The following is a 56,072-nucleotide window of genomic DNA, read 5'->3' on the forward strand; positions in this document are numbered from 1 at the left end:
AGCGTCGCGGTCGGTGATCGCCTGATGGTCCGCGCCGGCGAAATCATCCCGGTCGATGGCATGGTCGAAGCGACCATCGCCGTCGTCGACGAGTCGGCGCTCACGGGTGAGCCGATCCCGGTGACGAAGACGCGCGGGATGGCGATCCTTTCGGGATCGGTGAACGCCGGCGACACGTTCGAAATGGTGGTCACCGCCACCGCGGGCGAAAGCACCTATGCCGGCATCGTCAAGCTGGTGACGACGGCCCAGACCGCGAAGGCGCCGTTCGTGCGGCTTGCCGACCGCTATGCCCTGATCTTTCTGCCCGTCAGCCTCGCCATTGCGGCGGCCGCCTGGTTCGCCTCGGGCGATCTGATCCGGAGCCTCGCGGTGCTGGTCGCCGCGACGCCCTGCCCGTTGATCCTCGCCGCACCCGTGGCCTTCATCGCGGGGGTCGCGCAGGCCGCGCGCAGCGGCATCCTGGTCAAGGGCGGCGGCAAGCTGGAGGCGCTCGCGCGTGCCCATACCGTGCTGTTCGACAAGACGGGCACGCTGACCGTCGGCGGCGCGCGGCTGCTCTCGGTCGACGCGGCACCGGGCGAGGACGCCGATGCGGTACTGTTGCTCTGCGCATCGCTCGAGCAGGCCTCGCACCACGTGGTGGCGCACGCGATCGTTCAGGCCGGCCAGGCCCGCGGGCTGAAGCTGAAGGTGCCCGAACAGGTCAGGGAGACCATGGGCTCAGGCCTCGAAGGGCTGATCGATGGCCGCCCTGTGATGGCCGGCTCGCGCGACCTCGTGCTCGGCAGCCGCACGCCGCCGGCTTGGGCGGCGCGCGCGATCCGCCGGGCGTCGTGGCGTTCGGCCCTGATCGTCTTCGTCGCCGTCGAGGGGCGCCCGATCGGGGCGCTGCTGCTGGCCGACGAGCTGCGTGCGGATACGCCGCGGGCGATCCGCTGGCTGCGCGAGGCCGGCATCGCGCGCATGGTCATGGTGACCGGGGACCGCGCCGCGGCCGCGCAGGCGATCGGCGCGGCGCTCGACCTCGACGCCGTGCTGGCGGACCGTGTCCCCTCCGACAAGGTGGAGGCGGTCAAGACCGAGCAGCGGCTGCATCCCACGATCATGGTCGGCGACGGCATCAACGATGCCCCTGCGCTGGCCTCCGCCGATGTCGGCATCGCGCTCGGCGCCCGCGGCGCCAGCGCCTCGTCGGAAGCCGCCGACGTGGTCATTCTCGCCGATCGGCTCGATCGGGTGGGCGAGGCGATCGTGATCGCGCAGCGCGCCCGGCGCATCGCCCTGGAGAGCATCTTCGTCGGCATGGGCCTGTCGTTTGTCGCGATGGGGGCCGCCGCCTTCGGCCTGCTGCAGCCGGTGCCTGCCGCCCTGGCCCAGGAGGCCATCGACGTCGCCGTCATCCTGAACGCGCTCCGCGCTTTGTTCCCGGCTGGCCGCAGCAAGGCCGGCCGGATCACGGCCGAAGACGGCCGCGGGCTCAGGCATGATCACCAGGCGTTGCTGCGCGGCCTCGACCGCCTGCGCTCGATCGTCGATGCGCTCGACGAGGCCTCGCCCGACAGCGCCGTGGCGCTGATCATGGAGGCGAACGGCCTGGTGCAGGACAAGGTCGTGGCGCATGAGCGCGACGACGAAGGCTCGGTCTATCCGAAGCTCGCGCGGCTCCTGCAGGAGAGCCATGGCCTGTCGGCGATGAGCCGGGCGCATCGCGAGATCCTGCATCTGGCGCGGCTGCTCGGCCGGCTGGTCGAGGATCTGCCGTCCGAGCATGTGGACCGCTATCTGATCCGCGATGCGCAACGGGTGATCGAGGCGATCGAGACGCTGGTGCGCATGCACACGGCGCAGGAGGACGACATCTACGAGGCCGTGGTGGCGCGCTCGGCCGCCTGAGCCGTTCGCGTCAGCCCGGATGCCGCGGCAGGTCGATCCGCTCGTTGGCAAATTCCGCAGGACCTTCGATCAGGCGGCGAATCCGCCGCTGGCGCTCGTCGGCCGCCAGGTTCGGGTCGAGCATCCGATCGATCAGCCGGATCGCATTCTGCTCGATGGCGACGGGATCCCGCGACGTGAGCTGCCCTGTTGCTGCCGGCCGCGATGCATGCAGGCCGATCGTGAGCAATTGGCCGATGGCGTCGGAGCGTGTCATCTGGTGGGCCTCCGCCCAGGCGTCGATCTCGGCGGTGAGCTCCTGGGACAGCTTCACCGCACTCACCGCATCATGCCCCAGCCGGACGGCCGGGCTGTGATCCCTGCGGACGTCGGAGAATGGCGTCATGTGTTTGCCGGACGTCATCTGCCTGTTGATCATATTAGCCTAAAATATGCGGGATGGACTGGGATTTGATTTCGATCAAGGACGTCCTAAGAAAGCGGCTTCTCGCGGCGGTTCCGCCGCCGGATGCCACGCGTGTCGCTGCCGCCAGGCGGGCCACGGAGCACAATACCGCAGACAGTCGGCAAGCCCATGCGATTCCTCCACACCTTCCAGGTCTATGATTTCCTCGACACGCTCGTCAGCCTGTTCACGGCTTTCGTGCTGGGGACGCTGATCGGCGCCGAGCGGCAATACCGGCAGCGCAGCGCCGGCCTGCGCACCAACGTGCTGGTGGCCGTCGGCGCGGCCGCCTTCGTCGACCTCGGCAACCGCCTCACCGGCGCCGACGGCGCGGTGCGGATCATCGCCTATGTGGTGTCGGGGATCGGCTTCCTCGGCGCCGGCACGATCATGAAGGAGGGCATGAACGTCCGCGGGCTCAACACCGCCGCGACGCTGTGGGCGTCCGCCGCGGTCGGCGCCTGCGCCGGCGCCGACCTGATCGCGCAATCGGTGGCGCTGACCGTGTTCGTGCTGGCCGGCAACACGCTGTTGCGGCCGCTGGTCAACGCGATCGATCGCATCCCGCTCAATGCGCAGACGTCGGAGGCGCACTACGAGATCGTCCTGACCACCGACGGGCTGCGCGCCGCCGAGCTGCGCGAGGCGCTCGACGAGCGGCTGGAGGCGGCCAAATACCCGGTGCGGGAGACCGAGGTCGTCTATCGGTCGGAGGACATCGTCGAGATCGTCGCGACGCTGGTGCCGCTCGCGGTCGATACGGTCGATCTCGACCGCGTCGTGTCCGAGCTGGCGAAGCTCGCCGGGGTCCGTCATGCGACCTGGAACGTCAGAGCGCTGGTGTGACGGCATTGGCGGACCAGCATCGCCGCACCGGCGGCGGGACGCTCGCCACACCTCGTGGCTGCCGGCCGCCGGCGGTCGTCGCAAGCTCCCCACCCACGTCATGGCTCGACATCCCCCGCATCGCTCATCGCGCCCAGGCGAAAGTTCCATGTCGCGCCTGAACCATCGCTGAATGCAACGCCCTCGGTCGCCCGGCGTGCGGCAGCTCCATCGTCAGTGCCCGCCGCGGGCGAAGATCTCGTAGAAGCCGAGCACGATCTCGCTGGCAATCAGGATGACGACGATCACCTCGAGCCGCAGCGAGCGCTTGGTGTCGATGATGTCGGCGAGCGTGGTCGCCGTCTCGGCGATCACCGCGAGCTTGCGGTTGAGGGTTTCCTCCCGTTCCTTCAGCTCATACTCGTCCTCGAGCCGCGCATAGAGCCGCTCCAGATCGGGCCGGTCCCACAACACGTCCGGCTTCTCGCCGACGGCCACGCGGCCGGAGACCCGGTGCTGCACCAGCAGCGCCTCGCCGAGCAGCTTGAGCATCGCCACCCGGCTCTTCGAGGTTCGCCCCAGCATCGCCAGCTCGCGCGCGAACGGCTCGATGGTGTCGAACACGTTGGCGATCTCGCGCTCGCTGCGGCCGAGCACGACGCTTTTCGCCAGCGCATCGGCGACGATGAGCAGTCGCTCCAGCGACAATTCCTTGACCAGGACCGGGCCGCCGACCGGGATCGGCTCGTCGGATTCGCGCGCGACCTGGACCTTGGCCGTCTCTTCCTCGTGCGGCGCGATCGGGCCGAACAGCCGCGCGCTCAGCCGGTCGAGGAAGTTGATCTCCTCGGCCACCGACAGGCCGATGAAGACGACGACGCCGTAGCGGAAGACCACGGCGACTCCCGTCTCGCCGATGCGGACCGCCAGCGGTGTCGCCGACAGCACCTGGCCTTCGAAGCCGGCGGTATTGATGCGGTCCGCGATCTGGAGCGCGCGGGCGGCGAGTTGTGGAACGGGTGAGGTGTCGGCCATGATGGCGAAAGGCTAGCACGTCATTGCCGATGGAACGATAACGCGGCGCAATCCGTCTGGCGACACGTCCGCTACCGAATATCGTTGCGTGAACCCGCTTGACAGGAATGAACGTAGCTCCTCATTGGACGCGCACCCCGGACGGATGCCTCTCGATGTCGAAGACCAGCGCTGCGGACTACTATGCCTCGATTCCGGTGTTTCGCGGCTTTGCGCGCCTGATGGAGCCGCAGCTCTACCAGCCGGTGCCGGATGATTGGCTGATCGGCACGGCCGACATCGTCGAGTCGACCAAGGCGATCGCCGACAAGCGCTACAAGGCGGTCAACATGGCCGGGGCGGCGGTCATCGCCGCGGTCACCAATGCCTTGGAGGGGCGCGAATTCCCGTTCGTGTTCGGGGGCGATGGCGCCAGCTTCGCCGTCAGCCCGGATGACGAAGCGGCCGCGCGCGAAGCCCTTGCCGCCACCGCGACCTGGGTCAGGGAGGATCTCGCTCTCGCGATGCGCGTCGCGCTGGTGCCCGTGACGGCCATCCGCGCGCAGGGGCTCGACGTCCGCGTGGCGCGCTACGGTCCATCGGCCAATCTGTCCTATGCGATGTTCGCGGGCGGCGGATTGGGCTGGGCCGAGGCTGCGATGAAGCGGGGCGAGTTCGCGATTCCGCCGGCGCCGTCCGGTGCGCAGCCCGATCTGTCCGGACTCTCGTGCCGCTTCGAGGAGATTCCGGCGGCGCGTGGGGTTATTCTGTCGGTGCTGGTGCTGCCGGCCCTGGGCGCGGATGCGCAGGCCTATCGCAAGGTGATCGAGGAGATCATCACGCTCACCGAGCGCAGCCCCGATGCCGGGCGGCCGGTGCCGGCCGGAGCGCCGGCGTTGCGATGGCCGCCGCAGGGATTTGGCTACGAGGTCCGCGCCGCGCGCGGACCGCTGTTTTCGCGCTGGGCCCGCGTGCTCGGACGTACGCTGTTCGTCTATGCCGTGATGCGGTTCAACATCAGCATCGGCGGCTTCGTGCCGGATCTCTACAAGCAGCAGGTGGTCGAGAATTCCGACTTCCGCAAATATGACGATGCGCTGCGCATGATCCTCGACTGCACCGACGAGCTCGCGCAGGAGCTGGAGCGCCGGCTCGGCGCGGCGGCCTCGCGCGGCATCGTCCGCTACGGGCTGCATCGGCAGGATGCCGCGATGATGACCTGCTTCACGCCGTCCGCGATCCGGCCCGATCACGTCCACTTCATCGACGGCGCACGAGGCGGCTACGCGTCGGCTGCGACCGCGTTGAAAGCCGCGGTCGCCTGAGCGCGGATCAGCGGGAACGGGTCCAGGTCTCGCCGCCGCAAAGCGATCCGACGCAGCCTTCCACCTTCAGCGTATCCGGGCCGGAAACGGAGATGTGGCTGGTGTAGCTCTGGCCGTCATCGGCGTTGTAGATCTTGCCGGACCATTTGTTCGGCCCCTCCGGGTGAACGCCTTCGAACAGTTGCAGCCCGATGATCGGGCGGTTGGCCAGCGAGCGATTCGGATTCTTGTTGTCGACGGCCGGCTTGCCGGTGTCGGTGTCCATCGGCTCCTTCAGCCACACGACGGTGCCGCAAAGATTGGCGCCGCATTTGGCGACCTTGATCCTGGCGTCGCCCGCTTGGGTCAGCCAGGTGCCGGTCGGATCATCGGCGGCCAAGGCGGGCTGCGCCATCACGACGGTCGCCAGCGCAAGACCAGCCAAACGCAATTTCCAAATCATCTTACCCCCCGTTGAAGCCGCGTTTCCATAACAGCAAACGGCGCAGTTGCAATCGTCGAGGTGCGGTTGTCCAAGGCATGATCATCACGATCAGGTGCATTGCCGACGGGCCGTCTCAATCCGTTGTTCGATTGTCTCATGGCATGTGCCGGGAAATGGTTTTGACTGCCGCAACAAACTCCGCTGTCGTCCCGGCCCTTGAGCCGGGACCCATACCCCCAGGGAGCGGTTTGAGGCACGCCGGCCATTGGCTTTTCGCATCTCACGTCCGCCGCGGCGTATGGGTCCCGGATCGGCGCCATGCTGCGCTGGCGCGCGTCACGGCTTGTCCGGGACGACGACGGCGGGTGAGGCGGTTTCACGGTTCAAACAGCGATGGACATAGCTTTGCAGTCTCGCGGCCCTTCACGCCCGAGGTCTGCGATCATCGTGGCCCTTGCAAAAATGCAGAGGGCGCAGGGAATGCCGGGTGAAGGCCTCACCCATGGCCCGCCTGCTGAAAAAATGCAGGCGGCAGGTACCACAGGCAAAGCCGAACACTCCGGCATTCCCTGCGCGACGGTCTTCACGCTTATACGCAGTCTCCCTGGTGCGCCGGGCTTGTGGCCACCATCCCCAGCGCAATGCGTTCGCATTGCGCCAGGTTGATACCAGCATCGGGGTATCAGGACGCTGCGACTTCACGTCCGCAAGCTGCCGTTCGTCCGCACGCCGATAAGCATGCTGCGGCAGCAACGCGGCCATCGCATCCCCACCTCGCGTGTCGTGACGATCGCGCGCAACGCCCCTCTGCTGTGAGGCGGGGTGCCGGGATACAATCATGATTTCTTAAAAAACGCAAGAGAATTATTTTTTTCGGAAGACTGCCATGTGCTCCGCTGTCGTCCCGGCCTTGAGCCGGGACCCATACTCCGCAGCGGACATCATGGGCAAAGCGCCAATGACCCGCGTGCCTCAAACATCTCCCTGCGGGTATGGTCCCGGATCTGCGCGCGCGTGCCGCGCGCTTGTCCGGGACGACAGGGAAGAGCGGCCTCACCACGGCAGGCCGCAGAGGTCGATGGTGCCGCGCGTCGGCGCGGTGCGCTTGACGTCGTGCACGAGCGCAGACAGCGTGTCGAAGCGGATGCGGCCCTGCTCGGGCTGCTCGGCGTAGACGTCGCCGTCGAACGGAATGAAGCCGCGTGCCGTATAGAAGGGGATGCGATCCGCCGCGCAGAACAGGACGGCGTAGTTGATCGAGTCCTCGTGCCGCAGGGTCTGGATCGCCGCGTTCAGTCCCACCGTGGCGAGACCGCGGTTGCGCATGTCGGCGCGCGTCAAAACGCCGCCGATGCCGCCGACATTGACGTTCTGACCGTTCCATTTCACGAGTCGGCGATAGATGCCGACATGGCAGAGCACCTCGCCGCTCTCGTCCTGTACCAGCACCCGCAGGTCGGCATGCGCAAATGTGATACCTGCCCACGGTAATCCGGCGACCACCTCCGGCGGCCAAACCGCGTCGTAAAGCGGCTTGACCAGCGGCCAGGCGGCGTCACCATTCAATATGTCGATCTCGATGCTCATCAAAGCGGCTCGCTTTTTCCAAATTCACGGTGTTTTACGGTGTCGGAACCTTCTATAAGAAGGTCCCGTTAAATCCCGTCTTCCACAAGTTGCGGAACCGCCCCCATGACCTTTACGCTTCCCCCCCTGCCTTACGCCTATGAAGCCCTCGGACCCTACATGTCCAAGGAGACGCTCGAGTACCATCACGACAAGCATCATCAGGCCTATGTGACCAACGGCAACAATGCGATCAAGGGGACCGAATTCGAAGGCAAGTCCCTCGAGGAGATCGTCAAGGGCTCGTTCGGCAAGAACCCCGCGGTGTTCAACAATGCCGGCCAGCACTTCAACCACATCCATTTCTGGTCGTGGATGAAGCCGAACGGCGGCGGCTCCAAGCTGCCTGGCCGGCTCGAGAAGAAGATCGACGAGGATCTCGGCGGCTTCGAGAAATTCAAGGCCGACTTCGCGGCCGCCGGCGTCGGCCAGTTCGGCTCGGGCTGGTGCTGGCTCTCGGTCAAGAACGGCAAGCTCGAAATCTCCAAGACGCCGAACGGCGAGAACCCGCTGGTGCACGGCGCGACCCCGATCCTCGGCTGCGACGTCTGGGAACACTCCTACTACATCGACTATCGCAACCGTCGTCCCGACTATCTGAAGGCGTTCGTCGACAGCCTGATCAACTGGGATTACGTCGACGAACTCTACGGCAAGGCGATCTGATTCCTCGCATGCGAGGTGTGGGCGGCGGCTTCGGCTCGCCGCCCTTTTTCATGCCCGACGCGGTTTGATGCGGGCGATCCTTGCAAGGCGGAAGCCTCTGCGGCAAAAGTTTTGCATCTTTTGTGGCAAGGGCAGGGCATCCATTGTCGCGATGTGGTCTGCAGGTGAGGTCCCGTGAATCAGCTGGTCGGATATTTTCTCGTTTTCTTTGGCGGCGGCTGCGGCGCATCGCTGCGGCACGCGATCAACATGGCGAGCGCCAGGGCGCTCGGCACCGACTTCCCCTACGGCACCTTCATCATCAATATCACTGGCTCCACCGTGATGGGCCTGATCGCCGGCTACCTCGCCTTCAAGGGCGAAGCGACCCAGCATTGGCGGCTGTTCCTGATGACCGGCATCCTCGGCGGCTACACCACGTTCTCGGCGTTCTCGCTCGACACCGCGCTACTCTATGAGCGCGGCGCGCTTGGGCTGGCCGCACTGTATGTGCTCGGCTCGGTCGGCATCTCCATCGCCGGCCTGTTCGGCGGCCTCGCTCTGATGCGGTATCTGAGCTGACGGATCGGCGGGCAGAGCGAGACACGATCTCTCATCCGTCATTGCGAGCGCAGCGCGCCGCGCTCGCAATGACGGATGAGGCGATGACCTTCGGCCTCAGAAACACCGCCCAGCCGGCCGGTGGACAGGGGTGATGTTATAATGTAACATCATGACGAAATGACGCAGCCTGCCCTCCATAGCCACGGCCATTCCCATGCCCACAGCCATGGCCATAGCCACGGTCCCGCGGCGCCGCATCCGGCGCAGCCGGCGCCGTGGTCGATCCTGCGCATGCCGGTGACCACCCGGCTCGGCGCGGCGCTGGCGGCGAGCGCGGTGCTCTGGCTGATCGTCTGGCTGGCGATGCGGTGATGATGGCCATGGTCCAGCTGCAATTCCGCGACGTGACTCTGGGCTACGACCGCCACCCCGCCGTGCATCACCTCACCGGTGAGGTCGCGACGGGCGCGCTGCTCGCCGTGGTCGGCCCCAACGGCGCCGGCAAGTCGACCCTGTTCCGCGGCATCGTCGGCCTGTTGAAGCCGCTCGCCGGCACCATCGCCGCGGCCGGCCTGAAGCCGCGCGAAATCGCTTATCTGCCGCAGATTGCCGATATCGACCGCTCCTTCCCGATCTCGGTGTTCGATTTCGTCAGCACCGGACTGTGGCGCAGCACCGGCATGTTCGGCGGCATCGGCGCGGTCGCGCGCGAGAAGATCGCGCATGCGATCGCGGCCGTCGGCCTCACCGGATTCGAAGGCCGCGGCATCGGCACGCTGTCGGGCGGCCAGATGCAGCGCATGCTGTTCGCGCGCGTGCTGCTGCAGGATGCCCGGGTGATCGTGCTCGACGAGCCGTTCAATGCGATGGATACGAAGACCTCGGCCGACCTGTTGCAACTGATCGAGCACTGGCATGGCGAGCGGCGCACCGTGCTGGCGGCGCTGCACGACATGGACATGGTGCGCGCGCATTTCCCGCAGACCCTGCTGCTGGCGCGCGAGGCCGTGGCCTGGGGACCGACGGCGGAGGTGCTGACCGCCGACAATCTGTCGCAGGCGCGTCGGATGTGCGAGGCGTTCGACGATGCCGCCGCGCCCTGCGTGCCCGCGCAAGCCTCCAAGGCGGCATGATGCTGCGCGAGGTGCTGTTCGCTCCGTTCTCGGATTTCGAGTTCATGCGCCGCGCGCTCGCCGCGGTCATCGCGCTGTCGCTCGGCTCCGGACCGATCGGCGTCTTCCTGATGCTCAGGCGCATGAGCCTGGTCGGCGACGCCATGGCACATGCGATTCTTCCCGGCGCGGCGATCGGTTTCCTGCTGTCGGGGCTCAATTTGTTCGCGATGACGACCGGCGGCCTGATCGCCGGCTTCGCCGTGGCGCTGCTATCGGGCCTCGTGTCGCGCTCGACCGGGCTGAAGGAGGACGCGTCGCTCGCGACCTTCTATCTGGCGTCACTCGCGATCGGCGTCACCATCGTCTCGGTCAAGGGCACCAACGTCGATCTCTTGCACGTGCTGTTCGGCAACATCCTGGCGATGGACGATCCGACTTTGCTGATGGTCGCGACCAACGCCACCATCACGCTCGTGGTGCTCGCCGTGATCTACCGCCCGCTGGTGGTGGAGAGCGTCGATCCCTTGTTCCTGCGCACCGTGAGCCGGGCCGGTGCGCCGGCGCATCTGATCTTCCTCGCCCTGATCGTCGTCAACCTCGTCAATGGATTCCAGGCCCTCGGCACCTTGCTTGCGGTCGGCCTGATGATCCTGCCGGCGGGGATCGCCCGGTTCTGGTCGCGCGACGTCACGCCGATGATCTGCATCGCGGTCGCCTCGGCGATCGTCTCCGGTTATGTCGGTCTGGTGCTGTCGTTCCAGACCCGCATTCCCTCGGGGCCTGCGATCATCCTGGTCGCGTCCTTGCTCTATCTCGGCTCGGTACTGTTCGGACGCGTGGGCGGCGTGCTTCCGCAACTGTTTCCGGGACGCCATCTCGAAGCTTGAAGTCGATGCCCATGAAACGCCTGCTGTCCGCGCTGAGCCTGCTCTTCGGCCTTGTTCTGATTGTCCCCGCATCGGCCGAGACCCGGCTGAACGTCGTCACCAGCTTCTCGATTCTCGCTGATTTCGTCCGCCAGGTCGGCGGTGACAAGGTCAATGTCGCCTCGCTGGTCGGGCCGGACAGCGACGTGCACGTCTACACGCCGACGCCGCATGATGCGAAGGATGTCGGCGCCGCGCAGCTCCTGATCGTCAACGGCCTCGGGCTGGAGGGCTGGCTGCCGCGGCTGCAGCAGGCCTCCGGCAGCAAGGCGCCGATCGTCGTCGCCACCCAGGGCATCACCCCGCGCAAGCGCGGCTCGGATGCTGATCCGCACGCTTGGCAGTCGGTCGGCAACGCCAAGGCCTATGTGAAGAACATCCGCGATGCGCTGGTCGCGGCCGACCCCGCAGACGCGGAAGTCTTCAAGGCCAATGCGGAGCGCTATCTCGGCGAGCTCGATGCACTCGACCGCGAGGTCCGCGCCGAGATCGACAAGATCCCGGCCGAGCGGCGCAAGGTGATCTCGACCCATGACGCCTTCGGTTATTTCGCCGATGCCTATGGCGTCGCCTTCATCGCCCCGCTCGGCGTCTCCACCGAGACCGAGCCGTCGGCCCGCGACGTCGCCGAGATCATCCGCCAAGTGAAAAAAGCGGGGATTCCGGCCGTCTTCCTGGAGAATTTCAACGACGACCGGCTGGTCGGCCGGATCGCCGCTGAGACCGGGGCGAAGATCGGCGGCACGCTGTATTCCGACGCCCTGAGCGATGAAAAGGGCCCCGTTCCCACTTACATTGCCATGGTCAGGCACAATATAAGGGCCCTGACGAGCGCGCTGGTCCGTTAGGGTTTTCGAGCCCTCGCGGCGGCGCGCTTTTTGAGCCATTTTCGACGCGATCTGAGGTTTTCGGAGTGAGCATGTCCGACGCGAGCAAGACACCAGTGACGGTCCTGACCGGCTATCTCGGGGCCGGCAAGACCACGCTTCTGAACCGCATCCTCTCGGAAGACCACGGCAAGAAATACGCCGTCATCGTCAACGAATTCGGCGAGATCGGCATCGACAACGACCTCATCGTCGGCGCCGACGAGGAAGTGTTCGAGATGAACAACGGCTGCATCTGCTGCACCGTGCGCGGCGATCTCGTGCGCATCATCTCCGGCCTGATGCGGCGCAAGGGCAAGTTCGACGCCATCATCGTCGAGACCACCGGGCTGGCCGATCCGGCGCCGGTGGCGCAGACCTTCTTCGTCGACGAGGACGTGCAGAAGAACGCGCGGCTCGACGCGGTCGTGACGGTGGCCGACGCGAAGTGGCTGTCGGACCGGCTCAAGGATGCGCCGGAGGCGAAGAACCAGATCGCGTTTGCCGACGTGATCGTGCTCAACAAGACCGATCTCGTCACCAAGCCGGAGCTCGCCGAGGTCGAGGCGCGCATCCGCGCCATCAACCCCTACGCAAAGCTGCATCGCACCGAGCGCTGCCAGATCGCGATCTCGGACGTGCTGGAGCGCGGCGCGTTCGATCTCGACCGCATTCTGGAGATCGAGCCGCAATTCCTCGAAGCCGGCGACGATCACGATCATCACCACCATGATCACGACCACGGCCATGATCACCATCATCATCACGATCACGGCCTGAAGCACTATCACGACGAGGAGATGCAGTCGCTGTCGCTGCGCTCCGACAAGCCGCTCGATCCGTCGAAATTCATGCCGTGGCTGCAGAACCTGGTGCAGACCGAGGGCGGCAAGATCCTGCGCTCCAAGGGCATCCTGTCGTTTCAGGACGATGACGACCGCTACGTCTTCCAGGGCGTGCACATGATGCTCGAAGGCGATCATCAGCGGAAATGGAAGCCGGATGAGGCGCGCGAGAGCCGCGTCGTCTTCATCGGCCGCGAGCTGCCGGAAGACGCCATCCGCGAAGGCTTCGAACGCTGCATCGTGACCTGATGACGTCGTTCGACCAGGGCGGCGAGGCCGCATCGATCGTGTCCGTCACCGACAAGGTGAAGCCGGTCTCGCTCGGCATGGCCGTCACGGCCGTGCACTATCTCGGCGATCGTGCCGCCTTCGTCGGCACCGAGGAGAGCGTCGCTGTCGTCGACGGCGACGGCGAGATCAGCAAGGTGGATGTCACCGGCGGCGGCATCCTGTCGGCGGTGTCGGACGGATCGCGGATCGTGATCGGCGGCGATGACGGCAAGGTTTCCTCGCTCGACAAGGCGGGCAGCGTCAGTGTGCTCGTGACCGATCCGAAGCGGCGCTGGATCGACAACGTCGCGCTTCATCCGGACGGTGCGATCGCCTGGTCGGTCGGCAAGACCGCGTTCGTGCGTCAGCCCAAGGGCGAGGAGAAGTCGCTCGAGGTGCCGTCGACCGCGGGCGGACTTGCGTTTGCGCCGAAGGGCCTGCGGCTCGCGATCGCGCATTACAACGGCGCGACCTTGTGGTTTCCCAACATGGCGGGCGAGCCGGAATTTTTAGGATGGGCCGGCTCGCATCACGCCGTCACTTTCAGCCCGGACAACAAGTTCCTGGTCACCGCGATGCATGAGCCGGCGCTGCATGGCTGGCGCTTGGCCGACAGCCGCCACATGCGCATGACCGGCTATCCGTCGCGGGTGAAGTCGATGTCCTGGGGCAGCGGCGGGCGTTTTCTCGCGACCTCCGGCGCCGACATGGTCATCCTCTGGCCGTTCGTCGGCAAGGACGGCCCGATGGGCAAGGAGCCGGCAATGCTGGCGCCGATGAAGGCCAAGGTCACTGCGGTCGCCTGCCATCCTAAGCAGGACATCCTGGCCTGCGGCTACGAGGACGGCACCGTGCTGATGGTGCGGATGCAGGACGGCGCCGAGATCCTGGTGCGGCGGAACGAGACGCCGCCGATCGTGGCGCTGGGCTGGAATGCTGCGGGAACGTGGCTCGCATTCTCGGACGAAAGCGGCGAGGCCGGCCTGCTGCGGCTCTGATGGGGCACTGGGGCGCAGGCCCCATCGGGAACCTCGCGGCCTTCGGATTGTTGTTCCGCACATCACAGGATGCGGATGACAAGCCATGGCCTTGATCAACAGCAAACAGACGTTGCGCCGGGACCTGCTGCTGGCAGGCAGCCTGCTCGGCCTGGGCGCGCTGGTGGCCATCATCTCGCTGACCGAGATCAAGGCCAATCATCTCGACCAGATCGCGCAGGCGACGCCCTCAGCCTCGCCTGAGCCGTCAGCGACACCGGCCGAGTCCAAGCCCGGCGGCACCCGCCCGACCACGCCAGCGCCAGAGCCCGCGCGCCCTGACGTGGAAGCTCAAAAGGAAGGCGCGAAGCCGGCGCTGCCGCCAGCCCCGGCAGAGAAGATCGCGCCGACGATGGAGCGGAAGTAGCCGGAGAGGCCCAAACGCGGCCACAAATTCCGCTGTCGTCCCGGCGAACGCCGGGACCCATAACCTCAGGACGTCGTTCGAGGCAGGCTGTTAGCTCCATCTCCCGTCTCATACCCGCCGGGGAGTATGGGTCCCGGGTCGGCGCCACGACGGCGTTGCCGTCGTGGCTTGTCCGGGACGATAGTGGAGGTTTACCGCACCAGGATGTTGCGGAACTGCCACGGATCCGACGTGTCGATATCCTCCGGGAACAGGCCCGGGCGATCGTTCAGCGGCGTCCAGTCGGTGTAGTAGCCCTTCACCGGGCCGAGATAGGGGGACTGGATTTCGAGGCAGCGGCGGAAGTCCATCTCGTCGGCTTCGACGATGCCGGCGGTCGGGTTTTCCAGCGCCCACACCATGCCGGCGAGCACCGCTGACGAGACCTGCATGCCGGTCGCGTTCTGGTAGGGCGCGATGCGGCGGGTCTCCTCGATCGAGAGCTGCGAGCCGTACCAATAGGCGTTCTTGCCGTGGCCGTAGAGCAGCACGCCGAGCTCGTCGATGCCGTCGACGATCTCGTTCTCGTCGAGGATGTGCCACTTCCCCTGCATCTTGCCGGTGGCGCCGAAGATCTCGTGCAGCGACAGCACGGCGTCATTCGCCGGGTGATAGGCGTAGTGGCAGGTCGGGCGATAGACGACCTTGTCGCCGTCGCGCACGGTGTAGTAGTCGGCGATCGAGATCGACTCGTTGTGGGTCACCAGGAAGCCGTATTGCGCGCCCGGCGTCGGACACCACGAGCGCACGCGGGTGTTGGCGCCCGGCTGCAGCAGATAGATCGCGGCGCCGCAGCCCTCGGTGTGGCGGCGGCCGTTCTCCGGCATCCATGTCTCGTGCGTGCCCCAGCCGAGCTCGGCCGGCTGCATGCCCTCCGAGACGAAGCCCTCGACCGACCAGGTGTTGACGAACACGTCCATCGGCTTCGGATTCCTGGAGCGCTGGGTGTCACGCTCGGCGATGTGGACGCCCTTGACGCCGAGTTTCTGCATCAGCTGCGCCCAGCCCTCGCGGCTCTTCGGCTCGACGATCTCGGTCTTGGTGTCCTTGGCGATGTCGAGCAGCGCCTGCTTGACGAACCAGGAGACCATGCCGGGATTGGCGCCGCAGGTGGAGACGGCGGTGGTGCCGCCCGGGTTCTTGCGCCGGGCGGCGAGCAGCGTCTCGCGCAGCGCGTAGTTGGAGCGCTGCTCGACTCCCATCTGCTTGTCGAAATAGAAGCCGGCCCACGGCTCGACGACGGTGTCGATGTAGAGCGCACCGATCTCCCGGCACATCGTCATGAGGTCGACCGAGGAGGTGTCGACCGACAGGTTGACGCAGAAGCCCTGGCCGCCGCCTTCGGTGAGCAGCGGCACCAGCAGATCGCGGTAGTTGTCGCGGGTCACGCCCTGCTGGATGAAGCGGACGCCATGCTTCTTCGCCAGCGCGCCGTCGTCATGCGGATCGATGATGACGAAGCGGCTCTTGTCGTAGTCGAAATGGCGTTCGATCAGGGGCAGGGTGCCCTTGCCGATCGAGCCGAAGCCGATCATCACGATGGGGCCGGTGATCTTCGCGTGGATCTGCGAGCTCATGAATGGTTCTCCGCGAAAGGTGCGTGGGATGGATGGATTCAGGCGGCGCGCCGCCTTCAGACGCTGCGCCGCTTTTAGGTGCTGCGCCGCTTGGCCGTGACCTCGATCTCGACCTTCATCTCGGGCTTGAGCAGGCCTGCGACGACCACCATCGTGGCTGCCGGACGGATGTCGCCGAGCACGTCGCCGCAGACCGCGAAATGGGCATCGGCGTCGTTGACGTCGGTGAGGTAGTAGGTCGCGCGGACGATATCGGCCATCGCGAAGCCGCCCTCCTGCAGGGCGGCGGCGATGGTCTTGAAGCAGTTGCGTGACTGGCTCGTGACATCGGCCGGCATCGTCATGATGGTGTAGTCGTAGCCGGTGGTGCCGGCGACGAAGGCGAAGTCGCCATCGACGACGGCGCGGCTGTAGCCGAAGCTCTTCTCGAACGGTGATCCGGTAGAGATCAGACGGCGGGACATGGCGGACCTCGTGGTGGGATTTTCGGGGGTTAAAGAGCTTTTGCTGCACCTGCGCAACCCCTGAGGGGCTGCTGCGGCGTCCGTTGCCGAAATGCCTAACGCAGGCGGGTGACGTCAGGTCCGGCGGGCGGCGTGCTGCTCCAGCGCCGCGCCACGATGTCGCGGACGATCATGATCCCGAGCAGGATCAGCAGGAGCGTCGGCAGCAATGTCCGCCGCCGCGGCGCGTGCCCGTCGCGGGCGGTTACGCCGCGCATGAGACCAGCCGCTCCTTGCGGCTGCGGCGGGCCTTCCGCTCCCGGGCGCCAGTTGCGAGGATCGGGCCTGCGGCGCCATCGAGCGCGCCGTCGACCAGCTCGAGGCCGAGCAGGCGCGCGCGTTCGAACGCGCCGGGCAGCTCCAGCTCGGCCGTCTTCTCAACCGAGAAGCCGAAGCGGGCGTAGTAGGGCGCATCGCCGAGCAGGATCACCGCGCCATGGCCGCGCGACGCCGCGATCATCAGCGCGGCATTCATCAGCGCAGCGCCGACGCCGAGGCTGCGCGCCTCCGCCGCGACCGCCAGCGGCCCGAGCATCAGGGCGTCGCGTCCGCCGGCGCTGACGTGCCACAACCGCAGCGTTCCCACCAGCGCGCCGCCGCGCACCGCCGACAAGGCGAGGCCCGCGGCGGGCGCGCGTCCGTCGCGCAGGCGCTGGCAGGTGCGCTCATGGCGGTTGTCGCCGAAGCAGGCATCCAGCAGCGCATCGCGCGCCGCGACGTCGGAGGCACACTCGCTGCGGATCACGAACGGAGCGGAAGTCCGAGCAGGCGCAGTCGAAGGGATGCGAAAAGCGGTCATGGCACGTCAGTCCCCGGCCTGCGCCGCGAGACTTTCGCCCGCGCGCAAACGCGTGATGTCAGATTGAAGGTGTCGGTCTATCGCTCCCTCCCCCGCTTGCGGGGGAGGGTCGGGGTGGGGGCAGCCCCACCCGAAGCTTCGCGTCGTCTCACCCGCAAGCGGGTGGCGAAGCAAGCCGGATCAGATGTGATAGGTCTTCAGCGGGGGGATGCCGTTGAAGGCCACCGACGCGTAGGTCGACGTATAGGCCCCGGTCCCCTCGATCAGCACCTTGTCGCCGATCGAGAGCGTCACCGGCAGCGGATACGGCAGCTTCTCGTACATCACGTCGGCCGAATCGCAGGTCGGGCCGGCAAGCACGCACGGGGTCATCTCCGCGCCCTCATGCGGCGTGCGGATGGCGTAGCGGATCGACTCGTCCATCGTCTCGGCGAGACCGCCGAACTTGCCGATGTCGAGATAGACCCAGCGCAGATCGTCCTCGTCGCTCTTCTTCGAGATCAGCACCACTTCCGACTCGATGATCCCGGCATTGCCGACCATGCCGCGGCCCGGCTCGATGATCGTCTCCGGGATCTGGTTGCCGAAATGCTTGCGCAGCGCACGGAAGATCGAGCGGCCGTACTGCACGACCGGCGGCACGTCCTTCAGGTACTTGGTCGGGAAGCCCCCGCCCATGTTCACCATGGTCAGGTTGATGCCGCGCTCGGCGCAGTCGCGGAACACCGTCGAGGCCATCGCCAGCGCGCGGTCCCACGCCTTCACCTTGCGCTGCTGCGAGCCGACATGGAACGAGATGCCGCACGGCTCCAGGCCGAGCCGCTTGGCCAGGTCCAGCACGTCGACCGCCATCTCCGGATCGCAGCCGAACTTGCGCGACAGCGGCCACTCGGCGCCGGCGCAATCGTACAGGATGCGGCAGAACACCTTGGCGCCCGGCGCGGCGCGCGCGATCTTCTCGACCTCGGCGGCGCAGTCGACCGCGAACAGGCGGATGCCGAGCGCATAGGCGCGCGCGATGTCCCGCTCCTTCTTGATCGTGTTGCCATAGGAGATGCGGTCCGGCGTCGCGCCGGCGGCCAGCGCCATCTCGATCTCGGCGACCGTCGCCGTGTCGAACGACGAGCCCAGCGAGGCGAGCAGCGACAGCACTTCCGGCGCCGGATTGGCCTTGACCGCGTAGAACACGCGGCTGTCCGGCAGCGCGCGAGCGAAGCTCATGTAGTTGTCGCGCACGATGTCGAGGTCGACGACGAGACAGGGCTCGTGGTCCAGACCTTCCTCGCGGCGGTTGCGCAGGAATTCCCGGATACGTTCGGTCATAGCACCCTCCAAACGGTCCCAGCGACGAGACCCGTTCAAAATGATCCCGACACGGGTGCCTTGGCGTTGCCGCCCGATGGAAAGGCGACAAAACCTCGAACCCGTAGCCGAATTGTGCTGCCGTGGATTGGTTGGGAATTTCCCGCCCGCACACCTGGCAATGAAGGACAAGCCTTTTCAGTAGCCCGCGCCGGCTTTGGACTGCCGGTAGAGACCAAAAAAGCCCGATCCGTCGTTGCTTTAAGTCGCGTCCCCCGTTGAGAGCGGGGTGCGCCGGTTCGCCTCCGGCTGCCAGTCACGGTTGCAAAAGATGGGGTGACCTTCAGCGGCATCTCTTGAGAGAGATGCTGGGCTTTCGGAGCATGACGATCTCGATCGAACTGATCTTGATCGCAACGATCCGAGAACCCCTCGGTTCCTCATCCCTTGGCGGCTGTCCGGCCTCTTGTCCGGATACCTACCGACTGACACACGACCACAGGCACGTGCGAAATTGGGCAGAAGCGGAAATAAGCGTTTTGAATTTCGTTCGCAAGGAATTTTTGGGCGCCGGGAAAGATTTCCCTAATCTGTGCCTACAAGGCACACACGCGCTGCATCTGTCTGAACGAACGTTAAGCGAGCTTAAACTTTCGTAACGCGCTCACCCTTGCAGGACAGTGTTTTCGTGCGCGTCACGCGCGCTTCGTGAACGGCTCGATGCGCTGTGCGCCGCGGATGAAGCCGATCATCACGAACACGCCGATCGCGAACAGCACGGCCTGCAGGATGTGCGCGCCGCCGTCGCCGAGCCCGAACAGAATCGCCAGCGCCCAGCCGCCGGCGAAGGCCGCACCGAACACTTCGGCACCGATCAGGATCGCCGCCGAGATGACGGTGATCACGGTCGGCCAGGCGATCTGGCGGCCGGCTTTGGAGGTGGTCTCTGCGTTCATGGTCCAGGGTCCTGTTGCGGGCCGCAATCTCTCCGAAAAGGCCCGGCCCTTCAAGGGGAAATGACCCAAAAAGGGCCGGCTCCATGATATGAGGGGCGCATCGATATTCCGGGAGAGGACGGACCCCAGCCGATGTCAGACACCACCGCTGTGATCGACGCCCAGACCAATCCGCTGCTCGTGGCCTGGGAGACCCCGCACCAGACACCGCCGTTCGACGCGATCAGGCCCGAGCACTTCCTGCCGGCCTTCGAGCGCGCCTTCGCCGACCACGCCGCCGAAATCACCGCCATTACCTATGATCCGGCCGAGCCGGACTTCGCCAACACCATCACGGCGCTGGAGCGCTCGGGCAAGCTGCTGTCGAAGGTCGCGGCTGTCTTCTACGATCTGGTGTCGGCGCATTCCAACCCGGCGATTCTGGAGATCGACAAGGACGTGTCGCTGCGGATGGCGCGGCACTGGAACCCGATCATGATGAATGCCGTGCTGTTTGGCCGCATCGCGCTGCTCTACGACAACCGCAAGGACCTCAAGCTCACCGGTGAGGAGCAGCGGCTCCTGGAGCGCACCTACACCCGCTTCCGCCGCGCCGGCGCCGGCCTATCCGATGACGACAAGGTGCGGATGGCCGAGATCAACGAGAAGCTCGCCCAGCTCGGCACCACCTTCAGCCACCATGTGCTCGGCGACGAGCAGGACTGGTACCTCGAGCTCGGTGAGGACGACCGTGCCGGCCTGTCCGAGAGCTTCGTGGCTGCCGCCAAGGCTGCGGCGGATGAGCGCGGCATGCCTGGCAAGGCGATCGTGACCCTGTCACGCTCCTCGGTCGAGCCGTTCCTGCAGAGCTCTGCCCGCCGCGACCTGCGCGAGAAGGTGTTCAAGGCCTTCACCGCGCGCGGCGACAATGGCAATTCCAACGACAACAATGCCGTCATCGGCGAGATTCTGTCCTTGCGCGAGCAGGCCGCCAGGATCATGGGCTTTCCGAACTTCGCCGCCTATCGCCTCGAGGATTCCATGGCGAAGACGCCGGAGGCCGTGCGCGGGCTGCTGGAGCGCGTCTGGAAGCCGGCGCGCGCCAAGGCGCTGGCCGACCGCGATCAACTGCAGGAGATGATCACGGCGGAGGGCGGCAACTTCAAGCTCGCGGCCTGGGACTGGCGCTATTACGCCGAGAAGCTGCGCCAGGCGAAGGCCAACTTCGACGACGCGGCGATCAAGCCGTATCTTTCGCTCGACAACATGATCGCAGCCGCCTTCGACTGCGCCACGCGGCTGTTCGGCATCACCTTCGCCGAGCGCAAGGACATCCCGGTCTGGCATCCGGACGTCCGGGTCTGGGAGATCAAGGACGCGGGAGGCCGCCACAAGGCGCTGTTCTATGGCGACTACTTTGCCCGCTCGTCGAAGCGCTCCGGCGCCTGGATGACCTCGATGCGCGACCAGCAGAAGCTCGACGGCGACACCGCGCCCTTGATCATCAACGTCTGCAACTTTGCGAAAGGCGCCGACGGCCAGCCGTCGCTGCTGTCGCCGGACGACGCTCGCACCTTGTTCCACGAGTTCGGCCACGGCCTGCACGGCATCCTGTCCAACGTGACCTATCCGTCGCTGTCGGGCACTGCCGTGTTCACCGACTTCGTCGAGCTGCCGTCGCAGCTCTACGAGCACTGGCAGGAGCGTCCCGAGGTGCTGCAGACCTTCGCGCGCCACTACCAGACGGGCGAGCCGCTGCCGCAGGACCTGCTCGAGCGCTTCCTGGCCGCGCGCCGCTTCAACCAGGGCTTTGCCACCGTCGAGTTCGTATCCTCGGCGCTGATCGATCTCGAATTCCACACCCAGCCGGCGGCGGCGTCCAAGGATGTTCGCGCTTTCGAAAAGGCCGAGATGGAGAAGATCGGCATGCCGCCCGAAATCGCGCTGCGCCACCGGCCGACTCAATTCGGCCATATCTTCTCGGGAGACCATTATGCGGCGGGCTATTACAGCTACATGTGGTCGGAGGTGATGGATGCGGATGCCTTCGGCGCCTTCGAGGAAGCCGGCAACATCTTCGATCCGGCGGTCGCCAAGCGGCTCCACGACAATGTCTACGCCTCGGGCGGCTCGCTCGATCCGGAAGCGGCCTACATCGCCTTCCGCGGCCGCGAGCCCGAGCCCGACGCGCTGCTGCGCCGGCGCGGTCTGCTCGACGTTGCCAAGGCGGCTTGAGGTGAAGAGGATGGCACTGGTCCGGTTCGTCCTCGCTGCGCTGACGCTCGTATTCGGCGCGAGCGCGGCGAGCGCCCACCCGCATGTCTGGGTCACCGCGAGCAGCGAGCTGCTCTATGCGGCCGATGGCTCGGTGACCGGCGTGCGCCACGCCTGGACCTTCGACGACATGTTCGCGACCTACGCGCTGCAGGGCCTCGAGACCAAGCAGAAGGGCGTCTACACCCGCGAGGAGCTGGCGCCGCTGGCGCAGACCAACGCCGAGTCGCTGAAGGAATATGCCTACTTCACCTTCCTCAAGGCCGACGGGCGCAAGCAGAAGCTCGAGGACCCCGTCGACTACTATCTCGAATACAAGGACACCAAGCTGACCCTGCACTTCACCCTGCCGCTGAAGGCGCCGGTGAAGACGAAGCAGCTCCAGGTCGAGGTCTACGATCCCAGCTATTTCATCGATTTCCAGATGGCGGAGAAGGATCCCGTCACGCTGGTCAGCGCTCCCTCGGGCTGCAAGTTCGGCCTGGTGAGACCGAGCGACGGCGGATCCGTCGCGCAGACCATGAACGAACAGACATTCCTGAGCGGCGGGGCGAACGCCAATTTCGGAATGAACTTCGCCAACAAGATCTCAGTGGAATGTCCATGACGCCTCGCCCCAGCTCCGCTCGACCGCTCCTGACCTGCGTTGCGATCCTCGCAGCACTCGTCGCCGCCGACGCCGCCTCGCATGCGCTGCTCGCCAAGCCGCCGTTCGGCGCACCGGCCGAGCCACAGGTCGGCGGCATCGTCGGCTGGCTGCTCGCCAAGCAGTCGGAGTTCTACCGCCAGATGTCGGGGGCGATCCGCGCGGCCAAGGAAGACGGCTCGGCGGTGTGGTGGCTGCTCGCGATCTCCTTCGCCTACGGCATCTTCCATGCGGCGGGGCCCGGCCACGGCAAGGCGGTGATTGCGTCCTATCTCGTCGCCAACCAGGAGACCGCGAAGCGCGGCATCGTGCTGTCGTTCGCCTCGGGCCTGATGCAGGCGCTGGTTGCGGTTGCCATCGTCGGCATCGGCGCCGTGGTGCTCAATGCCACCGCGGCCACCATGTGCAGCGCCGAGAAAGTGGTGGAGATCGCGAGCTACGGGCTGATCGCGCTGCTCGGCGCGCGCCTGGTCTGGGTCAAGGGCGCGGCGTTCCTGCGCACCTGGCAGCCGGCGGCGCCGGCTCTGGCGCTGGCCGGTGCGCCCGCGGCCGCGGTGGCGCCGTCGACCCATGATCATGGTCATGCGCATGATCACCAGCATCGCGCGCCTCATCATGATCATCACGGTCATGATCACCATCATGGTCACGACCACCACGGCCACGATCATCATCACCACGATCATTCGCACGCCCATGTTGCGGCGGCGCATGGTCACGCCGCTCACGATCACGTCCACCACGATCACGTTCACGGCGATGATTGCGGTTGCGGCCATTCCCACGGGCCCGCGCCGAGCGAGCTCGCGGGACCCGGCGGCTGGCAGCGCGGCTTCCAGGCGATCTTCGCCGCCGGCATCCGGCCGTGCTCGGGCGCGATCCTGGTGCTGGTGTTCGCGCTGGCGCAGGGCCTGTTCTGGGCCGGCGTCGCCGCGACGTTCGTGATGGGGCTCGGCACCGCCGTGACGGTCGCGACCATCGCGGTGCTCGCCGTCGCTGCCAAGGACGTCGCGCGGCGGCTCAGTGCCGGCCGCGAGGGCGGCGGCGCACTGATCATGCGCGGCCTCGAATTCGGTGCCGCCGGTCTGGTGCTGCTGTTCGGCGCGGGCTTGTTGCTGGGCTACATCGCGGCGGAACGCACGACCTGCTTCTGAGCGGCGCGGGCTCCGCTCCTGGCCACGCGTTGGTCACTGCGTGCGGGATGCCTCGCTTGCGCGAGGCATGACAGCGGTGAAGGTTGGCCGCGATCGCGCAGCAACAATTGTGTCGTCCCGGGCGAGCCACGAGCGCGCGATAGCGCGGTGGTGGCGTCGACTTGGGACCCATACCTTCCGCCGCGGGGTTTGATAGGCGATTGGAGGTAGTCCCCAGGGCAGATGAGGCCCACCTCGGCATTGTCAAAGGCGATAGAAGCCAGCGTCTGTTTGACACACGCCCCGCGCGAAGGTCTGCTTCAGGTCAATTCGGCTCCGGCGCGGAAGCCGGCGCAAAGCGTGCGCACGACGTTGCGGGCCATTTTTTCGCTTGGCAGATTGGCCGCGACGGCGGCTGCCACATGAGCGGGGTGGACAAACACGGTGACTGCGTCGCGCACAACGCCCGCGGCAGCCTCGATATCATCAACTCGAATCTCGCCGCGCTTCTTTGCATCAGCCAGAATGCGGGCGATAAGAGCAGTCATTGCTCGTGAGTAAGCGGCGATGATCTCCGGCCGCTCTTCCACAATTCGGCGGTATAGGCCGTAAACCTCGGCATCCGCAGTGAACCGCTCCCGCTTGCGGGCATGCAGCGCGAGCACCATGCCCTCCAGACGCTCCGCGAAAGGTCCTTCCGCCTCGACGAAGCGGCTTGCCATCTCCTCCTCATCACGCATCGCCTCGACGACCAGGGCATCGAAAATGTCAGCCTTGGAGCGGAAGTGGCGATAGATCGTCGTGTGCGAAGTGCCGAGAGCGCGGGCGATGTCGACCACGTTGGTCTTGGCCTCACCATGGCGGCGCACTTGGGCGCGCGCGGTGTCGAGGATCTGCGCCCGAAACGAAGTTTCCTCGGTAGGAGAAGGGGTTGCGGGCATGGATGTCTTCGATTCCATCGTTCAGAAAGGATACTAGAACTCTCCGGTTCATGCAAACGAACATAATATGAAATATGTTCGTTGACTTTTGAACGGGGCGGCCACAAGGTTGGGTCATCCAGCTCAAGGAGGTTCGCCATGACTGCTCCCGCCACGCCATCCGACCAGCACCGCGTCGCTCTCGTGACTGGTGGCTCCGGCTTTGTTGGCGGCCGCCTGATTACGCATCTCCTCGTGGGGGGATGGCAGGTGCGGGCGCTGGCCCGAAGCGCGGAGAGCGAGGCGCAAGTCAAGACACTCGGAGCAACGCCCGTACGCGGCGAACTCAACGACGAACAAGCGTTGCGAAAGGCGATGACAGGATGCGAGGTCGTGTTTCATGTCGCCGCGCACTTCAAGCTTTGGGGTGACCAGGAGATTTTCGACCGGATCAACGTCGAGGGCACGCGCGCCGTCGTGAACGCGGCCGCAGCGACGGCCAGTGTGCGCCGCCTGGTTGCGGTGAGCGCTGCGGCCGTGGTCATGGGCGATCCCGAACCGATGTTGAATGTCGACGAGAGCCTGCCGCTGCAGGTCCGTGCCTTCTCGCCCTACGGATCTTCGAAGGCCGAAGGCGAGCGCGTGTTGCTGGCAGCTAACGGCATGCGTCCCGGCCTGGAGACCATCGCGCTGCGGCCGCCATTTATCTGGGGAGGCAAAATGCCAACTCTCGATCACATGGTAGAGACCGTGAACGCAGGCCGGTGGCAGTGGGTCGCTGGCGGCACGCAGGCCATGTCGAGCTGCCATGTCGATAACTTGTGCGACGCGCTGATTCTCGCCGCAGATCGGGGCCGGGGGGGTGAAGCGTATTTCATCGCCGATACCGAGCAGAGCACCTTGAAAAGCTTCATCTCGTCTCTGCTTGCCACTCGCGGGACAATCGCTGCGGACAAGTCCGTTCGTTTCGGAATAGCCTGGACCATGGCCGGCCTCATGGGTGCAGCGTGGCGTGTACTGCGCCTCAAGGGCGAGCCGCCGATCACGCGCCAGATGTTACGCCTTATCGGCAAGCCGTTCACTATCAGCACCCGCAAGGCTCAGACCGAGCTTGGCTATGCGCCCCGGATCGCCATGGACGAAGGGTTGGCCGCGATGCGGCAGCCTGAGTCCAAGCTCGCCAGTTCGTCCGCCCATCGGGGCGAACGTCGCGCGAGCGTCGTCTCTGTATGATTGAGGCGCCGGGTGGGGCTATCTACTTCGCAGGCGACACGGGCTTCGGTGACGGAAGCACCTTCAGAGAGGTGGCCTGGGCGCATCCGCAGTTGCGGTTGGCGTTGCTGCCCGTGGGCGCCTACGCGCCGCGCTGGTTCATGAAAGACCAACACATGAACCCGGCCGAGGCGGTCGAAGCGTTCCGGCTGTGCGGCGCGCGGCAAGCGGTTGGTCATCACTGGGGTACGTTCGTCTGACCGACGAAGGTTACGATGAATCTCCCAGAGAATTGGCTTCAGCACTTCGACGCGCCGGGCTGGCACGATCGTTCGTAACGCTCATGCCAGGCTCCATCGTCAACGAGGCCGGGACGGCGGCGAAGGCGTAGCTGCAGTGTTACCATGCCCCTGCGGCCGCAGCGCGCGTCCCAGCGCCATCAGCGGGAAGTAGTGGCGGTACATGCCGTAGCGAAGCATGAAGGCGCGGGACAGCTCAGGGCCCTGCATCAGCCGCTCCTGCAAAGTGGGATCGGTCAGCTTGATGGTCTGGCCGACGCCGTAGCCGGGGAAGCCGGTGCCGGTGAATTCCGGCTCGTCCCAGGTGCCGGCCGACTGGCGCTCGACCAGCCAGGTGCAGCCGCGCTCGATCGCCTCCTTGTCCTCAGGGCGGTTGACGGCGAGCAGCGCCATCAGCGCCCAGGCGGTCTGCGACGCCGTGGTGGTGCCGCGGCCGACCGCGCTGATGTCCATGTAGGAGGCGCAGCTCTCGCCCCAGCCGCCATCGGCCTGCTGATTTGTGACCAGCCAGTCGCAGGCGCGGCCGATATAGGGCTGCGTCATGTCCTCGCCGATCGCCGCCAGCGCCGGCAGCACTGCGCCGGTGCCGTAGACGTAGTTCACGCCCCAGCGGCCGAACCACGGGCCGCTCGGCTCCTGCTCCCGTCGGATGTAGTCGAGCGCGCGCACCATGGCGGGATGATTGCGCGAGATGCCAAGCTTGCCGAAGGCCTCGACGATATGGGCGGTGACGTCGACCGACGGCGGATCGAGCGCCTCGCCATAGTCGCAGAACGGAATCCTGGTCAGGATCTGCTGGTTGTTGTCCTTGTCGAAGGCGCCCCAGCCGCCGCCCTCGCTCTGCATGCCGATCAGCCAGTCGACGCCGAGCTGAATCGCCTCGTCGATGCCCTTGGCCTGCCACTTCGGATCACGGCGCAGCGGCGCCAACGCGATCAGCGCCACGGCGGTGTCGTCCGTGTCGGGATAATAGTTGTTGGCGTATTCGAACGCCCAGCCGCCCGGCTTGACGTGCGGCAGCTTCATCGACCAGTCGCCGGGCATGCGGACCTGGCGGTCGAGCACCCAGTCGACCGCCTTGTCGACGGCCTCGGGGTAATCGCCGAGCACGCCGGCATCGTCGAAGGCGAGCAGGGTCAGGATCGTGTCCCACACCGGGCTGTTGGTGGCCTGGATGTAGGTGGCGTCGCCGACATCGACCCGCCAGCCGGGATCGTTCAGGGCATCGAGGCCCTTGGCGAGAACGGGGTGGTTGAGCGGATAGCCCTCGGCGTAGAGCGCCATCAGGCCGTAGATCCAGGGCGGCTGGATGCCGCCCCAGGCGCCGTCGAAATCCTGGTGGCGGATCATCCATTCCAGCACGCGGCTGGTCGCCGCCGGGCGGAACAGGCCGAGATTGAGCTTGTTGCCGAGGTTCTGCAGGGCATGCAGCACCTTGTCGGCGCCGCGGAAGAACCTGTCCCAGCCGCCGGCATTGGCCTTGACCGGCAGCTCGTAGTCGAACGCGTTGCGCCCATGCGGAAACAGCGCGTCCAGCCGATTCTCGGGCGGCAGCGGCCGGCTCGGCCGCCGCGCCGACAGCACCGCGATCGGCATCAGGGTTGCGCGCGCCCATTGCGCGAAGTTGTAGATCGAGAACGGAAACCAGAGCGGAAACCAGATCACCTCGGGCGGGATGTTGGGGGTATTCTCCCACGGCCATTCGCCGATCAGCGCCAGCCAATAGCGCGTGAACACGCGAATGTTGCGCAAGCCCCCCTTGGCCTCGATCCATTCGCGGGCGCGGCGCACCGGCGGCTCGTCGTCGCGGAAGCCGAGCGAGCGCAGCGCGGCATAGGCCTCGACGGTCGCGTTGATGTCACCATTGGGGGCGCCGAAATAGACCTGCCAGGCGCCGTCCGGGCGCTGGCTGTCGAGCAGCGACTGGCCCAGGCGCTTGCGCAGCGGATGCTCCTCGAGCCCCATGAACCACAGCGCCAGGCACCATTGCGCCTCCATGCAGGCGTTGGATTCGGCGCGGCCGACCCAATGACCGTCGGGCTTCTGGTTGGCGATCAGCCAGTCCGCTGCCGCCCGCACCGTCGATTGCAGGGCGGTCTGGTAATTTCCCGGGTCGCGCGGCGCGCGCGCGGGGGCCGAGCTGGTCAAAGTCATCACGATCCCTCTGGCGGCCTCACAGTGCCGCTGCGGCAGTCGAATTCACTCCGCCCTATAGGGAATTTCGCCGTCAAATCCAATCAACTGGCCGCAGCGGATCGGATCAAAGGAGAAACGAAAGGCGTACAGACGGAGTCCCCATAGCCGTTGTGGTTAGCATCCCGGCGAGCACGGAGATGTGACGCGTCTCACGTCCGGAAACCGGCCCACTCAAACCGGCAGGTATTGGCGCAGCAGGGGCAGGAAGAAGATCGCGACGGTGATCAGAAACCCGATCGCCCACAGGATCGAGCGCAGCGACGGCCGGTTGCCGACGTAAGTCAGCACATAGGCGGTGCGCACGATCACGAACAGCACCGACAGCTCGTTGATCAAGTTCTGCGGCGCGCCGCGGAACTCGGCCAGCAGCACCGCCGCGGCAAAGAACGGGAACGCCTCGATGCCGTTCTGATGGGCGCCCAGCGCCCGCTCGCGGATGCCGCCGGCATAGAAGGCGGGATCTCGCGGCCGGGCGTTGTCATAGCGCCCGGCACCGTCGACGCTGATCCATTTCGCCGGCAGGATCGTTAAGAGGTAGAGCATCACGCTAGCGAAAATGCACAATTCGGCAATCGTCATGGCTCCTCCAGCCCGATGACATCGGTGAAATGGCCCTTATCTTGACAATGTCGAAACAAGCCGCCAAGCCACGCCCTTCAGCAGTCACGGGCATCATGACCGCCGCCATCTCTCTGGACAATGCCAGGCCTGTCGACGTCAGGCCGTTGCCGGCCGCGAGCACGTCACGCGTCGGCGTGCTGCTGGTCAATCTCGGGACGCCGGATACGGCGGACGCCGCCGGCGTGCGGGTGTATCTGAAGGAGTTCCTGTCCGACCGCCGCGTCATCGAGGACCAGGGCCTGTTGTGGAAGATCATCCTCAACGGGATCATCCTCAATGTCCGGCCGCGCAAGAAGGCGAAAGACTACCAGTCGATCTGGAACACCGAGAAGAACGAATCGCCGCTGAAGACGATCACGCGCGCGCAGAGCGAGAAGCTCGCCGCCAGCATCGCCGATCGCAGCCACGTCATCGTCGACTGGGCGATGCGCTACGGCAATCCGTCGATCAAGGCCGGCGTCGATGCTCTCATGGCCAAGGGCTGCGACCGCATCCTGGTGGTACCGCTCTATCCGCAATATTCAGCCGCGACCTCGGCGACCGTGTGCGACGAGGCGTTCCGCGTGCTGACCGAGCTGCGCGCGCAGCCGACGCTGAGGGTGACGCCGCCTTATTACAACGACGACTTCTACATCGAGGCGCTGGCGGTCTCGATCGAGGATCATCTGAAGACGCTGGCGTACAAGCCCGAGCTGATCGTGGCCTCGTTCCACGGCATGCCCAAGGAATATGTCGACAAGGGCGATCCCTATCGCGAGCAGTGCGTCGCCACCACCGAGCTGCTGCGCAGCCGGCTCGGCATGGACGACACCAAGCTGCTGCTGACCTTCCAGTCGCGCTTCGGCTTCTCGGAGTGGCTGCAACCTTATACCGACAAGACCATCGAGAAGCTCGCCAAGGACGGCGTCAAGCGCATCGCCGTGGTGATGCCGGGCTTCTCCGCCGACTGCCTGGAGACGCTGGAGGAGATCTCCGGCGAGAATTGCGAGATCTTCAAGCACAATGGCGGCGAGGAATTCTCCGCCGTGCCGTGCCTGAACGACAGCGCGCCCGGCATGGAGGTGCTGCGGCAGCTGGTGCTGCGCGAGCTGCAGGGCTGGTTGTAAAGGGCTGGCTCTGAGCCGTCGGCGGTATTGCCGGCCCGCTAGGTGAGCCGCCCGCCGGCGCAAGTCGGACGACCGTCCGCGCCTCGAAAATACTTTCCTGAACCGCCCCTAGCGGATCCCCGACAAAATCATGCAGTAATCCCTAGATTGTGATGGCTGCAGAGGCTGGTGAGGGGACGACCGTCTCCTCCCTTGGAGGATCCATGAGCGGTTTCGACATTTTCGCCATAGCGCTGGTGCTGCTGGTCATCTTCACGCTGTATTCCGGCGTGAAGACCGTGCCACAGGGGTTCGACTGGACCGTCGAGCGGTTCGGCAAATACACCCGCACCTTGTCGCCGGGCCTCAACATCATCGTGCCCTTCTTCGATCGCATCGGGCGCAAGATCAACATGATGGAGCAGGTGATCGACATCCCCGAGCAGGAGGTCATCACCAAGGACAACGCCACCGTGACGGTCGACGGCGTCGCCTTCTACCAGGTGTTCGACGCCGCCAAGGCGAGCTACGAGGTGTCGAACCTCAACCAGGCGATCGTCACGCTGACCATGACCAACATCCGCTCGGTGATGGGCGCGATGGATCTCGACCAGGTGCTGTCGCATCGCGACGAGATCAACGAGCGGCTGCTGCGCGTCGTCGACGCCGCGGTGTCGCCGTGGGGCCTCAAGGTCAACCGCATCGAGATCAAGGACATCGTGCCGCCGGCCGACCTGGTCGAGGCGATGGGCCGGCAGATGAAGGCCGAGCGCGTCAAGCGCGCCGACATCCTGCAGGCCGAGGGCCAGCGGCAGTCGGAGATCCTGCGCGCGGAGGGCGCCAAGCAGAGCCAGATCCTGCAGGCCGAGGGCCGCCGCGAGTCGGCCTTCCTCGATGCCCAGGCGCGCGAGCGCGCCGCGGAGGCCGAGGCCAAGGCGACGCAGATGGTGTCGGACGCGATCTCCAAGGGCGACGTCGCCGCGCTCAACTACTTCATCGCCGACAAATACATCAAGGCGTTCGGCCAGCTCGCCGACTCGCCGAACCAGAAGGTGATCATGCTGCCGCTGGAGGCAACGGGCATGCTGGCCTCGCTCGCCGGCATCGGTGAGATCGCCAAGGCGACGTTCGGCGAGAGCGCGGCTTCGGCCGTGGCAGCCGCGCGCCGCGGCGGCTCGGTGCCGTCAGCGGGGACGGCGCCGAAACCGCCGACGCCGCCGCAGGCTTGACGCAGGGGAGGACACTGATGAGCGACATGTTCGTGACGCTCGGCACCTGGAACTGGCTGATCTTCGGCATCATCCTGATGGCGCTGGAGCTGCTCGCGCCGGGCATCTTCCTGTTCTGGCTCGGCCTCGCCGCCCTGCTGGTCGGGCTGCTGTCGTTTGCGTTTGCGCCGGGATGGCAACTGCAGATCCTGCTGTTCGCGCTGTTTTCGATCGCCGCCGTGCCGCTGTGGCGGCGCTTCGCGCGGGCGAGTGCGGCGCCGTCGCAGGACAATCCGTTCCTCAACCGCCGCTCGGCGGCGCTGGTCGGCCGCGAGTTCACCTTGGAGAAGCCGATCGTCGGCGGCAATGGCACCGTCCGCATCGACGACACGGTGTGGCGCGTCGCCGGCCCGGATACGCCGGCCGGCAGCCGCGTCCGCATCGTGCAGGCCGACGGCGCCCAGCTCACGGTGGCCGCGGCGTAGTCCTGCGGGCAACGAGCGAAGCAATCCGGAGTCGTTTCCAAAGCCCTGGATTGCTTCGTCGCTTCGCTCCTCGCAATGACGCCGGTGAGAGCAGGGCTCAGTTCTGCAACCGCACGCCCAGCATCACGACCGTGCCGGAAGAACCGGCGCCGGTGATGTTCGAATCCAGCTTGTCGTAGCGCAGCGTGCCCTTGACCCAGACGTTCCGCGACATCTTGTAGACGAGGTTGCCCTCGGCCGAATAGGTGCGGTCGCTGCGGCCGTAGCCCTGATAGTCGAGCGTGCCGAGGCTGAACTTGCCGATGCCGGTCAGCCAGCGGCGGAAATCGTGGTCGACCTGCACCGTGTAGGTGCGCACCAGCACGCCGGAGGCGCCGGCCACCGTGGTCTCTGCGAGCTGCGTGTCGGAGAGAAAGCGCGCGGTGGTCAGCGGCGTCGCCGACCACACCAGCGAGGCCGTGGTGAGGAAGCCCTGCAACCGGTTCAGCCGTGGGTCGACATAGCTGCGCGTGGCATAGCCCATCGAGACCTCGCCGGTCACAAGCCGGGTGAACTCGAACGAGGTGCCGGCCTTGGCGTAGCCGCCCGAGGAGTCGCGCTGATAGCCCGAACGGTCGACCCGCTGGTCGTGCACGCGGCTGTCGCCCTGCACCTCCGCGAACGGCTTCAGGCCGGGCATGACCTCGTAGGACACCCGGCCGATGCCGCCGAACTGGTTGTAGTTGCGGTCGTCGTTCGACGTCATCGTGCCGTCGGTCAGCTTGCTCTGCTGATAGCTGGTGCGGTCGGCGGTGGCGCCCGCCGAAATCTGCAGTCGGTTGAAGCGCTGGTCGATGCCGACGGTGGTGCCGCGCGTGGTGTAGACCGGATAGCGCGCCAATCCGGCCTGCACGCTGGGACTGCCGGGATTGTCGGTCGCGGCACGCAGCCGCAGCTGGGCGCCGACCGAGGTGTCGCGGCTGACGTCGAGGCGGCCGTCGACATGGCCGGTGAAGTCGGGGCGGTCGAGCGTGGTCGGCGCCGAATTGATGCCGCCATCCATGATAGCCGGCAGGGTGCTGCCATAGCCGGTGAAGGAGCCCCGCAGGTCGGCGACGAGGGCGTGACGCTCCCAGTTCGACACCGCCAAAAATTCCGGCGCGATCATCCAAGCCGGCATGCCGCGCGGCCTGGCGAGGCGGGCCGGGTTGCTGTCATACCCGGCCGAGAGCTCCACCGCGCCCTTGATCAGGAACGGGCCGGCGTAATCGCCGACTGCGCCGAACGGGTCGTCGTCGATCTTGAGCCGCTTGCGCGGCGGCTGGCCGGGCACCGTGCCCGCCATGGCGGCCGGGACCGGCTGCCTGTTGGCTGTGGCCGACGGCGGCAAGGTCGGACGCAACTGCCCGGTCAGCTCGCCGGAAGGTCGCGTGCCGGGGCCTGGCGGCGGCTTGGGCCGCGCCTGGGCGGGATAGTATTTCGGCTTCTTCCGATTGCGGTTCAGCGAATCATAGCCGAATTCGGCAGCGCCGCTCGCCGCGGGCACACCGGGCAGGGGAACCAGATTTCGTCGTGCGGCCGAGCTGGTCGGCGCAGGCGTCGCGGGCAGCCCTGGCGTCGGTACGGCATCGGTCAGGCCGCTGACCACGGTCCGCCGCAGCGGGGAGTCCTGCGGGGCGAGGAAGCCGTCGCGCACCGGCCGGAACGCGTCGATGGTCTGGGAATGGGCCGCATCGGGGCCGAGCGCGCGGAGCAGCAGGCATGCGGCGGAGGCGCCGCGCCACATCGCGCGCCTTATCGCGCGTCCTGCGCGGCCGCTGTCAGGCCTCCATCCCACGATGAAAAATACTCCAACAAAATCAATTGCGTCGTCGGGACACCCGCGCCGCCGGCAAACCGCCTCGTTAAGGGAGTAAAAACAAATATGGTTAATGGGCTGTTGATGGCGCCTTGCTGCCTTACCCATGCTAAAGAGCGGCGCCTGACTGTTCAGCCCTGGAAGTCCGCATGCCGAGATCGAAGCCGTTGCCCGAAGCCGCTCCCGCAAACGCAGATATCCAGTCGGCGCTGCGCACGCTCGACGCCGGCAGCAATGGCATTGCCGCGATCTCCGCTGCACTGCGCGGTCCTCTGGGGCCGGCCTTCGCCGCCGCCGTCGAGCTGATCCGCCAGGCCAAGGGCCGGGCGATCCTCACCGGTCTCGGCAAGTCCGGCCACGTCGCCCGCAAGATGGCCGCGACCCTCGCCTCGACCGGAACGCCCGCCTTCTTCGTCCATTCCGCCGAGGCCGGCCATGGCGATCTCGGCATGATCACCTCCGACGACGTCGTCATCGCGCTGTCGTGGTCCGGCGAGCAGCCGGAGATGAAGACGCTGGTCAACTACACCAAGCGCTTCGCCATCCCGCTGATCGCGATCACCTCCAATGCGCAATCGTCGCTGGGGCAGGCGGCGCGCATCGTGCTGGAGCTGCCGAAGGCGCGCGAGGCCTGTCCGCACAATCTGGCGCCGACCACCTCGACGCTGATGCAGGCGGCGATCGGCGATGCGCTCGCGATCGCGCTGTTGGAAGGCCGCGGCTTCACCGCGCTCGAATTCGCCAATTTCCATCCGGGCGGCAAGCTCGGCGCCATGCTCAAGCACATCTCGGACCTGATGCGCTCGGGCGACGCGGTGCCGCTGAAGCCGCTGGGCACGGGCATGCCGGATGCGCTGGCCGAGATGTCGGCCAAGGGACTCGGCTGCGTCGTCATCGTCGATGCTCGCGGCCACGTCGCCGGCATCATCACCGACGGCGACCTCCGGCGGAAGATGCGTGCCGATCTGTTGTCCGCATCGGTCGAGGAGATCATGACCGCGAACCCGCGCACCGTCCGCCGCGAGGCGCTGGCCTCCGAGGCGCTGGAGATCCTGAACTCCGCCAAGATCACCACGCTGATCGTCACCGACGGCGCCAAGCCGGTCGGCATCCTGCACATGCATGATCTGCTGCGGGCAGGGGTGGCCTAGCTCGAAGCGTCGTTTCCGGGCGCCCGGCTGCCGCGCGCTTGGGAAGACCGGTCAGCCTGCGTTGAATCGTGCCGCATCGGCCTCCAGCGGCAGCTGCAGTGCGTTCGCGACATACGACACGGTGCGATAGAAGCCGCACAGCAGGATGATTTCCAGCACCTGATCCTCATCGTGATGCAGGCGGAGGCGGGTGAATTCGTCCTCGCTCAGGGTCGACCGCTGGTGCAAGGCATCGACCGCAGCGATCAGGGCTTGTTCGGGGGCCGACCAGCACGCCGCGTCGGCCGGTGCATTCACGGTGGCGTCGATCTGCTGCGCCGTCAGGCCGGCGTCTGAGCCGAAGATGCGGACGTGCACCCCCCATTCGTACTCGCACGCATTCAGCGCGCAGGTCCGATCGATGACGATTTCGCGCTGACGCAGGGACAGCGGGCCGCGGTCGAGCAGGCTGCCGCCGCGAAATTTGGTCCAGGCGCGCGCATGGCCGGCCATCACCCGGAACAGCATCAAGGGCGGCGCCCCGCGCATGATCTGGTCGAATTGCGCCTGGATGTCGGCCGGGTAGGGCGGCTGCAGCGGGGCGATCCGGGGCATGGCGGTTCCTCCTGTGCGGCGCTACATTTACTGTAGCAGCATGCTACGCTTTCCGTAGCGCTTGGCAAGCTGTTGGAGAGTTTTCGTGCCGAAAGACGTTCAACCGCGCCGGGTGCGCGGCTCGCGCTCGGGCCGGCCGGTCATGGCGCTGCTCGATCTGTTGGGCCGGCGCTGGTGCCTGCGCATCGTCTGGGAGCTGCGCGACGACGCCCTGACCTCCCGGGCGCTGCGCGCGGCCTGCGACGAGGCCTCGCCGACCGTGTTGCAGGCGCGGCTGGACGAGCTGCGCGAGGCGGGCTTCATCGTGCTGGGCGACAGCGGCTACGAGCTGACGCCACTGGGGCGCGAGCTGTTGGAGACCTTCCTGCCGCTGCATCGTTTTGCCGAGCGCTGGAGCCGGCAGACGGGATGAGCCGAGCTTGGGCACGTGCGCGGTCCCGGTCTGGCCGGGCACGGCGGCGTCGTGCTATGGGCTCGCCCGAGACAGGGAGCAGAGCCGATGCCGGGCGCATTCGATCTGGATAAATATCTCGTGCGCATCGGCTATCGCGGGCCGCTGGCGCCGACGCTCGAAACGCTTGCCGGATTGCAGGCGGCGCATGTCGATGCGATCGCGTTCGAGGGCCTGGATCCGCTGCTCGGCCGTCCCGTGAACATCGATCTCGCGTCGGTGCAGGCCAAGATCGTCGACGGCCGCCGCGGCGGCTATTGTTTCGAGCAGAACGCGCTGCTGAAGGCGGCGCTGGAGGCGATCGGCTTTGCGGTGACGCCGCTCTCGGCGCGGGTGCGCTGGCGGCTCGATGCCGACGCGCCGCTGACGCCGCGCACGCACATGATGCTGAAGGTGGACCTGCCGGAGGGGCCTCATCTCGCCGATGTCGGTTTCGGCTCCTGCCTGCTCGATACGCCGTTGCAGATGGTGCCCGACGTCGAGCAGCCGACTGCGATGGGCACGTTCCGCCTGACGCTCTCCGATGGGCTCTATTGGCTCGCGGCGAAGCAGCCCGCTGGCTGGCGCACGATGTACGTCTTCGACCTCGCGCCGCAGATCCACGCCGACTACGTGCTCGGCAATTGGTACACCTCGACCAGCCCGTTGACGCCGTTCACCTCGATGCTGATCCTGGAGCGGTTGACGCGTGAGGCGCGCTACAAGCTGGTTAATCGCCGCCTGGTCATCGAGGCGCGTGATGGCGAGGTGCGGAGCGAACGGATCATCGAAACGCCCGATGCGCTGCGCAGCGTCATCGAGGAGGTGTTCGGCGTCACGCTTCCGGTGCCCGTCGATGTGATCTGGAAGCGCATCGAGAGCTGACGGAAGGCATGACGATGGCCGGTGAGCTTCAACTGGATTCCTATCTCGCCCGCATCGACCATCGCGAGCCGCTCGCGCCCGACCTGTCGACGCTCGCAGCGCTGCAGGCCGCGCATGTCGACGCGCTGCCGTTCGAGGCGCTCGATCCGCTAATGGGCCGTCCCGTCCATGTCGACCTGCCGTCGGTGCAACAGAAGCTCGTGCTCGGCCGCCGCGGCGGCTACTGCTTCGAGCAGAACGTGCTGTTCCAGGCGGTGCTGGAAGCGGTCGGCTTTGAGGTCAGCGGCCTGACGGGGCGCGTGCGCTGGCGCTCGGCGCCGACCGATCCGCTCGGGCCGCGCCAGCACATGATGCTGATGGTCAAGGTCGACGGCTATCCGCATCTCGTCGATGTCGGCTTCGGCATCTGCATGATGGATGCGCCCATTCGTCTCGAAGTTGGCCCCGAGCAGCAGACGCCGATGGGAACGTTTCGCATCGGCACGTGGGACGGGCTCTATACGGTCAGCGCGAAGCAGCCGACGGGCTGGCGCATGATGTATGCGTTCGACCTCGTGCCGCAGATCCATGCCGATTATGTGCTCGGCAGCTGGTATACGTCGACCAGCCCGAACGTGCCGGCCACGCATACGCTGATGATGGAGCGTGTCGAGCCCGGCGTGCGTCACAAGCTGGTCAGCCGCCGCTATCAGCGGCAGGCGCGCGACGGAGACGTGATCGAGGAGCGGATCATCGAGAGCGCCGACGAGCTCGGCCGGCTCATCGACGACATCTTCCGTGTGACGCCTCCCGTGCCAATCGAAGACATCTGGGCGCGGACGTCGAGCTGATCTCCGGACGACCGTGTCGTGGATGATGTTCGATTCTCGAACGTGCTTCGCAATCGATCGAGCTGGCAACAGTCGATACGAAACTTTTCCGCGTGTTGCGCGGCATTTGAAGGGAATGCCGGCGTCCGCATTGGGCTTATCTTAAGAGTCGCACTCTTAGGTTGCGGGAACCCAAGGGGGCTCGCGGCGTCCGGCCGTCGAACAAGGGGGATCGCCCAGCATGACTGACATCGTGATGCACGCGACGCGATTAATCCTGCCGCGGACGTCGGAGCAGGACTGTCACCGCCGCACACGGCCTCACCCTTCCTGACATCAGAGCCGCGCGACGCGGCTCATCCGAGCTGGCCTGACGGCCAGGACGGGTGGGGGCTTCACGGTTGAAACGTCGACCCTGACGCTTCGACGCTCATCCGATCGATCATGCGGCCACGGCCTGACCTGCCACTTCAGGCCGAGCGGCGACTCATGTCGACGAAGCCCCCACCCCTTTTTCTGTTAGCGAGTTGGAGTCTGCTACTCACACCGAAGGCGGTGAACTCCCCTCCCCCTTGCGGGGAGGGGGTGGGGGTCCGCGAGTCGCGCTCTATATGAAAGCTGAGCGATAGGTCCGCGGGCGGGTGCCACCGCGTTATTGCGAGCCAAGAAATCCAGAGTCATTTCCTAGGTCCTGGATTGCTGCGTCGCTTCGCTCCTCGCAATGACGGGAGGGGGGGTGGACGAAGAGCGTCCGGCGAGAGCTGCAACCGCATCAAGCGCATTTGACGCGCTGGCGAACGCAACGAAATTCAGCGTCTGGAGACCCCCACCCCCGACCCCTCCCCGCAAGGGGGAGGGGAGCGCACCGACGGTGCGGCTGCAGATGAGTCCAACTAAGCGGGTCGCATCCAACTAACGCGCTTGATCGGCCGCCGCTAGCGCGGCAGCTCGGTCTTGCCCATCAGGAACTTGTCGACCGCCTGCGCACACAGGCGGCCCTCGCGGATCGCCCACACCACCAGCGACTGGCCGCGGCGCATGTCGCCGGCGGAGAAGACCTTCGGCAGCGAGGTCTGGTAGTCGGTCAGGTTGGCCTTGACGTTGCCGCGCGGGTCGAGGTCGACGCCGAGGCTCTTGAGCAGGCCCTCGTGCACCGGATGCACGAAGCCCATCGCGAGCAGGACGAGCTCCGCATCGAGCACGAACTCGGTGCCCGGGATCGGCTTGAACTGCGCATCGACGCGCACGCAATGCAGCTTCTTGACGGCGCCGTTCTCGCCCTCGAACTTCTGAGTCAGCACCGCGAACTCGCGCACGGCGCCTTCCGCCTGGCTCGACGAGGTCCGCATCTTCAGCGGCCAGTTCGGCCAGGTCAGCGCCTTGTCCTCGCGCTCCGGCGGCGCCGGCATGATCTCGAGCTGGGTGACCGAAAGCGCGCCCTGGCGCAGCGAGGTGCCGATGCAGTCGCTGCCGGTGTCGCCGCCGCCGATCACGACGACATGCTTGCCGGCGGCGAGGATGTCGTCGCCTTCGACCTTCTCGTTGCCGACGCGGCGGTTCTGCTGCGGCAGGAAGTCCATCGCGTAGTGGATGCCGGCGAGGTCGCGGCCTGGGATCGGCAGGTCGCGCGGAGCTTCTGCGCCGCCGGTCAGCGCGACGGCGTCATAGTCCTTCAAGAGCGTCTTGGCATCGAGGCCATCCTTGCCACCGACATTGACGCCATAGTGGAAGGTGACGCCTTCGCCTTCCATCTGTCCGATGCGGCGATCGATGATGCCCTTCTCCATCTTGAAGTCGGGAATGCCGTAGCGCAGCAGGCCGCCGGCCTTGGCGTTCTTCTCATAGACGTGGACGTCGTGACCGGCGCGGGCGAGCTGCTGCGCACAGGCGAGACCAGCGGGACCGGCGCCGACGATCGCGACCTTCTTGCCGGTCTTCACGGCCGCCGGCTCGGGCTTGATCCAGCCCTGCTCGAAGGCCTTGTCGACGATGGCGCATTCGATCGTCTTGATGGTCACCGGATTGTCGTCGATGTTCAGCGTGCACGACGCCTCGCACGGAGCCGGGCAGATCCGGCCCGTGAACTCCGGGAAGTTGTTGGTCGAGTGCAGGTTGCGCGCGGCCTCTTCCCAATTGCCGTTGTAGATCAGGTCATTCCAGTCCGGGATCTGGTTGTTGACCGGACAGCCCGTGGTGCCCGGCGCGGCCGAGCCGGTGCCGTGGCAATAGGGAATGCCGCAGTTCATGCAGCGCGCCGCCTGGTCGCGCAGCTCCTTCTCGGAGAGCGGCACCACGAATTCCTGGAAATGCTTCAGCCGCTCGGCAACCGGCGCGTACTTGCGATCGTGCCGCTCGATTTCGAGAAAACCTGTGACCTTGCCCATGACCTACGACGTCCCTGACTGCTCGGGCCTCATGGTTCGAGACGGTTGCTTTCGCACCTCCTCACCGTGAGGAATTTCCTCTGTGCTTCCCCTCACCCTGAGGAGCGGCGCCTTCGCCGCGTCTCGAAGGGTGAGGCCTCGACCTCGGCCTCATGGTTCGAGACGGTGCTTCGCACCTCCTCACCATGAGGAATTTGCTTCCCGCTTCTCCTCACCCTGAGGAGCGGCGCTTGCGCCGCGTCTCGAAGGGCGAGGCCCCGCTGTTGGCCTCATGGTTCGAGACGGCGCTACGCGCCTCCTCACCATGAGGAGCGACATCAAGCCCCGATCGCGATCTTCGGCTCGGCGTCGGCGTTGGCCGCGAGCTCCTTCAGGGCACGGCGATATTCCACCGGCATGACCTTGCGGAACTTCGGCGCGTAGTCCTTCCAGTTCGCCAGGATGTCGGCGGCGCGCTTGGAGCCCGTCGCCTTGGCATGGCGCGAGATCAGGACGTGCAGCCGCTCCACATCGGAGGCCAGCAGGTTCTTGAACACGTCGACCCGGCCATGCGCCTCGAGGTCGCCCATCTGGTGATAGGTGTCCTCGGCGATCATCTCCTCGGACAGCACCGGCTCCAGCTCGACCATCGCCATGTTGCAGTGCTTGTCGAAGTCGCCGGCCTCGTCGAGCACATAGGCGACACCGCCGGACATGCCGGCCGCGAAGTTGCGCCCGGTCTTGCCGAGCACGACGACGATGCCGCCGGTCATGTATTCGCAGCAATGATCACCCGCGCCCTCGACCACGGCGACCGCGCCGGAGTTGCGAACCGCGAAGCGCTCGCCGGCGATGCCGCGGAAGAAGCACTCGCCGGAGATCGCGCCGTACATCACGGTGTTGCCGACGATGATCGACTCCTCCGGCACGATGCCCGAGTTGCGCGGCGGCTTGACGATGATGCGGCCGCCCGACAGGCCCTTGCCGACGTAGTCGTTGCCTTCGCCTTCGAGCTCGAAGGTGACGCCTTGGGCGAGCCAGGCGCCGAAGGCCTGGCCTGCGGTGCCCTTCAGGCTGACATGGATGGTGTCCTGCGGCAGGCCGGCATGGCCGTAGATCTTCGCCACCGCGCCCGAGAGCATCGCGCCCGCCGAACGGTCGGTGTTGTTGATCTCGGCCTCGATCTTGACCGGCGCGCCACGGTCGAGCGCGGGTTTGGCCTGCTCGATCAGCTTGCGGTCGAGCACGGCCTCGAGGTGATGGTCCTGCGCCTCGGCGTGATGGATCTTCTGGCCCGGCGCCTCCTTCTGCTTGACGAACAGCTTGGAGAAGTCGAGGCCCTTGGCCTTCCAATGCGCCACCAGCCTGGACTGGTCGAGCATCTGGGTCTGGCCGACCATCTCGTTGAACGAGCGGTAGCCGAGCGCGGCCATGATCTCGCGGACTTCCTCGGCGACGAAGAAGAAGAAGTTGATGACGTGCTCGGGCTGGCCGGTGAAGCGCTTGCGCAGCACCGGGTCCTGGGTGGCGACGCCGACCGGGCAGGTGTTGAGGTGGCACTTGCGCATCATGATGCAGCCGGCCGCGATCAAGGGGGCGGTGGCGAAGCCGAATTCGTCGGCGCCGAGCAGAGCGCCGATGACGACGTCACGTCCGGTGCGGAAGCCGCCGTCGACCTGGACCACGATGCGGCTGCGCAGCCGCTCGCGCACCAAAGTCTGGTGCGTTTCGGCAAGGCCGATCTCCCACGGCGAGCCGGCATGCTTGATCGAGGTGAGGGGAGATGCACCGGTGCCGCCCTCGAAGCCCGCGATCGTCACATGGTCGGCGCGCGCCTTGGCGACGCCGGCGGCGACGGTGCCGACGCCGACTTCGGACACCAGCTTGACCGAGACCTGGCCGTCGGGGTTGACGTTCTTCAGGTCGTAGATCAGCTGCGCGAGATCCTCGATCGAGTAGATGTCGTGATGCGGCGGCGGCGAGATCAGGCCGACACCCGGCGTCGAGTGGCGCACCTTGGCGATGGTCGCGTCGACCTTGTGGCCGGGCAACTGGCCGCCTTCGCCCGGCTTGGCACCCTGCGCCATCTTGATCTGCATCATGTCGGAGTTGACGAGATATTCCGTCGTCACGCCGAACCGGCCCGAGGCGACCTGCTTGATCGCCGAGCGCATGGAATCGCCGTTGGGCAGCGGCTTGAAGCGGTCGGCTTCTTCGCCGCCTTCGCCGGTGTTCGACTTGCCGCCGATCCGGTTCATGGCGATCGCGAGCGTGGTGTGGGCCTCGCGCGAGATCGAGCCGAACGACATCGCGCCCGTGGCGAAGCGCTTGACGATCTCCTTGGCTGGCTCGACTTCGTCGAGCGGCACCGGCTTGCGCTTGTCGTCCTCGGCCGACTTGATGCGGAATAGGCCGCGCAGGGTCAGCAGCCGCTCAGACTGCTCGTTGAGCAGCCTGGCGAACGCCTGGTAGCGCTCCCTGGAATTGCCGCGCACCGCATGCTGCAGCGTCGCGACCGATTCCGCGGTCCAGGCGTGGTCCTCGCCGCGGGTGCGGAAGGCATATTCGCCGCCGACGTCGAGCGCGGTCTTGTAGACCAGCGCGTCGCCGAACGCGTCGCGATGACGGCGCGTGGTCTCCTCGGCGATCTCCGGCAGGCCGACGCCTTCGATGCGGGTGTGGGTGCCGTAGAAGAACTTCTGCACGAACTCGGCCTTCAGTCCGACCGCGTCGAAGATCTGCGCGCCGCAATAGGACTGGTAGGTCGAGATGCCCATCTTCGACATGACCTTGAGCAGGCCCTTGCCGATCGACTTGATGTAGCGCTTGACGACCTCGTAGTCGCTTAGCGCGCCCGGCAGCTTGTCCTTGAGCGCGATGATGGTCTCGAAGGCGAGATAAGGATTGATCGCCTCGGCGCCGTAGCCGGCTAGACAGGCGAAGTGATGCACCTCGCGCGGCTCGCCCGACTCCACCACGAGACCCACCGACGTGCGCAGGCCGGTGCGGATCAGGTGATGATGCACGGCGGCGCAGGCGAGCAGCGACGGGATCGGAATCCGGTCGGCCGAGACCATGCGGTCGGACAGGATGATGATGTTGACGCCCTCGCGCACCGCGGCTTCGGCGCGGCCGCAGAGATCGTCGAGCATCTGCTCGAAGCCGGCGGCGCCCAGGCTCGCATCGAAGGTGGTGTCGAGCGTGCGCGAGACGAAGTGGCTGTCGGACACCTCCGAGATCGAGCGGATCTTCTCGAGGTCCGCATCGGTCAGGATCGGCTGATGCACCTCGAGCCGCTTGGTCGAGGCGACGCCTTCGAGGTCGAACAGGTTGGGCCGCGGGCCGATGATCGACACCAGGCTCATCACCAGCTCCTCGCGGATCGGGTCGATCGGCGGATTGGTGACCTGGGCGAAGTTCTGCTTGAAGTAGGTGAACAGCAGCTTCGGCTTGTCCGACAGCGCCGAGATCGGCGTGTCGTTGCCCATCGAGCCCGTGGCCTCCTCGCCGGTCGCCGCCATCGGCGTCATCAGGATCGCGATGTCTTCCTGGCTGTAGCCGAATGCCTGCTGCCGGTCCAAGAGCGGCAGGTTGGTGCGCGCGCCCGTGGTCGGCGCATCCGGCAGCTTCTCGACCTGGATCTGCGTGCGCGTGAGCCATTCCTGGTAGGGATGGCTGGCGGCGAGCTGCGCCTTGATCTCATCGTCCGGGATCAGGCGGCCCTGCTCGAGGTCGACCAGCAGCATCTTGCCCGGCTGCAGCCGCCACTTGGTGACGATCTGGTCCTCAGGAATCTTGAGCACGCCCATTTCGGACGCCATCACGATGCGGTCGTCCTTGGTGACGAGATAGCGCGCCGGCCGCAGGCCGTTGCGGTCGAGCGTGGCGCCGATCTGGCGGCCGTCGGTGAAGGCGATCGCGGCGGGGCCGTCCCACGGCTCCATCAGCGCGGCGTGATATTCGTAGAATGAACGCCGCTCCTCGCTCATCAAGGGATTTCCGGCCCACGCCTCGGGGATCATCATCATGACCGCGTGCGGCAGCGAGTAGCCGCCCTGCACCAGGAATTCGAGCGCGTTGTCGAAGCAGGCGGTATCGGACTGGCCTTCATAGGAGATCGGCCAGAGCCGGCTGATGTCCTTGCCGAACAGCTCCGATGACACCGAGGCCTGCCGCGCCGCCATCCAGTTGACGTTGCCGCGCAGGGTGTTGATCTCGCCATTGTGCGCGATCATCCGATACGGATGCGCCAGCGACCAGGTCGGGAAGGTGTTGGTCGAGAAGCGCTGGTGCACCAGCGCCAGCGCGCTCTCGAAGTCCGGCTCGTGCAGGTCGGCGTAGTACTTGCCGAGCTGGTCGGCCAGGAACATGCCCTTGTAGATCACGGTCCGGCACGACATCGAGCACGGGTAATAGCCCGACATGCCGCGGTCGCGGCGCTGATAGATCGCCTGCGAAATCGACTTCCTGAGGATGTAGAGCTTGCGCTCGAACTCGTCCTCGGTCTTGGCGGCGCCGTTGCGGCCGATGAACACCTGCATGCTGCGCGGCTCGGTCGGCTTGACCGTCACGCCCAGCGAGGAGTTGTCGGTCGGCACGTCGCGCCAGCCGAGCAGCACCAGTCCTTCGTCCTCAATCTGGTCGGCGATGATGCTCTTGATGACGTTCCGCCACGCCTCGTCGCGCGGCATGAACAGCGCGCCGATGGCGTATTCGCCGGGGGCGGGCAAGGTGAAGCCGAGCTCCTTTGCCTTGCGCGAGAAGAAGGCATGCGGGATCTGCACCAGGATGCCGGCACCGTCGCCGAAGCGCGGGTCGGCGCCGACGGCGCCACGGTGCTCGAGGTTGCAGAGGATGCTCAGCGCGTCGGCGACGATCTGATGCGACTTCTGGCCCTTGATGTTGGCGATGAAGCCGACGCCGCAGGAATCCTTCTCCTGGCTCGGGTCATACAGACCTTCGGCTTCCGGGCGCCACGTATGCAGCTCGCGGGTGATCTCGGCCGGTTTTTCACGCGTATCCACAGCCAGCACCGCGCCGCCCAACTTTCCGTGCTCGACCTTCGATCCGCTCATATCCGTCCCCATAAATTATTGGTCAGGGCCTTCACCACAGTCCGGTACAGTCCGTCCGGCGCACCCCGGGCGCTGCGCGGCCCCTCTCCGGAGCCAACGCTCGTCCTTGTCAGCGAGCCGCATTTGCAGAGTTCAGGCCAACCGCCGGGGGACAATGTCCCCGCTGGACGACCGCGGCCTGTTCATGTCGCAGCGCCCTCAGGCGCCGTAACATCATTGCAAAGTCTCGGTCACCTTTGCAACGAAATTTTAGACAGCATTTCTGTCCTAAACCGCAAGATGCCAAACTTTAACCTATCACACAAGCATCGCGGAGTCCTGAGGTCCGGGCGCAGCAACGCGCCCATTCCCCGGCAAATCTTCCGTTTCAGCCGCTGACCGAACGACCCGACCGGGCCGGGCGATCACGCGCTGCGCTCGATTTTGAAACCTGACGCCCCGATCCCGCCCCCTCGCCGACCCAGGACCGCCGGAATCACGGCAGAACTTCCGCGGCACTTGAGAAGAAGCGAACAGCTTCACGTGCGGGGGCATGCAGGAGCTTTGAGCCATGAAGTTGCTAGTTGGAGTCGTCTCAGCCGCGTTGATCGCGCCGTTTGCCGCGCAGGCCGAGCCGTTGCCGCCATCGGGCGTCCGTGCGCCCTACACGGCGGTCTCCGATTTCGATGCGCCCTATCCGGATCTGCCGCCGCCGGCCGTCGTGCCCGCACCGCCGCGTTACGGCTACCGGCCGGGCCCTGACTACGGCTACCGCGACGAGCGCTATGTGCCGCCGGCGCCGGTCTACCGTCAGGACGGCTACCAGCAGGATTATGGCTATGCGCCGGCGTTCCTGCCGGTGCATGAGGTCTATGCGATTTTGCGCGACAACGGCTTCTCGCCGCTCGGCGTGCCGCGTCAGCGCGGCAATGTCTATGTCGTGGCGGTGCTCGATCGCGAGGGCGAGGACGGCAAGCTCGTGGTCGATGCCCGCTCCGGCCGCATCATCCGCTTCGTGCCGGCGTTCCAATGGGGCGAGGAGTACGAGCGGATGCGCTACGAGCCGGCCCCGCGCGGCGCCCTCGACCGTCTGCCGCCGCCGAGCGTGATCCGGGCCGATCCGCGCCTGGTGCCGCCGATGCCGGCTGCGCCGCGCGTTGCCACCGCGGTGTCGGTTCAGCCGAAGGTGCCGACGCCAGCAGCCCGACCGGCAGCGCCGTCGCCGCAGACCGCGGCGCTCAACCCGAAGCCGACGGAGGCTCCCAAAGCCCTTCCGCCCAGGCCTGCGGACATCAAGCCGGCCGAAGCCAAACCCGCCGACGTCAAGCCTGCGCCGGCCGAAGCCAAGGCCGACGAGCCGAAGACGGGCGAGGCCAAGCCGTCCGAGGCCAAGTCATCCGAGGCGAAGCCGTCTGATGCCAAGCCGGTGCAGTCGGCAGCCGCGCCGCCTCAGACCACCGGCTCCGTAGCGCCAGCGGCCGCGGCCAAGCCGACACCGCAGATCCAGCCGACGGCAAAGATGCCTCCGGTGCAGGGGCTGGATTAGAGACGATTGAGCGGTCTGCCCGGCCGCCAGCCACCACCACAACTGTCATCGCCCGGCGTGACCGGGCGATCCAGTCACCACCAGCATCTCGGTTGCTCGTGACTGCCGCGGCGTGCTGAATGCCCGCCTTCGCGGGCATGACAGCGTTGCTTGTTGCCGCTGGGACGAGTCCCGCACCATCAATCGGACTACTCGTGCTGACCGGCGGCCTTCAGGATCAGATCAGCGATCTCCTTCGGATGTGAGACCAGCGACAGGTGCCCGGCGTCGAGCTCGATCGTGGTCGCCTTCATGCGGCTGGCCAGGAAGCGCTCGAAATCCGGATCGATGGTCTTGTCCTGCTTTGACACCGCATAGAAGGACGGCTTGTCGTGCCATGCCGCCTGGGTGGTGCGGTTGCCGAAGATCGTCGCCGCGGTCGGCCATTGCACCGCATAGAGCTCCTTGGCCGTCGTCGCATCGACGCCATTGGCGAAATACTTCAGGAAGGCGTCCTCGTCGAGCTTGGTGTCGCCGTCATGGTCGACGATGCCGGCGCGGGCCGGCGGTGTCGGATATTGACCGGCGAGCTTGACGAAATCCTCGCCCGCGTCGGGCGCACGCGCCGCGACATAGACCAGCGCGCTGACCTTCGGGTCGGTGCCGACCTCGCTCACGACCGTGCCGCCCCAGGAATGGCCGACCAGCACGGCCGGTCCGTCCTGCTCGGCCAGCGCGCGGCGGGTGGCAGCCGCGGAGTCCGCCAGCGACGTCAGCGGATTCTGCACGGCGGTGACCTTGAGGCCAGCGGCCTGCAGATAGGGGATGACCTTGGCCCAGCTCGAGCCGTCGGCCCAGGCGCCGTGCACCAGCACGACGTTGTGGACCTTCGGCGGCGGCGCCGGCTGCGCCAGAGCGGGGCCGGCAAAAGCCGACAGGGCGGCGATGAGGGTGAGGGTACGAACGACGTTCATGTTGACGGCTCCAGTGGCTCGGGTTGGCGAGGTGATCACTGGGGTCTTCGCGGGCAGGGCGCAGACCGTTACCGTCAGTCACGGTCGTTTGATTGCACTGCAGCACCACACAAAAAAACGCCCCGGCTGCCCGGGGCGTTCGCATTCCTGAGTATGTGTGCCGGTCACGCGGCGGCCTTCTCGGCCGAACCCTCGATCGTCGGCTGCTCAGCTTGCGCGTTCGTCGAGATCGGGATCGACCGCGGCTTCTTGGCCTCGGGGATCTCGCGCACGAGGTCGACGTGGAGCAGGCCGTTCTCGAGGCTGGCGTTCTTCACCACCACGTGGTCGGCGAGCTGGAACGAGCGCTCGAAGGCGCGGGCGGCGATGCCGCGATACAGCAACTCGCTCTTCTTGCCGTTCTCGTTGGCGGCCTTCTCGCCCTTGATCGTCAGCGTGTTTTCCTTTGCGACGAGGGAGAGCTCATCCTTGCCAAAGCCGGAGACGGCGACGGTGATGCGGTAGGCGTTCTCACCGGTGCGCTCGATATTGTAGGGCGGATAGCCGGGGGTGGGATCAGCGGTGGCCTGGTCGAGCAGCGAGAACAGACGGTCGAAACCGACGGTGGAACGATAGAAGGGGGTGAGGTCGTAGGTACGCATGGTCAAAGTCCTCCATTGAGCGACTGTTGGCTAACCCGCCCGCCATCGGGCCGGGCTGTCGTGCAGCCTGACGCGGCCTGCACGGTCCCGATATGGGTCGGACGTTTCGACGTTCAAGGGCGTCCGAGACCTGCTCTTTTTGCCGTTCCACCCCTTGATTCCCACTGCCTTTCACCTATTCGATGGGCGCCTCATGACGCTCGTCTCGATTCCCGCCAATCCCGTCCCCGAAAACGCCACCGCCGGCACCATCAAGACTCCCGATGGCGCCGAGCTGCGCTTTGCGCGCTGGGCCCCGCCGGCCGGGCGCAAGGGCACGGTGTGCGTGTTCACCGGCCGCAGCGAGATGATCGAGAAGTATTTCGAGACGGTGCGCGACCTGCGCGACCGCGGCTTCGCGGTCGCGATCATCGACTGGCGCGGCCAGGGCCATTCGTCGCGGCGCCTGCGCGATTCCCGCAAGGGCTATGTGCGCTCGTTCTCCGACTACGAACTCGACGTCGAGACCTTCGTCACCCAGGTCGTGCTGCCGGATTGTCCGCCGCCTTATTTCGCGCTGGCGCATTCGATGGGCGGCACCGTGCTGCTGCGGCTCGCGCATGCCGGCAAGCGCTGGTTCGATCGCGTCGTACTGTCGGCGCCGATGATCGACCTGCCGGACAGCCGCACCGCGCTGCCGGCTCGGCTGCTGCTGCGGGCCATGCGCATCGCCGGGCAGGGCGGCCGCTACGTGCCGGGCGGCAACGACGAGATCAGCGGGCTGGCGCCGTTCGTCAACAATCCGCTGACCTCTGATCCCGTCCGCTATGCCCGCAACGCCGCCATCCTCGAGGAGGATCCGACGCTCGGCATCGCCTCGCCGACGGTGGCCTGGGCCGATTCCGCCTTCTCGGCGATGATGACCTTCCGCGGCATGACCTATCCCTCCCAGATCCGGCAGCCGATCCTGATGCTGGCGGCGTCCAGCGACACCGTGGTGTCGACCGCCGCGATCGAGGAGTTCGCCTATCATCTGCGCGCCGGCTCGCATCTCGTCATCGCCGGGGCCAAGCACGAGATCCTGCAGGAGCAGGACCGCTACCGCTCGCAGTTCTGGGCTGCGTTCGACGCCTTCGTGCCGGGCACGCCGCTGTTCGGGTGAGCGTGCTGCTGGACACTCCTGGGGCCGGCGAGCTAGCTAGACTCGACCTCTTCCTCGGAGCTTGGCTGCAGACGTGAGTGAACGGCGGAAAAATCAGCAGGCGCAGGCGCTGCAGGAAGCGATCCACGCGCTGCGCGCGCGGCAGTTCGCGCGCGCCGAGCAGATCGCCGCCTCGATCCTGCGCACAGCCAGGACTGATCGCGCCGCGCTGCTCGTCCAGGCCCATGCGCTGCTCGGCCAGCAGCGCGCGAGCGAGGCGATTGCGCCGCTGGAGAAGGCGGCGCTCCGCGGCAGCGATCCGGAGCTCGAGACGCTGCTCGGCGCCGCCTTGTGCGAATCCAGACGTGCCGCCGATGGCATCGCGCAACTGCGCAAGACCGCGGCGCGGCGGCCGCCTTTTCTGCCAGCGTTCCAGGAGCTGGCGGGGCGGCTTGCAAAGTCGGGACAGCTCGGTGAAGCCATCGCCGTGATCGAGGAGGCGCTGACGCTGTCACCCGACAGCGTCGACCTCCAGCTCGATCTCGGACGCCTCCGTCTCCAGGCCAATGACCGCGTCCGTGCCCGCACGCACCTGCTGGCAGCGCGCGAGGCGGCGCCGGGACGGCCCGACATCCTGATCGAGCTCGCCTGGGTGCAGTTCCTCGACGGCGACTATGCCGAGGCCGCCGGTACCTACCGCCATGCGCTAGGCCTGCGGCCCGACGACACCCAGACCCGCGCCAATCTCGCGATGTGCCTCGCCGAGATGGGGGATCGCGATGGCGCTCAGGCGGCGCTGCGCACGGTGGTGCGCGGCCGGCCGCATCTGCTGACACGCGCGGCCTACACGCTCGCGGTCACCTCGCACGGCCGCTTCTTCTTCCGTCCGAGCGATGCCGCCAGATTCCTGCAGATCGACGGCGCTGCGACAGCTAAGCCCTGAACCGCTTGCGATAGACGCCGGTCTCGCGCTTCAGCGCATCGCGCACCACGTGGATCTCGGTGATTTCCTCTTCGGTGAAGGCCGAGGTCTGCATCGCCCACGTCTGCCGCTTCACCGGAATGCATTGCGCGACCGGCGTACCCCTCGGGATCACGCCGCGAAACGCCGTGTCATGCCAGTGCGCCGGGAAGTGCACGAACGAGTCGTGAAAGCGGTCGCTGTCGACCAGCCCGGTCACGGTGGTGAAGGGCAGGTCGAAGCGGTTGACGGGATGTGTGAACAGCAATGCCCAGCCCTCCGGCGCCTCGATCGTCCAGAGATTGTGAAACTTGAGCAGGAAGCGGTCGGTCTCGAACAGCGGCGAGCCCGTGACCTGCGCGACGTCGTGGAAGCTGATCGGCGAGCGCGGAAAATCGATCGCGCCGCCCGGCGGCAGCTCGTTGTCCCAACTGATCCCGCCATCCTCGACCTTGAGGTCGCAGATCAGCGGAATGAGGAAGCCCGTCGTCATCGCGTCGATGAAGGGCGGGCAGCGCTTGACGGTCTGCTCCTCGGCCTGGTTGAGCGCGCTGAACGCGGTGGCCGGCATCGTCTTCACCCAGTCGGGAACGCCCATCGGCGCCGGCACCGGCTGCGGAATGAGGCGTTCGAGCTCTTTCGGACAGCGGAATTTCAGCGTGAGCGGTTCAGTCTCGGACATCGGCGCCGCGGCTCTCCTGTGGACGACGGCAGAGGTCTACGCCTTCGCCGCCGAAAGTCCAACCGGCCGCCGCCGCTACTTGGTCGACAGCACCTCGCCGAACCGCTCCCACTGCTTGCCGGTGAAGCGCATGAACTGCACCTGCTCGACCGGCAGATGGTCGCTGTCGCCGGTGCTGACCTTGATGCCCGGCAGCAGCATCGGCAGCTCGAGATCCTTGATCGACAGCGCCTGCCGCAAAATGTTCTCGCGCGACAGATCGTTGCCGGCCGCCTTCAGCACGTGCTCCAGCACCATGCCGTTGTTGTAGCCGTTGACGTAGTTGGAATCGCGTATGTCGCCCTCGGGCACGTATTTCGCCATGTAGTCGCGCCAGCCCTTGACGCCGGGATCGTCGGCCCAGGCCGGATCCAGCGGATCCTTCACATAGGCGGTCGAGATGATGCCTTTGCCGGCCTCGAGGCCCGCCGGCTCCATCACCGAGGACATCCACACCGACACGTTGGTCAGGAAGGTCATCGGCCGCCAGTTGATCTCGAAGGTCTTGCGGATCGCCTGCGCGGCGAATTTCGGCGTCGCGGCAATGATCAGCGCGTCGGCGCCGCTGGATTTCAATTTCACGATCTGCGAGTCGATGGTCGGCTCGGTCGCCTCGTAGCTCGCGACGGTCACGGCCGTGTCGAAGCGCTCGCCGAGCACGTCCTTCAGCCCGGCGAGATAGTCGCGGCCGAAATCGTCGTTCTGCGCCAGGATCGCAAACGTCGCACCCGGCTTCTGCTGCAGCGCGTAGCGCGCATACATCCGCGCCTCGTTGCGGAACGGCGCCATCACGCCCATCACGGCCTGCGGAAATTGCGCGGGGTCGCCGAACTTCGAGGCGCCCGAGGCGACGAACAGCTGCGGCACCTTCTTGCCCTGTAGGTACCTGGCGATCGCGGTGTTGTGCGCGGTGCCCATGGTCGAGAAGATGAACGACACCTCGTCGCTCTCGACCAGCCGTCGCGTCTGCTCCACGGTCTTGGGCGGCACGTAGCTGTCGTCCAGCGAGATCAGGTTGACCTTCCGGCCGTTGATGCCGCCGCGGTCGTTGACCATCTTGAAATAGGCCACCTCGCCTTTGCCGAGGATGCCGAAGGCGGACACCGGCCCGCTATAGGGCATGGTCTGTCCAATGCGGATCTCGCTGGCGGTGATGCCCGGCTGATCCTCCGCCCGAGCGGGGACGGCGAGGACGGACGCGACGACGAACAATCCTGCCGCTGCGATGGCGCTTCGCATGGATACCTCCCTGATGGGCCGCGCTGCCGGCGGCATTTTGGCGTTGAGCATAGGGGGATGGCGGAGGCTGTGCAATTAAAATATATTTTTTGATGAAAGTATACTTTTAGGCTCTGCTAGTGTGAATCCATTGTCCAGCGAGAGTGAGTCGATGTCCGGCAGCGCCACCCAGACCGTCTACGAGCAGTTGCGTGCCAGCCTGCTCGCCGGCCTCTATCGTCCGGAGGAGAAGCTGAAGATCAGCGAGCTCGGATCAGCCTTCTCGGTCAGCACCGGGGCGATCCGCGAGGCGTTGGCGCGGCTCACGGCGGAAGGGCTGGTGACGGCGACGCCGCAGCGCGGCTTCCGCGTCGCGCCGGTCTCGGTGGCCGATCTGCGCGATCTGACCGACATGCGCGTCGAGATCGAGACCAAGTGCCTGCGCCGCGCCATCGCCAACGGTGATCTCGCCTGGGAGACCACGGTCGTTGCCGCGCATCACCGTCTGGCCGCGACGCCGATCGCGGCCCATGACGGCAGCTTCTCGCTGGCCTGGATGCTGGCGCATGCCGATTTCCATGCCGCGTTGGCCCAGGCCTGCGGCAGCGCCTGGATGATGCGGGTGCGTGATCTCCTGTTTGCGCATAACGAGCGCTATCTCGATCTCGCCCGCAAGACCGATCGTGGTAACCGCGATGCCGCGCGCGAGCATCGCGAACTGATGGAGGCGGTGCTGGCGCGCGACACCGAGCGCGCGGTGACGCTCATGACGGCGCATCTCGACAAGACCCGGGACACGATCGAGGCGGCGCTGCTCGCAGCGACGGCGATGAATGAGGCGAGATAGGATCGAGTCAGGGCGCCGACCGCGAACGTCTTCGACGCGATATGTCCCGAGCCGGACGTCATCAACCGGATGACAGGATATGGCCTGGCGGCTACGGCCACGTCATTCGAGGTGTCGATATACTTTCGCTGGGAAACACCGAATCTCGTTCTCTCGCCGCGCGTACACGAGATCGCTCTGGCGACACAACCATCGTGCCCCACGCGTGTAGCGGTCCACCCTTGTCGTCGACATTGTGATCCGTTCAGCGCGAGCGGTTACGAAGATTCAACTTTTTCGAGCGCCGGCGCTCTCCTCACCTCGATGCAAATCCAAATCGGCCATCAGTGTTAAGCGGGCTTCATGCCGGGCTTGCTGTGCATTCAAGGATGCATTCACCACGCGCCGATCTCTCCAAGTTTGGAAACGCCCCGGTAACGCACCGTCCCTCTAGTGACGTCCACTAACGACATTCAGGAGGAGGCATTGATGATTATGATGATTGCGCGGAAGCTGGTTGGTCCCCATGCGCTCAATTCCGGATTCGGTCTGGTGACCATGTTCTCGTTGATGGGCGTGGTCGCTTCTCTCGTGCTGGTCCAGCACGGAGTGAATGTCAGCCCGCCCGCGATGTTCTGATCGGGCAGAAGAACGTAGCTCGCTCCATCCACCTCTGCCCGCGTAAGGCACGCTATGGCGCCAGCCTGCGCCCCGTCGCCGCCCGGGAGTATGTATGGGTGCCGGGTCGGCGCACGGACGTCGCTGTCGCGCTCAATGAGTTGTAGGGACCGGAGCTCATGGACCTCCGTCCCAACCCCTGCCCGCAACCGGGAGGGAGGGACCGCTCTCGCCGCAAGAGATCAGTCCCACGAGGCCCGTGGCTTCGTCGTGACGAAGGTGCGCAGCCTCACATCCTCACAGCGTCTTCAGATATTCGATGAGGTCCCAGCGCTCGTCCTCCGAGAACGCACCGCCAATGATGCCGTTCGGATAGTCCTTGTTGGGCTTCGTCGGACCTTCGAAGGAATGGCCGAGCGTGCTGTTGCCCTTGATCGGCTTGCCGCTGGAATCCTTGGCCATGAACAGCGTCTGTCCGACCTTGCACGCGCTCTCGCCGCCCTTCGGCACGGCGAAGCCGACCGGCTTCGGGTCATAGTCGCGCGCGCCCTGGCAGAACGAGGTCGGCCGCTCGGCGGCCGGCGTCAGCAGCCAGTACAGCGACGGTACTGAGCCGTTGTGCAGATAGGGCGCAGTCGACCAGACGCCGTTGAGCGGGCGGGCGCGATAGGACTTGCCGGCCGGGTTGGGACAGTTCTTGCGGTCGCCCCACAGCGCGGCGCGCTCGGCCTCACCGAGATTGCGGTCCTCCATCCATTTGTCGCTCGCCTTCTGCACGACGGCCATCAGCGCCAGCGCATAGGGCATCTCCGTGGTCGAGCCCTGCGGCAGGTTGCAGCCCTTCAGATCCTTGGCCGGATCGACCTCGAGGAATCCTGCCACCTTGACCTTGCGGTTGGCGAGAATGCTCGCCTGTCCGGAGTCGGTCTGCATCGCGTCGACCGGCTTCTGCACGAGGTCGAGGATCGGACCCTTGGCATTCCAGCCCTTGCTCTCCCAATCCTCGGCGGGCTTGATCTTCCAGAAGCTCTTGTCCGGATAGGTCTTGTCGAACACGGGGTCGGCGACCGGCCCGAGATGGCACTCGACGCAAACAGCGGCATAGAGCTTCCGGCCGCGTTCGACGCGTGCCGGATCGATCTTCCAGGCGTCGTCGCCTGCGAACAGCTTCTCCGGCCATTTCGGCGAGGTCAGCCCGCCGAACGCGGGCGTCGTCGTCGCGAACGGATCGGGACCGCGCAGCATGTTCTCGATGTAGAGCAGGTTATCGATCGCCATCGACGACCGCCACAGCCTGTCGCTCGCGGTCTCCGGCGAGAAGTTGATCTGTGCGGAGACGCCGAGCGCCTCGCCGGCATTGCGGATCAGGGGCTGTGCGATCGATCCGTCATATTGCGCCCAGGAGAACCACGGCACGGTCCAGATCGGCGGATAGGACACCGGCGCGTCGATGGCCTCCTGGTTGCCGAGCATGTTCGGCAGCCCGCTCGATGCCATGTCGAGATAGAACACCTGGTTGCCGATGCGGTTGAGGGCATCGAGCCGGCCGAAGCCTTCCTCCGTTTCGGTCTGGCCCTTGGCCTCGATCGTGGTCTTGTAGTTCTTGGCCTGCATGTTGAGCGCGAAATCGGTCGCGGCCTTCAAGCCCTTCTTCAGGGTCTCGCGATCGGCGTCGGAGGCGTTCGGCCCGAGCACGCGATCGACAAAGCGGGAGAAGCGGCCGGGCACGTATTGCGTGAAGATCATCGCAAAGCCCATGGCTTCTTCCAGCTTGCGTAGGTCGGCCATCCCGGGGCCGCCGTCGAAGCGCACGCTGACGCCCTTGTAGTGGATGCTGCCGGCGTGGCACGCCGCGCAGGTCAGGCCGATCTTGTCGGACTGCGCGGCGCCGGTGGCGGGATCGGTCGCGCCGGTGAGCCGGGCAAAGCCGACTGGCAGGCCGCCTTCGTTGCCGGCCGGGGTCGGCTTCAGGCCGGACGGCAGCGGCGCTGCCGGCTCGGTCTTGGCAGCCGTGGCGGCGTAGCCGAACGGCCGGAGCGCGCTGGGGTCGCCGTCGACGCTCTTCGGGCTCGGGATGAAGCCGAACCGTTCGAGATAGGCGCTGTCGGAGATCAGGCCGGGCGAGCCGAACGGCGTCAGATAAGGCTGCTCCATCGCCATGAACCAGGCGTAGGGAATCGGAAAGGTCGCGGTGCCCTGCGTCACGTGGTGAAACCAGTGCCGGTCCTGCGTGGTCCAGCCCTGATCGAGCCAATAGGCCGCCCTGGTCGGCTCGGTCTCGGGCAAAGCGGGCGGAATCAACGCCGCGGCCTTCTTCGGCAGAACCTTGCCGAGCCTGTCGCTGACGGCGTCGGGCGCGGCCACCCAGGCGAGCAACACGGCGGCGCCGGCCAGCACTGCCGTGCCGACGAGTGCCTTGCCGATGCGCCAGACGATGTTCGCGGGCTTGGGCTTGGCTGTCAGCCGTGCGGCGATACGCTGCGGCAGGCGGCGGTCGACGAACAGCGTGCGGACCTCGGCAACGGACAGATAGCGGCCGTCGCCCTCGCCCTTGCCGAGGATGTTCAGCAGCACTGGCCATTCGCCCTGCATCAGAATGGGGAAGTACCAGCGCGCCCGATCGCCGTCGCGCGTCAGATTGGCCTTCATGAAGGTCTGGATCTGCGCCTCGTTGAGGCCGCGCTCGGTGCCCCCATTGGGATCGGGATAGTCGCTGCCGAAGCTCGCGAACCGGTCGATCTCCTCGGGATGGACCTTGGCCTCGGCGTCGAGGATACGCGATCCGCCGCCATGCTTGTCGAGCGGACCGTTGCGCAACTGGTCGAGATCGGCGCCGGACCACAGGCTCTTCAGGAGCCGCAGCGGCGACAGGCCGTTCGCGATCAGGGCGACGCCGAAGGTCTCGATGCCGACAAGCCGTT

General features: G+C 66.3%; 51 protein-coding genes (2 of these 51 only partly in view). 29 read left to right on the forward strand and 22 right to left on the reverse strand.

From position 1 onward, the window contains the following. On the forward strand, positions 1–1,896 hold the 3' portion of the coding sequence (locus tag QX070_RS08445; protein WP_315736433.1) for a heavy metal translocating P-type ATPase. Its footprint begins 399 nt before the window's first position; 1,896 of the gene's 2,295 nt are visible here — the last part of the coding sequence; the start codon falls outside the window, past its left edge; it ends in the stop codon at positions 1,894–1,896. A 10-nt stretch (positions 1,897–1,906) separates the two neighbouring features. Here QX070_RS08445 and QX070_RS08450 read toward each other — a convergent pair whose 3' ends face one another. Beyond that, on the reverse strand, positions 1,907–2,314 hold the full coding sequence (locus QX070_RS08450; RefSeq protein WP_315736434.1) for a hypothetical protein: 408 nt from the start codon (positions 2,312–2,314) through the stop codon (positions 1,907–1,909). Between the two features lie 156 nt (positions 2,315–2,470). Here QX070_RS08450 and QX070_RS08455 point away from each other — a divergent pair, with 156 nt between their 5' ends. After that, positions 2,471–3,187, forward strand: coding sequence for an MgtC/SapB family protein (locus QX070_RS08455; RefSeq protein ID WP_315736435.1), 717 nt, complete (start codon positions 2,471–2,473; stop codon positions 3,185–3,187). A gap of 213 nt (positions 3,188–3,400) precedes the next feature. Here the strand turns inward: QX070_RS08455 and QX070_RS08460 are convergent, their stop codons facing one another. Further along, the gene (locus tag QX070_RS08460) at positions 3,401–4,201 is read right to left on the reverse strand and encodes an RMD1 family protein (protein ID WP_315736436.1); all 801 of its coding nucleotides are present in this window, start codon (positions 4,199–4,201) and stop codon (positions 3,401–3,403) included. Positions 4,202–4,356: 155 nt separating this feature from the next. Here QX070_RS08460 and QX070_RS08465 point away from each other — a divergent pair, with 155 nt between their 5' ends. Beyond that, positions 4,357–5,505, forward strand: coding sequence for a DUF3095 domain-containing protein (locus tag QX070_RS08465; protein WP_315736437.1), 1,149 nt, complete (start codon positions 4,357–4,359; stop codon positions 5,503–5,505). Positions 5,506–5,512: 7 nt separating this feature from the next. Here QX070_RS08465 and QX070_RS08470 read toward each other — a convergent pair whose 3' ends face one another. Together QX070_RS08470 and QX070_RS08475 are read right to left on the reverse strand one after the other, a co-directional pair. Beyond that, positions 5,513–5,947: a DUF2147 domain-containing protein gene (locus QX070_RS08470; protein WP_315736438.1), complete on the reverse strand. Its 435-nt coding sequence runs from the start codon at positions 5,945–5,947 to the stop codon at positions 5,513–5,515. A gap of 1,035 nt (positions 5,948–6,982) precedes the next feature. Further along, positions 6,983–7,516, reverse strand: a complete 534-nt coding sequence (locus QX070_RS08475; protein WP_315736439.1) for a GNAT family N-acetyltransferase — start codon at positions 7,514–7,516, stop codon at positions 6,983–6,985. 105 nt (positions 7,517–7,621) lie between these two features. On the opposite strand from QX070_RS08475, the gene QX070_RS08480 reads away from it, so the two are divergent. The 9 genes from QX070_RS08480 (at position 7,622) to QX070_RS08520 (ending at position 14,190) form a co-directional block, all read left to right on the forward strand. Then, positions 7,622–8,221 (forward strand): superoxide dismutase, encoded by a 600-nt coding sequence (locus QX070_RS08480; protein WP_015669496.1) that lies wholly within the window; start codon positions 7,622–7,624, stop codon positions 8,219–8,221. Between the two features lie 174 nt (positions 8,222–8,395). Then, positions 8,396–8,782, forward strand: a complete 387-nt coding sequence (gene crcB / locus QX070_RS08485; protein WP_315736440.1) for a fluoride efflux transporter CrcB — start codon at positions 8,396–8,398, stop codon at positions 8,780–8,782. 159 nt (positions 8,783–8,941) lie between these two features. Next, positions 8,942–9,136: a hypothetical protein gene (locus tag QX070_RS08490; protein ID WP_315736441.1), complete on the forward strand. Its 195-nt coding sequence runs from the start codon at positions 8,942–8,944 to the stop codon at positions 9,134–9,136. Continuing rightward, positions 9,136–9,897, forward strand: a complete 762-nt coding sequence (locus QX070_RS08495; RefSeq protein ID WP_315736442.1) for an ABC transporter ATP-binding protein — start codon at positions 9,136–9,138, stop codon at positions 9,895–9,897. The genes QX070_RS08490 and QX070_RS08495 overlap by 1 nt, the downstream gene beginning before the upstream one ends. Beyond that, a complete protein-coding gene (locus tag QX070_RS08500; protein WP_409999051.1) occupies positions 9,894–10,766 on the forward strand; it encodes a metal ABC transporter permease in 873 nt (290 codons plus the stop codon). The genes QX070_RS08495 and QX070_RS08500 overlap by 4 nt, the downstream gene beginning before the upstream one ends. Before the next feature lie 11 nt (positions 10,767–10,777). Beyond that, on the forward strand, positions 10,778–11,653 hold the full coding sequence (locus QX070_RS08505) for a metal ABC transporter substrate-binding protein (RefSeq protein ID WP_315736443.1): 876 nt from the start codon (positions 10,778–10,780) through the stop codon (positions 11,651–11,653). 71 nt (positions 11,654–11,724) lie between these two features. Continuing rightward, positions 11,725–12,765, forward strand: a complete 1,041-nt coding sequence (locus QX070_RS08510; RefSeq protein WP_409998878.1) for a CobW family GTP-binding protein — start codon at positions 11,725–11,727, stop codon at positions 12,763–12,765. Next, positions 12,765–13,784 carry a WD40 repeat domain-containing protein gene (locus tag QX070_RS08515; RefSeq protein WP_315736445.1) on the forward strand — a complete coding sequence of 340 codons (1,020 nt, stop codon included), beginning with the start codon at positions 12,765–12,767 and terminating at the stop codon, positions 13,782–13,784. The genes QX070_RS08510 and QX070_RS08515 overlap by 1 nt, the downstream gene beginning before the upstream one ends. 85 nt (positions 13,785–13,869) lie before the next feature. Beyond that, the gene (locus QX070_RS08520) at positions 13,870–14,190 is read left to right on the forward strand and encodes a hypothetical protein (RefSeq protein ID WP_315736446.1); all 321 of its coding nucleotides are present in this window, start codon (positions 13,870–13,872) and stop codon (positions 14,188–14,190) included. A 191-nt stretch (positions 14,191–14,381) separates the two neighbouring features. Here QX070_RS08520 and QX070_RS08525 read toward each other — a convergent pair whose 3' ends face one another. From QX070_RS08525 to QX070_RS08550, 6 genes are all read right to left on the reverse strand, one after another. Continuing rightward, a complete protein-coding gene (locus QX070_RS08525) occupies positions 14,382–15,806 on the reverse strand; it encodes a homospermidine synthase (protein ID WP_315736447.1) in 1,425 nt (474 codons plus the stop codon). A gap of 74 nt (positions 15,807–15,880) precedes the next feature. Next, complete coding sequence (locus QX070_RS08530) at positions 15,881–16,270, reverse strand: RidA family protein (protein WP_315736448.1); 390 nt, start codon at positions 16,268–16,270, stop codon at positions 15,881–15,883. Between the two features lie 95 nt (positions 16,271–16,365). Further along, positions 16,366–16,527 carry a hypothetical protein gene (locus QX070_RS08535; protein WP_315736449.1) on the reverse strand — a complete coding sequence of 54 codons (162 nt, stop codon included), beginning with the start codon at positions 16,525–16,527 and terminating at the stop codon, positions 16,366–16,368. Next, complete coding sequence (locus QX070_RS08540; RefSeq protein ID WP_315736450.1) at positions 16,515–17,108, reverse strand: N-acetyltransferase; 594 nt, start codon at positions 17,106–17,108, stop codon at positions 16,515–16,517. Before QX070_RS08540 ends, QX070_RS08535 begins: the two co-directional genes overlap by 13 nt. A 180-nt stretch (positions 17,109–17,288) precedes the next feature. Next, a complete protein-coding gene (locus tag QX070_RS08545; protein ID WP_315736451.1) occupies positions 17,289–18,431 on the reverse strand; it encodes a type III PLP-dependent enzyme in 1,143 nt (380 codons plus the stop codon). Positions 18,432–19,105: 674 nt separating this feature from the next. Then, on the reverse strand, positions 19,106–19,366 hold the full coding sequence (locus tag QX070_RS08550) for a hypothetical protein (protein WP_315736452.1): 261 nt from the start codon (positions 19,364–19,366) through the stop codon (positions 19,106–19,108). 132 nt (positions 19,367–19,498) lie between these two features. Between QX070_RS08550 and QX070_RS08555 the strand changes: the two genes are divergently transcribed. The 3 genes from QX070_RS08555 to QX070_RS08565 are packed head-to-tail and all read left to right on the forward strand — an operon-like array spanning position 19,499 to position 23,419. Next, a complete protein-coding gene (locus QX070_RS08555; RefSeq protein WP_315736453.1) occupies positions 19,499–21,580 on the forward strand; it encodes a M3 family metallopeptidase in 2,082 nt (693 codons plus the stop codon). A gap of 10 nt (positions 21,581–21,590) precedes the next feature. Then, positions 21,591–22,226 (forward strand): DUF1007 family protein, encoded by a 636-nt coding sequence (locus QX070_RS08560; RefSeq protein WP_315736454.1) that lies wholly within the window; start codon positions 21,591–21,593, stop codon positions 22,224–22,226. Next, positions 22,223–23,419: a nickel/cobalt transporter gene (locus QX070_RS08565; RefSeq protein ID WP_315736455.1), complete on the forward strand. Its 1,197-nt coding sequence runs from the start codon at positions 22,223–22,225 to the stop codon at positions 23,417–23,419. Before QX070_RS08560 ends, QX070_RS08565 begins: the two co-directional genes overlap by 4 nt. A gap of 299 nt (positions 23,420–23,718) precedes the next feature. On the opposite strand, the gene QX070_RS08570 is transcribed toward QX070_RS08565, so the two are convergent. Further along, the gene (locus tag QX070_RS08570) at positions 23,719–24,339 is read right to left on the reverse strand and encodes a TetR/AcrR family transcriptional regulator (RefSeq protein WP_315736456.1); all 621 of its coding nucleotides are present in this window, start codon (positions 24,337–24,339) and stop codon (positions 23,719–23,721) included. Between the two features lie 138 nt (positions 24,340–24,477). Here QX070_RS08570 and QX070_RS08575 point away from each other — a divergent pair, with 138 nt between their 5' ends. After that, the gene (locus tag QX070_RS08575; protein WP_315736457.1) at positions 24,478–25,551 is read left to right on the forward strand and encodes an NAD-dependent epimerase/dehydratase family protein; all 1,074 of its coding nucleotides are present in this window, start codon (positions 24,478–24,480) and stop codon (positions 25,549–25,551) included. Next, on the forward strand, positions 25,548–25,790 hold the full coding sequence (locus QX070_RS08580) for an MBL fold metallo-hydrolase (RefSeq protein ID WP_315736458.1): 243 nt from the start codon (positions 25,548–25,550) through the stop codon (positions 25,788–25,790). Before QX070_RS08575 ends, QX070_RS08580 begins: the two co-directional genes overlap by 4 nt. Before the next feature lie 99 nt (positions 25,791–25,889). Here the strand turns inward: QX070_RS08580 and shc are convergent, their stop codons facing one another. Together shc and QX070_RS08590 are read right to left on the reverse strand one after the other, a co-directional pair. Beyond that, a complete protein-coding gene (shc, locus tag QX070_RS08585) occupies positions 25,890–27,983 on the reverse strand; it encodes a squalene--hopene cyclase (protein WP_315736459.1) in 2,094 nt (697 codons plus the stop codon). Between the two features lie 213 nt (positions 27,984–28,196). After that, the gene (locus tag QX070_RS08590; RefSeq protein ID WP_315736460.1) at positions 28,197–28,604 is read right to left on the reverse strand and encodes an MAPEG family protein; all 408 of its coding nucleotides are present in this window, start codon (positions 28,602–28,604) and stop codon (positions 28,197–28,199) included. A gap of 95 nt (positions 28,605–28,699) precedes the next feature. On the opposite strand from QX070_RS08590, the gene hemH reads away from it, so the two are divergent. The 3 genes from hemH (at position 28,700) to QX070_RS08605 (ending at position 31,424) form a co-directional block, all read left to right on the forward strand. Beyond that, entirely contained in the window at positions 28,700–29,752 is a 1,053-nt protein-coding gene (gene hemH / locus QX070_RS08595; RefSeq protein WP_315736461.1) for a ferrochelatase, read from the forward strand. Positions 29,753–29,955: 203 nt separating this feature from the next. After that, positions 29,956–30,960, forward strand: coding sequence for an SPFH domain-containing protein (locus QX070_RS08600; RefSeq protein ID WP_315716547.1), 1,005 nt, complete (start codon positions 29,956–29,958; stop codon positions 30,958–30,960). A 17-nt stretch (positions 30,961–30,977) separates the two neighbouring features. Continuing rightward, a complete protein-coding gene (locus tag QX070_RS08605; RefSeq protein ID WP_315736462.1) occupies positions 30,978–31,424 on the forward strand; it encodes an NfeD family protein in 447 nt (148 codons plus the stop codon). Positions 31,425–31,521: 97 nt separating this feature from the next. On the opposite strand, the gene QX070_RS08610 is transcribed toward QX070_RS08605, so the two are convergent. Beyond that, on the reverse strand, positions 31,522–33,240 hold the full coding sequence (locus QX070_RS08610; protein WP_409999157.1) for an outer membrane beta-barrel protein: 1,719 nt from the start codon (positions 33,238–33,240) through the stop codon (positions 31,522–31,524). Positions 33,241–33,410: 170 nt separating this feature from the next. On the opposite strand from QX070_RS08610, the gene QX070_RS08615 reads away from it, so the two are divergent. Further along, positions 33,411–34,412, forward strand: a complete 1,002-nt coding sequence (locus tag QX070_RS08615) for a KpsF/GutQ family sugar-phosphate isomerase (protein WP_315736464.1) — start codon at positions 33,411–33,413, stop codon at positions 34,410–34,412. Positions 34,413–34,463: 51 nt separating this feature from the next. On the opposite strand, the gene QX070_RS08620 is transcribed toward QX070_RS08615, so the two are convergent. Then, complete coding sequence (locus tag QX070_RS08620) at positions 34,464–35,006, reverse strand: carboxymuconolactone decarboxylase family protein (RefSeq protein ID WP_315736465.1); 543 nt, start codon at positions 35,004–35,006, stop codon at positions 34,464–34,466. Between the two features lie 142 nt (positions 35,007–35,148). Here QX070_RS08620 and QX070_RS08625 point away from each other — a divergent pair, with 142 nt between their 5' ends. The 3 genes from QX070_RS08625 to QX070_RS08635 all read left to right on the forward strand — a co-directional run bounded on the left by QX070_RS08625 (position 35,149) and on the right by QX070_RS08635 (position 37,151). Beyond that, positions 35,149–35,418, forward strand: coding sequence for a winged helix-turn-helix transcriptional regulator (locus tag QX070_RS08625; protein ID WP_315716709.1), 270 nt, complete (start codon positions 35,149–35,151; stop codon positions 35,416–35,418). A gap of 87 nt (positions 35,419–35,505) precedes the next feature. Then, positions 35,506–36,321, forward strand: a complete 816-nt coding sequence (locus QX070_RS08630; RefSeq protein WP_315736466.1) for an arylamine N-acetyltransferase — start codon at positions 35,506–35,508, stop codon at positions 36,319–36,321. Between the two features lie 14 nt (positions 36,322–36,335). Continuing rightward, positions 36,336–37,151, forward strand: a complete 816-nt coding sequence (locus QX070_RS08635) for an arylamine N-acetyltransferase family protein (RefSeq protein ID WP_315736467.1) — start codon at positions 36,336–36,338, stop codon at positions 37,149–37,151. 914 nt (positions 37,152–38,065) lie between these two features. On the opposite strand, the gene QX070_RS08640 is transcribed toward QX070_RS08635, so the two are convergent. Together QX070_RS08640 and gltB are read right to left on the reverse strand one after the other, a co-directional pair. Beyond that, positions 38,066–39,514 carry a glutamate synthase subunit beta gene (locus QX070_RS08640; RefSeq protein WP_315736468.1) on the reverse strand — a complete coding sequence of 483 codons (1,449 nt, stop codon included), beginning with the start codon at positions 39,512–39,514 and terminating at the stop codon, positions 38,066–38,068. A 317-nt stretch (positions 39,515–39,831) separates the two neighbouring features. Further along, entirely contained in the window at positions 39,832–44,568 is a 4,737-nt protein-coding gene (gene gltB / locus QX070_RS08645; protein ID WP_315736469.1) for a glutamate synthase large subunit, read from the reverse strand. Between the two features lie 550 nt (positions 44,569–45,118). Here gltB and QX070_RS08650 point away from each other — a divergent pair. Then, the gene (locus QX070_RS08650; RefSeq protein WP_315736470.1) at positions 45,119–46,093 is read left to right on the forward strand and encodes a hypothetical protein; all 975 of its coding nucleotides are present in this window, start codon (positions 45,119–45,121) and stop codon (positions 46,091–46,093) included. A 188-nt stretch (positions 46,094–46,281) separates the two neighbouring features. Here QX070_RS08650 and QX070_RS08655 read toward each other — a convergent pair whose 3' ends face one another. Together QX070_RS08655 and QX070_RS08660 are read right to left on the reverse strand one after the other, a co-directional pair. Next, entirely contained in the window at positions 46,282–47,046 is a 765-nt protein-coding gene (locus tag QX070_RS08655; RefSeq protein WP_315736471.1) for an alpha/beta hydrolase, read from the reverse strand. Between the two features lie 164 nt (positions 47,047–47,210). Next, positions 47,211–47,687 carry an Hsp20 family protein gene (locus QX070_RS08660; RefSeq protein ID WP_315736472.1) on the reverse strand — a complete coding sequence of 159 codons (477 nt, stop codon included), beginning with the start codon at positions 47,685–47,687 and terminating at the stop codon, positions 47,211–47,213. A gap of 193 nt (positions 47,688–47,880) precedes the next feature. Here QX070_RS08660 and QX070_RS08665 point away from each other — a divergent pair, with 193 nt between their 5' ends. Beyond that, positions 47,881–48,828: an alpha/beta hydrolase gene (locus tag QX070_RS08665; protein WP_315736473.1), complete on the forward strand. Its 948-nt coding sequence runs from the start codon at positions 47,881–47,883 to the stop codon at positions 48,826–48,828. 73 nt (positions 48,829–48,901) lie between these two features. Then, the gene (locus QX070_RS08670; protein ID WP_315736474.1) at positions 48,902–49,750 is read left to right on the forward strand and encodes a tetratricopeptide repeat protein; all 849 of its coding nucleotides are present in this window, start codon (positions 48,902–48,904) and stop codon (positions 49,748–49,750) included. Here the strand turns inward: QX070_RS08670 and QX070_RS08675 are convergent. Both QX070_RS08675 and QX070_RS08680 read right to left on the reverse strand, forming a co-directional pair. Further along, a complete protein-coding gene (locus QX070_RS08675; RefSeq protein ID WP_315736475.1) occupies positions 49,740–50,450 on the reverse strand; it encodes a hypothetical protein in 711 nt (236 codons plus the stop codon). The genes QX070_RS08670 and QX070_RS08675 overlap by 11 nt on opposite strands. 75 nt (positions 50,451–50,525) lie before the next feature. Then, positions 50,526–51,728: an ABC transporter substrate-binding protein gene (locus tag QX070_RS08680; protein WP_315736476.1), complete on the reverse strand. Its 1,203-nt coding sequence runs from the start codon at positions 51,726–51,728 to the stop codon at positions 50,526–50,528. 151 nt (positions 51,729–51,879) lie between these two features. Here QX070_RS08680 and QX070_RS08685 point away from each other — a divergent pair, with 151 nt between their 5' ends. After that, positions 51,880–52,554, forward strand: coding sequence for a GntR family transcriptional regulator (locus QX070_RS08685; protein ID WP_315736477.1), 675 nt, complete (start codon positions 51,880–51,882; stop codon positions 52,552–52,554). Between the two features lie 468 nt (positions 52,555–53,022). Then, complete coding sequence (locus QX070_RS08690) at positions 53,023–53,172, forward strand: hypothetical protein (protein WP_315736478.1); 150 nt, start codon at positions 53,023–53,025, stop codon at positions 53,170–53,172. Positions 53,173–53,448: 276 nt separating this feature from the next. Here the strand turns inward: QX070_RS08690 and QX070_RS08695 are convergent, their stop codons facing one another. After that, on the reverse strand, positions 53,449–56,072 hold the 3' portion of the coding sequence (locus QX070_RS08695; RefSeq protein WP_315736479.1) for a di-heme-cytochrome C peroxidase. Its footprint extends 181 nt past the window's final position; the window shows 2,624 of its 2,805 coding nt (coding positions 182–2,805); the start codon falls outside the window, past its right edge; it ends in the stop codon at positions 53,449–53,451.

This window comes from Bradyrhizobium sp. SZCCHNR1093 (assembly GCF_032381175.1).
Lineage (GTDB): Bacteria > Pseudomonadota > Alphaproteobacteria > Rhizobiales > Xanthobacteraceae > Bradyrhizobium.

What these genes read in the sequence shown, in the direction of transcription:
- QX070_RS08450 (WP_315736434.1), bottom strand. Translation starts at nt 2,314, where the DNA reads ATGATCAACAGGCAGATGACGTCCGGCAAACACATGACGCCATTCTCC.
- QX070_RS08455 (WP_315736435.1), top strand. Translation starts at nt 2,471, where the DNA reads ATGCGATTCCTCCACACCTTCCAGGTCTATGATTTCCTCGACACGCTC.
- QX070_RS08460 (WP_315736436.1), bottom strand. Translation starts at nt 4,201, where the DNA reads ATGGCCGACACCTCACCCGTTCCACAACTCGCCGCCCGCGCGCTCCAG.
- QX070_RS08465 (WP_315736437.1), top strand. Translation starts at nt 4,357, where the DNA reads ATGTCGAAGACCAGCGCTGCGGACTACTATGCCTCGATTCCGGTGTTT.
- QX070_RS08470 (WP_315736438.1), bottom strand. Translation starts at nt 5,947, where the DNA reads ATGATTTGGAAATTGCGTTTGGCTGGTCTTGCGCTGGCGACCGTCGTG.
- QX070_RS08475 (WP_315736439.1), bottom strand. Translation starts at nt 7,516, where the DNA reads ATGAGCATCGAGATCGACATATTGAATGGTGACGCCGCCTGGCCGCTG.
- QX070_RS08480 (WP_015669496.1), top strand. Translation starts at nt 7,622, where the DNA reads ATGACCTTTACGCTTCCCCCCCTGCCTTACGCCTATGAAGCCCTCGGA.
- QX070_RS08490 (WP_315736441.1), top strand. Translation starts at nt 8,942, where the DNA reads ATGACGCAGCCTGCCCTCCATAGCCACGGCCATTCCCATGCCCACAGC.
- QX070_RS08495 (WP_315736442.1), top strand. Translation starts at nt 9,136, where the DNA reads ATGATGGCCATGGTCCAGCTGCAATTCCGCGACGTGACTCTGGGCTAC.
- QX070_RS08500 (WP_409999051.1), top strand. Translation starts at nt 9,894, where the DNA reads ATGATGCTGCGCGAGGTGCTGTTCGCTCCGTTCTCGGATTTCGAGTTC.
- QX070_RS08505 (WP_315736443.1), top strand. Translation starts at nt 10,778, where the DNA reads ATGAAACGCCTGCTGTCCGCGCTGAGCCTGCTCTTCGGCCTTGTTCTG.
- QX070_RS08510 (WP_409998878.1), top strand. Translation starts at nt 11,725, where the DNA reads ATGTCCGACGCGAGCAAGACACCAGTGACGGTCCTGACCGGCTATCTC.
- QX070_RS08515 (WP_315736445.1), top strand. Translation starts at nt 12,765, where the DNA reads ATGACGTCGTTCGACCAGGGCGGCGAGGCCGCATCGATCGTGTCCGTC.
- QX070_RS08520 (WP_315736446.1), top strand. Translation starts at nt 13,870, where the DNA reads ATGGCCTTGATCAACAGCAAACAGACGTTGCGCCGGGACCTGCTGCTG.
- QX070_RS08525 (WP_315736447.1), bottom strand. Translation starts at nt 15,806, where the DNA reads ATGAGCTCGCAGATCCACGCGAAGATCACCGGCCCCATCGTGATGATC.
- QX070_RS08530 (WP_315736448.1), bottom strand. Translation starts at nt 16,270, where the DNA reads ATGTCCCGCCGTCTGATCTCTACCGGATCACCGTTCGAGAAGAGCTTC.
- QX070_RS08535 (WP_315736449.1), bottom strand. Translation starts at nt 16,527, where the DNA reads ATGCGCGGCGTAACCGCCCGCGACGGGCACGCGCCGCGGCGGCGGACA.
- QX070_RS08540 (WP_315736450.1), bottom strand. Translation starts at nt 17,108, where the DNA reads ATGACCGCTTTTCGCATCCCTTCGACTGCGCCTGCTCGGACTTCCGCT.
- QX070_RS08545 (WP_315736451.1), bottom strand. Translation starts at nt 18,431, where the DNA reads ATGACCGAACGTATCCGGGAATTCCTGCGCAACCGCCGCGAGGAAGGT.
- QX070_RS08550 (WP_315736452.1), bottom strand. Translation starts at nt 19,366, where the DNA reads ATGAACGCAGAGACCACCTCCAAAGCCGGCCGCCAGATCGCCTGGCCG.
- QX070_RS08555 (WP_315736453.1), top strand. Translation starts at nt 19,499, where the DNA reads ATGTCAGACACCACCGCTGTGATCGACGCCCAGACCAATCCGCTGCTC.
- QX070_RS08560 (WP_315736454.1), top strand. Translation starts at nt 21,591, where the DNA reads ATGGCACTGGTCCGGTTCGTCCTCGCTGCGCTGACGCTCGTATTCGGC.
- QX070_RS08565 (WP_315736455.1), top strand. Translation starts at nt 22,223, where the DNA reads ATGACGCCTCGCCCCAGCTCCGCTCGACCGCTCCTGACCTGCGTTGCG.
- QX070_RS08570 (WP_315736456.1), bottom strand. Translation starts at nt 24,339, where the DNA reads ATGCCCGCAACCCCTTCTCCTACCGAGGAAACTTCGTTTCGGGCGCAG.
- QX070_RS08575 (WP_315736457.1), top strand. Translation starts at nt 24,478, where the DNA reads ATGACTGCTCCCGCCACGCCATCCGACCAGCACCGCGTCGCTCTCGTG.
- QX070_RS08580 (WP_315736458.1), top strand. Translation starts at nt 25,548, where the DNA reads ATGATTGAGGCGCCGGGTGGGGCTATCTACTTCGCAGGCGACACGGGC.
- shc (WP_315736459.1), bottom strand. Translation starts at nt 27,983, where the DNA reads ATGACTTTGACCAGCTCGGCCCCCGCGCGCGCGCCGCGCGACCCGGGA.
- QX070_RS08590 (WP_315736460.1), bottom strand. Translation starts at nt 28,604, where the DNA reads ATGACGATTGCCGAATTGTGCATTTTCGCTAGCGTGATGCTCTACCTC.
- hemH (WP_315736461.1), top strand. Translation starts at nt 28,700, where the DNA reads ATGACCGCCGCCATCTCTCTGGACAATGCCAGGCCTGTCGACGTCAGG.
- QX070_RS08600 (WP_315716547.1), top strand. Translation starts at nt 29,956, where the DNA reads ATGAGCGGTTTCGACATTTTCGCCATAGCGCTGGTGCTGCTGGTCATC.
- QX070_RS08605 (WP_315736462.1), top strand. Translation starts at nt 30,978, where the DNA reads ATGAGCGACATGTTCGTGACGCTCGGCACCTGGAACTGGCTGATCTTC.
- QX070_RS08615 (WP_315736464.1), top strand. Translation starts at nt 33,411, where the DNA reads ATGCCGAGATCGAAGCCGTTGCCCGAAGCCGCTCCCGCAAACGCAGAT.
- QX070_RS08620 (WP_315736465.1), bottom strand. Translation starts at nt 35,006, where the DNA reads ATGCCCCGGATCGCCCCGCTGCAGCCGCCCTACCCGGCCGACATCCAG.
- QX070_RS08625 (WP_315716709.1), top strand. Translation starts at nt 35,149, where the DNA reads ATGGCGCTGCTCGATCTGTTGGGCCGGCGCTGGTGCCTGCGCATCGTC.
- QX070_RS08630 (WP_315736466.1), top strand. Translation starts at nt 35,506, where the DNA reads ATGCCGGGCGCATTCGATCTGGATAAATATCTCGTGCGCATCGGCTAT.
- QX070_RS08635 (WP_315736467.1), top strand. Translation starts at nt 36,336, where the DNA reads ATGGCCGGTGAGCTTCAACTGGATTCCTATCTCGCCCGCATCGACCAT.
- QX070_RS08640 (WP_315736468.1), bottom strand. Translation starts at nt 39,514, where the DNA reads ATGGGCAAGGTCACAGGTTTTCTCGAAATCGAGCGGCACGATCGCAAG.
- gltB (WP_315736469.1), bottom strand. Translation starts at nt 44,568, where the DNA reads ATGAGCGGATCGAAGGTCGAGCACGGAAAGTTGGGCGGCGCGGTGCTG.
- QX070_RS08650 (WP_315736470.1), top strand. Translation starts at nt 45,119, where the DNA reads ATGAAGTTGCTAGTTGGAGTCGTCTCAGCCGCGTTGATCGCGCCGTTT.
- QX070_RS08655 (WP_315736471.1), bottom strand. Translation starts at nt 47,046, where the DNA reads ATGAACGTCGTTCGTACCCTCACCCTCATCGCCGCCCTGTCGGCTTTT.
- QX070_RS08660 (WP_315736472.1), bottom strand. Translation starts at nt 47,687, where the DNA reads ATGCGTACCTACGACCTCACCCCCTTCTATCGTTCCACCGTCGGTTTC.
- QX070_RS08665 (WP_315736473.1), top strand. Translation starts at nt 47,881, where the DNA reads ATGACGCTCGTCTCGATTCCCGCCAATCCCGTCCCCGAAAACGCCACC.
- QX070_RS08675 (WP_315736475.1), bottom strand. Translation starts at nt 50,450, where the DNA reads ATGTCCGAGACTGAACCGCTCACGCTGAAATTCCGCTGTCCGAAAGAG.
- QX070_RS08680 (WP_315736476.1), bottom strand. Translation starts at nt 51,728, where the DNA reads ATGCGAAGCGCCATCGCAGCGGCAGGATTGTTCGTCGTCGCGTCCGTC.
- QX070_RS08685 (WP_315736477.1), top strand. Translation starts at nt 51,880, where the DNA reads ATGTCCGGCAGCGCCACCCAGACCGTCTACGAGCAGTTGCGTGCCAGC.
- QX070_RS08690 (WP_315736478.1), top strand. Translation starts at nt 53,023, where the DNA reads ATGATTATGATGATTGCGCGGAAGCTGGTTGGTCCCCATGCGCTCAAT.